The sequence below is a fragment of the Escherichia sp. KTE159 genome, from assembly GCF_000408805.1.
GTDB classification, from domain to species: domain Bacteria; phylum Pseudomonadota; class Gammaproteobacteria; order Enterobacterales; family Enterobacteriaceae; genus Escherichia; species Escherichia marmotae.
Window position 1 is genome coordinate 2,672,442 of record NZ_KE137292.1, and the last position, 57,671, is coordinate 2,730,112.

49 protein-coding genes and 1 tRNA gene (2 of these 50 cut by a window edge) are annotated in these 57,671 nt (G+C 48.8%); 27 read left to right on the forward strand and 23 right to left on the reverse strand.

All coding sequences use genetic code 11. The features are described from left to right. The 10 genes from recC to A31E_RS26610 form a co-directional block, all read right to left on the reverse strand. On the reverse strand, positions 1-472 hold the start of the coding sequence (recC, locus tag A31E_RS09000) for an exodeoxyribonuclease V subunit gamma (RefSeq protein WP_016249146.1). 2,897 nt of this gene lie to the left of the window's left edge; only the first 472 of its 3,369 coding nucleotides appear in the window; its start codon is at positions 470-472; the stop codon falls past the left edge of the window. A 12-nt stretch (positions 473-484) separates the two neighbouring features. Continuing rightward, positions 485-808: a prepilin-type N-terminal cleavage/methylation domain-containing protein gene (locus A31E_RS08995; protein WP_001276464.1), complete on the reverse strand. Its 324-nt coding sequence runs from the start codon at positions 806-808 to the stop codon at positions 485-487. Continuing rightward, the gene (locus A31E_RS08990) at positions 793-1,200 is read right to left on the reverse strand and encodes a DUF2509 family protein (RefSeq protein WP_016249147.1); all 408 of its coding nucleotides are present in this window, start codon (positions 1,198-1,200) and stop codon (positions 793-795) included. The genes A31E_RS08995 and A31E_RS08990 overlap by 16 nt, the downstream gene beginning before the upstream one ends. Then, positions 1,197-1,760 carry a prepilin peptidase-dependent protein gene (locus A31E_RS08985; RefSeq protein WP_016249148.1) on the reverse strand — a complete coding sequence of 188 codons (564 nt, stop codon included), beginning with the start codon at positions 1,758-1,760 and terminating at the stop codon, positions 1,197-1,199. Before A31E_RS08985 ends, A31E_RS08990 begins: the two co-directional genes overlap by 4 nt. Further along, a complete protein-coding gene (locus A31E_RS08980; RefSeq protein WP_000857060.1) occupies positions 1,751-2,221 on the reverse strand; it encodes a prepilin peptidase-dependent protein in 471 nt (156 codons plus the stop codon). Before A31E_RS08980 ends, A31E_RS08985 begins: the two co-directional genes overlap by 10 nt. Before the next feature lie 185 nt (positions 2,222-2,406). Continuing rightward, a complete protein-coding gene (thyA, locus tag A31E_RS08975; protein WP_000816232.1) occupies positions 2,407-3,201 on the reverse strand; it encodes a thymidylate synthase in 795 nt (264 codons plus the stop codon). A 6-nt stretch (positions 3,202-3,207) separates the two neighbouring features. Next, positions 3,208-4,083, reverse strand: a complete 876-nt coding sequence (lgt, locus tag A31E_RS08970; protein WP_000204650.1) for a prolipoprotein diacylglyceryl transferase — start codon at positions 4,081-4,083, stop codon at positions 3,208-3,210. 150 nt (positions 4,084-4,233) lie between these two features. Further along, positions 4,234-6,480, reverse strand: coding sequence for a phosphoenolpyruvate--protein phosphotransferase (ptsP, locus tag A31E_RS08965; RefSeq protein WP_000957931.1), 2,247 nt, complete (start codon positions 6,478-6,480; stop codon positions 4,234-4,236). A gap of 12 nt (positions 6,481-6,492) precedes the next feature. Continuing rightward, positions 6,493-7,023, reverse strand: coding sequence for an RNA pyrophosphohydrolase (rppH, locus tag A31E_RS08960; RefSeq protein ID WP_000564487.1), 531 nt, complete (start codon positions 7,021-7,023; stop codon positions 6,493-6,495). Positions 7,024-7,375: 352 nt separating this feature from the next. Next, on the reverse strand, positions 7,376-7,522 hold the full coding sequence (locus A31E_RS26610; RefSeq protein WP_001516990.1) for a hypothetical protein: 147 nt from the start codon (positions 7,520-7,522) through the stop codon (positions 7,376-7,378). Positions 7,523-7,707: 185 nt separating this feature from the next. Here A31E_RS26610 and mutH point away from each other — a divergent pair, with 185 nt between their 5' ends. From mutH to A31E_RS24465, 5 genes are all read left to right on the forward strand, one after another. Continuing rightward, positions 7,708-8,397 carry a DNA mismatch repair endonuclease MutH gene (gene mutH / locus A31E_RS08955; protein WP_000082178.1) on the forward strand — a complete coding sequence of 230 codons (690 nt, stop codon included), beginning with the start codon at positions 7,708-7,710 and terminating at the stop codon, positions 8,395-8,397. Between the two features lie 69 nt (positions 8,398-8,466). Then, entirely contained in the window at positions 8,467-9,180 is a 714-nt protein-coding gene (locus A31E_RS08950; protein WP_000895631.1) for a TerC family protein, read from the forward strand. Between the two features lie 137 nt (positions 9,181-9,317). Further along, positions 9,318-9,536 (forward strand): lipoprotein YgdR, encoded by a 219-nt coding sequence (gene ygdR, locus A31E_RS08945; RefSeq protein WP_000758660.1) that lies wholly within the window; start codon positions 9,318-9,320, stop codon positions 9,534-9,536. A gap of 107 nt (positions 9,537-9,643) precedes the next feature. After that, entirely contained in the window at positions 9,644-10,684 is a 1,041-nt protein-coding gene (locus A31E_RS08940) for an NADP(H)-dependent aldo-keto reductase (protein ID WP_001199280.1), read from the forward strand. 129 nt (positions 10,685-10,813) lie between these two features. Beyond that, positions 10,814-11,629, forward strand: a complete 816-nt coding sequence (locus A31E_RS24465; RefSeq protein WP_016249149.1) for a DUF4139 domain-containing protein — start codon at positions 10,814-10,816, stop codon at positions 11,627-11,629. A 38-nt stretch (positions 11,630-11,667) separates the two neighbouring features. Here the strand turns inward: A31E_RS24465 and lplT are convergent, their stop codons facing one another. Both lplT and aas read right to left on the reverse strand, forming a co-directional pair. After that, positions 11,668-12,861 (reverse strand): lysophospholipid transporter LplT, encoded by a 1,194-nt coding sequence (gene lplT, locus A31E_RS08935; RefSeq protein ID WP_000004668.1) that lies wholly within the window; start codon positions 12,859-12,861, stop codon positions 11,668-11,670. Continuing rightward, the gene (gene aas, locus A31E_RS08930; RefSeq protein WP_016249150.1) at positions 12,854-15,013 is read right to left on the reverse strand and encodes a bifunctional acyl-ACP--phospholipid O-acyltransferase/long-chain-fatty-acid--ACP ligase; all 2,160 of its coding nucleotides are present in this window, start codon (positions 15,011-15,013) and stop codon (positions 12,854-12,856) included. The genes lplT and aas overlap by 8 nt, the downstream gene beginning before the upstream one ends. 587 nt (positions 15,014-15,600) lie before the next feature. Here aas and galR point away from each other — a divergent pair. Then, a complete protein-coding gene (galR, locus tag A31E_RS08925) occupies positions 15,601-16,632 on the forward strand; it encodes an HTH-type transcriptional regulator GalR (RefSeq protein ID WP_016249151.1) in 1,032 nt (343 codons plus the stop codon). 6 nt (positions 16,633-16,638) lie between these two features. Here the strand turns inward: galR and lysA are convergent, their stop codons facing one another. Continuing rightward, the gene (lysA, locus tag A31E_RS08920) at positions 16,639-17,901 is read right to left on the reverse strand and encodes a diaminopimelate decarboxylase (protein WP_001516997.1); all 1,263 of its coding nucleotides are present in this window, start codon (positions 17,899-17,901) and stop codon (positions 16,639-16,641) included. 121 nt (positions 17,902-18,022) lie between these two features. Here lysA and lysR point away from each other — a divergent pair, with 121 nt between their 5' ends. Beyond that, positions 18,023-18,940 (forward strand): DNA-binding transcriptional regulator LysR, encoded by a 918-nt coding sequence (gene lysR / locus A31E_RS08915; RefSeq protein WP_001516998.1) that lies wholly within the window; start codon positions 18,023-18,025, stop codon positions 18,938-18,940. A 4-nt stretch (positions 18,941-18,944) separates the two neighbouring features. Here the strand turns inward: lysR and ygeA are convergent, their stop codons facing one another. The 5 genes from ygeA to A31E_RS08890 form a co-directional block, all read right to left on the reverse strand. Next, entirely contained in the window at positions 18,945-19,637 is a 693-nt protein-coding gene (ygeA, locus tag A31E_RS08910) for an amino acid racemase (protein ID WP_001516999.1), read from the reverse strand. A gap of 130 nt (positions 19,638-19,767) precedes the next feature. Continuing rightward, a complete protein-coding gene (gene araE / locus A31E_RS08905) occupies positions 19,768-21,186 on the reverse strand; it encodes an arabinose-proton symporter AraE (RefSeq protein WP_000256427.1) in 1,419 nt (472 codons plus the stop codon). A gap of 314 nt (positions 21,187-21,500) precedes the next feature. Continuing rightward, a complete protein-coding gene (kduD, locus tag A31E_RS08900) occupies positions 21,501-22,262 on the reverse strand; it encodes a 2-dehydro-3-deoxy-D-gluconate 5-dehydrogenase KduD (protein WP_000602501.1) in 762 nt (253 codons plus the stop codon). 29 nt (positions 22,263-22,291) lie between these two features. Then, positions 22,292-23,128 carry a 5-dehydro-4-deoxy-D-glucuronate isomerase gene (gene kduI, locus A31E_RS08895; RefSeq protein ID WP_000383241.1) on the reverse strand — a complete coding sequence of 279 codons (837 nt, stop codon included), beginning with the start codon at positions 23,126-23,128 and terminating at the stop codon, positions 22,292-22,294. Between the two features lie 288 nt (positions 23,129-23,416). Then, the gene (locus tag A31E_RS08890) at positions 23,417-24,598 is read right to left on the reverse strand and encodes an acetyl-CoA C-acetyltransferase (RefSeq protein ID WP_000656046.1); all 1,182 of its coding nucleotides are present in this window, start codon (positions 24,596-24,598) and stop codon (positions 23,417-23,419) included. A gap of 255 nt (positions 24,599-24,853) precedes the next feature. Here A31E_RS08890 and A31E_RS08885 point away from each other — a divergent pair, with 255 nt between their 5' ends. From A31E_RS08885 to A31E_RS08865, 5 genes are all read left to right on the forward strand, one after another. Then, positions 24,854-26,083 carry an amino acid permease gene (locus tag A31E_RS08885; RefSeq protein ID WP_016249152.1) on the forward strand — a complete coding sequence of 410 codons (1,230 nt, stop codon included), beginning with the start codon at positions 24,854-24,856 and terminating at the stop codon, positions 26,081-26,083. Between the two features lie 458 nt (positions 26,084-26,541). Next, entirely contained in the window at positions 26,542-27,174 is a 633-nt protein-coding gene (locus A31E_RS08880; RefSeq protein ID WP_001517001.1) for a helix-turn-helix transcriptional regulator, read from the forward strand. Positions 27,175-27,518: 344 nt separating this feature from the next. Beyond that, complete coding sequence (locus tag A31E_RS08875) at positions 27,519-28,334, forward strand: winged helix-turn-helix domain-containing protein (protein WP_010378573.1); 816 nt, start codon at positions 27,519-27,521, stop codon at positions 28,332-28,334. Then, the gene (locus A31E_RS08870; RefSeq protein ID WP_001517003.1) at positions 28,321-28,803 is read left to right on the forward strand and encodes a hypothetical protein; all 483 of its coding nucleotides are present in this window, start codon (positions 28,321-28,323) and stop codon (positions 28,801-28,803) included. Before A31E_RS08875 ends, A31E_RS08870 begins: the two co-directional genes overlap by 14 nt. Before the next feature lie 664 nt (positions 28,804-29,467). After that, on the forward strand, positions 29,468-30,874 hold the full coding sequence (locus tag A31E_RS08865) for a winged helix-turn-helix domain-containing protein (protein ID WP_016249153.1): 1,407 nt from the start codon (positions 29,468-29,470) through the stop codon (positions 30,872-30,874). Between the two features lie 39 nt (positions 30,875-30,913). On the opposite strand, the gene A31E_RS08860 is transcribed toward A31E_RS08865, so the two are convergent. Next, positions 30,914-30,987: transfer RNA gene (locus A31E_RS08860), tRNA-Gly, on the reverse strand. Between the two features lie 78 nt (positions 30,988-31,065). Then, positions 31,066-31,821, reverse strand: a complete 756-nt coding sequence (actS, locus tag A31E_RS08855; protein WP_001517011.1) for an amidase activator ActS — start codon at positions 31,819-31,821, stop codon at positions 31,066-31,068. A 388-nt stretch (positions 31,822-32,209) separates the two neighbouring features. On the opposite strand from actS, the gene xdhA reads away from it, so the two are divergent. From xdhA to xdhC, 3 genes are read left to right on the forward strand one after another with little or no spacing between them, the layout of a single operon-like run. Then, positions 32,210-34,507: a xanthine dehydrogenase molybdenum-binding subunit XdhA gene (xdhA, locus tag A31E_RS08850; protein WP_016249154.1), complete on the forward strand. Its 2,298-nt coding sequence runs from the start codon at positions 32,210-32,212 to the stop codon at positions 34,505-34,507. A gap of 10 nt (positions 34,508-34,517) precedes the next feature. Then, complete coding sequence (gene xdhB, locus A31E_RS08845; protein ID WP_016249155.1) at positions 34,518-35,396, forward strand: xanthine dehydrogenase FAD-binding subunit XdhB; 879 nt, start codon at positions 34,518-34,520, stop codon at positions 35,394-35,396. Then, positions 35,393-35,872, forward strand: a complete 480-nt coding sequence (gene xdhC / locus A31E_RS08840; protein WP_001016641.1) for a xanthine dehydrogenase iron sulfur-binding subunit XdhC — start codon at positions 35,393-35,395, stop codon at positions 35,870-35,872. Before xdhB ends, xdhC begins: the two co-directional genes overlap by 4 nt. A gap of 39 nt (positions 35,873-35,911) precedes the next feature. Here xdhC and A31E_RS08835 read toward each other — a convergent pair whose 3' ends face one another. Further along, on the reverse strand, positions 35,912-37,690 hold the full coding sequence (locus A31E_RS08835) for a sigma-54 interaction domain-containing protein (protein ID WP_001517013.1): 1,779 nt from the start codon (positions 37,688-37,690) through the stop codon (positions 35,912-35,914). 478 nt (positions 37,691-38,168) lie between these two features. Here A31E_RS08835 and ygeW point away from each other — a divergent pair, with 478 nt between their 5' ends. The 5 genes from ygeW to arcC are packed head-to-tail and all read left to right on the forward strand — an operon-like array spanning position 38,169 to position 44,298. After that, positions 38,169-39,356 carry a knotted carbamoyltransferase YgeW gene (ygeW, locus tag A31E_RS08830; RefSeq protein ID WP_001360948.1) on the forward strand — a complete coding sequence of 396 codons (1,188 nt, stop codon included), beginning with the start codon at positions 38,169-38,171 and terminating at the stop codon, positions 39,354-39,356. A 57-nt stretch (positions 39,357-39,413) separates the two neighbouring features. After that, positions 39,414-40,610, forward strand: a complete 1,197-nt coding sequence (dpaL, locus tag A31E_RS08825; RefSeq protein ID WP_000110506.1) for a diaminopropionate ammonia-lyase — start codon at positions 39,414-39,416, stop codon at positions 40,608-40,610. Positions 40,611-40,668: 58 nt separating this feature from the next. Then, positions 40,669-41,880, forward strand: coding sequence for a YgeY family selenium metabolism-linked hydrolase (locus A31E_RS08820; protein ID WP_001107131.1), 1,212 nt, complete (start codon positions 40,669-40,671; stop codon positions 41,878-41,880). 52 nt (positions 41,881-41,932) lie between these two features. Continuing rightward, positions 41,933-43,318 carry a D-phenylhydantoinase gene (gene hyuA, locus A31E_RS08815; protein ID WP_016249156.1) on the forward strand — a complete coding sequence of 462 codons (1,386 nt, stop codon included), beginning with the start codon at positions 41,933-41,935 and terminating at the stop codon, positions 43,316-43,318. Between the two features lie 47 nt (positions 43,319-43,365). Continuing rightward, complete coding sequence (gene arcC / locus A31E_RS08810) at positions 43,366-44,298, forward strand: carbamate kinase (protein ID WP_000037989.1); 933 nt, start codon at positions 43,366-43,368, stop codon at positions 44,296-44,298. A gap of 39 nt (positions 44,299-44,337) precedes the next feature. On the opposite strand, the gene yqeB is transcribed toward arcC, so the two are convergent. Together yqeB and yqeC are read right to left on the reverse strand one after the other, a co-directional pair. Further along, positions 44,338-45,963: a selenium-dependent molybdenum cofactor biosynthesis protein YqeB gene (gene yqeB, locus A31E_RS08805; RefSeq protein ID WP_016249157.1), complete on the reverse strand. Its 1,626-nt coding sequence runs from the start codon at positions 45,961-45,963 to the stop codon at positions 44,338-44,340. A gap of 47 nt (positions 45,964-46,010) precedes the next feature. Beyond that, positions 46,011-46,781: a selenium cofactor biosynthesis protein YqeC gene (yqeC, locus tag A31E_RS08800; protein WP_016249158.1), complete on the reverse strand. Its 771-nt coding sequence runs from the start codon at positions 46,779-46,781 to the stop codon at positions 46,011-46,013. Between the two features lie 105 nt (positions 46,782-46,886). On the opposite strand from yqeC, the gene mocA reads away from it, so the two are divergent. The 7 genes from mocA to guaD all read left to right on the forward strand — a co-directional run. Continuing rightward, positions 46,887-47,459: a molybdenum cofactor cytidylyltransferase gene (mocA, locus tag A31E_RS08795; RefSeq protein WP_016249159.1), complete on the forward strand. Its 573-nt coding sequence runs from the start codon at positions 46,887-46,889 to the stop codon at positions 47,457-47,459. Between the two features lie 328 nt (positions 47,460-47,787). Beyond that, the gene (gene ygfK / locus A31E_RS08790; protein ID WP_000502356.1) at positions 47,788-50,886 is read left to right on the forward strand and encodes a putative selenate reductase subunit YgfK; all 3,099 of its coding nucleotides are present in this window, start codon (positions 47,788-47,790) and stop codon (positions 50,884-50,886) included. A gap of 2 nt (positions 50,887-50,888) precedes the next feature. Then, positions 50,889-52,217 carry a putative aminohydrolase SsnA gene (ssnA, locus tag A31E_RS08785; RefSeq protein WP_016249160.1) on the forward strand — a complete coding sequence of 443 codons (1,329 nt, stop codon included), beginning with the start codon at positions 50,889-50,891 and terminating at the stop codon, positions 52,215-52,217. Between the two features lie 50 nt (positions 52,218-52,267). After that, positions 52,268-53,047, forward strand: coding sequence for a molybdopterin-dependent oxidoreductase FAD-binding subunit (ygfM, locus tag A31E_RS08780; RefSeq protein ID WP_000572480.1), 780 nt, complete (start codon positions 52,268-52,270; stop codon positions 53,045-53,047). Continuing rightward, positions 53,044-55,914: a molybdopterin-dependent oxidoreductase Mo/Fe-S-binding subunit gene (locus A31E_RS08775; RefSeq protein ID WP_000583667.1), complete on the forward strand. Its 2,871-nt coding sequence runs from the start codon at positions 53,044-53,046 to the stop codon at positions 55,912-55,914. The genes ygfM and A31E_RS08775 overlap by 4 nt, the downstream gene beginning before the upstream one ends. A gap of 165 nt (positions 55,915-56,079) precedes the next feature. Next, positions 56,080-57,480, forward strand: a complete 1,401-nt coding sequence (gene xanQ / locus A31E_RS08770; RefSeq protein WP_001517020.1) for a xanthine/proton symporter XanQ — start codon at positions 56,080-56,082, stop codon at positions 57,478-57,480. 17 nt (positions 57,481-57,497) lie between these two features. Further along, positions 57,498-57,671: the 5' portion of a guanine deaminase gene (gene guaD, locus A31E_RS08765; RefSeq protein WP_010378591.1), read on the forward strand. Its footprint extends 1,143 nt past the window's final position; the window shows 174 of its 1,317 coding nt (coding positions 1-174); it begins with the start codon at positions 57,498-57,500; the stop codon falls past the right edge of the window.

Genomic DNA, 57,671 nt, shown 5'->3' on the forward strand with positions numbered 1-57,671 from the left:
GCCCTTCAACCAGATGTCCCGCTTCCCACTGAGCCAGCCAGTCCGGGCGATAGACCAGATACTGGTCAAACAGGTCCGCCGCTTTTGAGGAAAGCTGAAACAGTTTCCGCTTGTCACTATCGTCAGTCAGGTAATGGCGCAACAGGGTAAAATCTTCGCAATCCAACAGTTGCGGCAGCAGAGTCATCAGTTTCCAGCTCATGCTCTGCTTGTTAAAGGCACTCTCTTTGGGGATCTCCGGCAATACGCGGACGAACATATCCCAGATAAAACTCGCAGGGAGCGGGAAATCAATGTTTGCCGCAATACCGAACTTCTGCGACAGGGTCATTTGCAGCCACTGTGCCATACCGGTACTTTGCACCAGAATCATCTCTGGCTCGAAAGGATCGTCCAGCCGCTCGCGTTCGACGATAAACTCCATCAACGCTTCCAGCACGTCCAGACGATTGGAATGGTAGACCCTTAACATAGCGGCTCCTGACTACTGACGATTCGGGCAATGCAGGCGGGTCATCTCGCCTTCTCTGCCCCCGGGTGAAACTAACGTAACGCTGATGCTGACACATCCCGCCTGCGATGTCTGCATTCGGTTGACCTGCCAGTTGGCAGGTGGCGAAATCGCGCGTAGTTGCGTTTGCTGCCAGCCATGCCGCCAGAGCTGTTGGTACTGGCCTCTGCTGGTAAGACTGTTCATTAATGTTCGCTGGAAACCGGATAACGCAGTGACAATCATCACCATCAGCACCATCGCCAGCATCACTTCCGGTAGACTAAAGCCTTGTTGATTCTTCAGGGAAGCTGACATAACGCCACCTCTTTCTGCGGACAAAAATCACTCCAGCCGTGTGGCGAAAAAGCAATATTTCCATCGTTCACTTCGCCTGTTCGCCATAATGAAACGCCTTCATAACTGGCAATCAGCAAGATTTCACTATCAGCCAGTAAACGCAGACAAACTCGGGCACCGGTTGCAGCGAACTGTGAGCACTGAACTACGGGTTGCGTCTGCCAGGTGTGCATTTTTCCCCATTCCAGCGCCGACTGTACAATTGCCTGACGACGCAATGACTGGCTTTCCATAGTCACCCGAGAAGCAAAACTGCGCTCCTGTTGGCTCATTCCTTGTAGCAGCAAGCTGCCCAATACCAGCAACATCAGGACCAGTGCCAGCGATGAAACGCCCCGTTCACGGTTCACAGGTTGAATCCTGTTACGCTATAGCTGGCATCCACCACGGTTTGTGGTTCAGCCTTACTGGCACCGCGCATACTAACCGTTAATACCGGCGAGAATCCGCTGACATCCTGACGCAGGACCTGAAAAGTGTCGATAATGACGGCGTCCGGGTTGGTGACTTTATCCCAGCCTTTACCTTCACAGGATGCGGCACCACGTAACATTTCCAGCACATGCTCTTTCAAACGAAATCCAATCTGGTCGGACTCTTTTACCGGCTCACGATCCCAGATACCGTTACTGTTCGCGTCCCACTGCACAATGATGCAGTCACCCTGCCCGACAATTTCCAGCCCTTCACCAGTGCAGTTACCATGACAATAACCAGCCCTTTGAAGATGCTTCGCAACGGTGTAGACCCGCAGCCAGATCTCATCTTCCAGTGCCAGCTTGCGCGTTGTAATCAAGCTTTCCCGCTGTAATGCTGGCAGAAACCGCGCAGCCCCCAGCAGCAATACGCTACTGATAGCCATAGCAATCAGCACTTCCAGCAGCGAAAATCCTTGCTCTTTTACAGACATCCTTGTGTTTCTCCTTGCTGACAAAGCCGGAGTCTTCCCCACGGTGAAATCACCAGCCACCACTCGCCCGCTGAGTTTTTGAAGTGAATATGCCCGGCCCATGCGGTATTGCGCAGGCCAAAGAACGTAAGCGAAGGGGTCAGGTCACTCATTTCGACTTCGGGCCAGCGTGGCACAAAGACCAACGGTGAATGGCCATGACAGGTATTCGTCCCTGCGGCGGCACTTACAAGACACCATGACGTTCCCTCCCTGATGACGCTGATACTGTGGTCGCGGTTATGCCAGTTGGCATCCTCACGTAAATAGAGCAAATAATCCCGCGCCTGGCTGGCGGTTTGCCATAGCCGTTGCGACTGCTGCCAGTATTGCCAGCCATAGAGTCCAGTTGCGCTTAACATGACTAAAATCAGCATCGCAACCAGTGTTTCAATCAGCGTATAACCACGTTGTGTTTTCATGTCGGCAGTATGCGACGAGGAGAAAAAAAGGCGAGGCCCTGTTTCTATTTTCTCGGCGCGTCTTCCGCACTATTTACGTTGTTGCAGGGCGTTGCAAAATTTCGGGAAGGCGTCTCGAAGAATTTAACAGAGGGTAAAAAAAACCGACGCACACTGGCGTCGGCTCTGGCAGGATGTTTCGTAAATCAGATAGCAACCGGAGCCTTAATGCCCGGATGCGGATCGTAGCCTTCAATCTCAAAATCTTCGAAACGGTAGTCGAAGATGGATTCTGGTTTACGTTTGATAATCAGCTTCGGCAGCGGACGCGGCTCGCGGCTTAATTGTAGATGGGTTTGATCCATATGGTTGCTGTACAGGTGCGTGTCGCCACCGGTCCAGACAAAATCACCCACTTCCAGATCGCACTGCTGCGCCATCATATGCACCAGTAGTGCGTAGCTGGCGATGTTAAACGGCAGGCCGAGGAAGACGTCACAGGAGCGTTGATAAAGCTGGCAAGAAAGCTTGCCGTCTGCCACATAAAACTGGAAGAACGCATGGCACGGAGCCAGCGCCATTTTATCCAGTTCGCCCACGTTCCACGCCGAAACAATAATGCGGCGGGAGTCCGGGTCGTTTTTCAATTGATTCAATACCGTGGTGATTTGATCAATATGACGACCATCTGGCGTTGGCCATGCGCGCCACTGTTTGCCATACACCGGGCCGAGATCGCCATTTTCATCGGCCCATTCGTCCCAGATAGTGACATTGTTTTCATGCAGATAAGCAATGTTGGTATCGCCCTGCAGGAACCATAGCAGCTCATGGATGATGGAACGCAGGTGGCAACGCTTGGTTGTCACCAGTGGGAATCCATCCTGCAGGTTAAAACGCATCTGATGACCAAAAATGGAAAGCGTTCCGGTTCCGGTACGGTCGTTTTTCTGTGTGCCTTCGTCGAGCACTTTTTGCATCAGTTCTAAATACTGTTTCATGGTTCCTCAGGAAACGTGTTGCTGTGGGCTGCGACGATATGCCCAGACCATCATGATCACACCCGCGACAATCATCGGGATGGAAAGAATTTGCCCCATGCTGATGTACTGCACCCAGGCACCGGTAAACTGCGCGTCGGGCTGGCGGAAAAACTCAACAATGATGCGAAACGCGCCATAGCCAATCAGGAACAAGCCTGAGACAGCCCCCATTGGGCGCGGTTTACGAATGTAGAGGTTAAGGATGATAAACAGCACCACACCTTCCAGCAGCAGTTCGTACAACTGTGACGGGTGGCGCGGCAGCACACCGTAAGTGTCGAAAATGGATTGCCACTGTGGGTTGTTTTGCAGCAGCAGAATGTCTTCGGTACGGGAGCCAGGGAACAGCATGGCAAACGGGAAGTTCGGGTCAACGCGGCCCCACAGTTCACCGTTAATAAAGTTGCCCAGACGCCCGGCACCAAGACCAAACGGAATGAGCGGTGCAATAAAATCAGAGACCTGGAAGAAGGAGCGTTTGGTACGGCGGGCGAAGATAATCATCACCACGATAACGCCAATCAGGCCGCCGTGGAAGGACATGCCGCCGTCCCAGACGCGGAACAGATACAGCGGATCGGCCATAAACTGCGGGAAGTTGTAGAACAGAACATAACCAATACGTCCGCCCAGGAAGACACCGAGGAAGCCCGCATAGAGTAAGTTTTCAACTTCATTTTTGGTCCAGCCACTGCCCGGACGATTCGCCCGACGCCCCGCCAGCCACATTGCAAAAATGAACCCCACCAGATACATCAGGCCGTACCAGTGAAGCGCAACGGGTCCTATTGAGAAAATGACCGGATCAAATTCCGGAAAATGCAGATAGCTACTGGTCATCTGTCACCACAAGTTCTTGTTATTTCGCTGAAAGAGAACAGCGATTGAAATGCGCGCCGCAGGTTTCAGGCGCTCCAAAGGTGCGAATAATAGCACAAGGGGACCAGGCTGGTTGCCGGATACCGTTAAAAGATATGTATAGGAACCGCGCTATAATCCTCCGCGAATCAGCCCACCCATGCCGCGACGCTCCATAAATGCCGCAACCTGATGACGAACTTCAGTCGCCAGTTGCGCTTCCAGACTGCGCTGAGCAAGATTTTCTGCTTCGGCAAAATCAATGCGCCGCAGCAAGTATTTTACGCGCGCGACAGAGCGTCCGTTCATAGATAGATGGCGATACCCAAGCCCAATGAGGATCGCCACACACATGGGATCGCCCGCCATTTCACCGCACAAACGTAAGTCGATCCCCTGCGCTTCCGCTTCCCGGGCGATCATCGCCAGGGCTCGAAGCATTGCAGGATGAAGACTGTCATAAATGTTTGCCACCCGCGTGTTGTTGCGATCGACAGCCAGAATGTACTGGGTCAGATCATTGGTGCCTACCGAGATAAAATCGACCCGGTTTGCCAGATGCGGCAACATAAATACCATCGATGGCACTTCCAGCATGATACCGATACGCGGTTTAGGAATTGCGTAACCAATCATTTCTTCGACTTCACGTCCGGCACGCTCGATCAGGCGGCGTGCTTCGTCAACTTCATCGAGACTTGTGACCATCGGCAACAGGATGTTCAGGTTGCCCGTGGCGGCGTTAGCACGCAACATCGCCCGTACCTGAATCAAAAAGATCTCCGGCTGATCGAGCGTAATGCGGATCCCACGCCAACCAAGACATGGATTCTCTTCGCTGATAGGCATGTAAGGCAGTTGCTTATCAGCACCGACATCCAGCGTGCGCAGCGTGACGGGCTTATCATTAAACATTTGCAACATGCCCTGATACTGCGCCACCTGTTCTTCTTCCGACGGGAAGCCGCTTTGCAGCATAAAGGGAATTTCAGTGCGATAGAGTCCGATGCCATCAATGCGGCTGCCTAATTTTTCTTCATGTTCCGGACTTAACCCCGCATTGAGCATAACTTTTATGCGCTCGCCGCTTTTTAGCTGCGCGGGTAAATTGACATCATCTTCTGCCAGACGGCTAAGCTCAATCTCTTCGCTAATCAGCCGCTGATATTCATGTAGCAGCACCGGCTCCGGGTCGACCAGCAATTCCCCACGATAACCGTCAACGATCAACGTCCGACGATGCAGCACCGAAGGCTGAATGTCCGCGCCCATCACGGTGGGGATCCCCAGTGCACGCACCATGATTGCGGCGTGGGAGTTGGCAGCACCATCGCGCACGACAACGCCGACTAAGCGATCCTGAGGCAGTTCCGCAAGGGTAGTCGCTGACAGTTCATCTGCCACCAGAATGAAACGTTCCGGCCAGGCGTTCGCCCCCTGATTGGCATCATCAAGATGAAACAGTAATCGCTGACCCAGCGCGCGTAGATCGCCCGCTCGTTCTTTGAGATAGCTATCGCTTAGTGTGGCGAACTGTTCGGCAAATTTTTCAATGACAGTTTTCACCGCCCACTCTGCGACCGAACCTTTATCCACTTCAGCAAACAGTTCGCGACGCAGACGCGTATCGGAAAGCAAATGTGAGTAAAGATCGAAAATAGCCGCCGTTTCTTTTTGCGCCCCGGCGGCAAAGCGTTTGCTGTAACGGCGAAACTCATTGGCCGCCTCTTCCAGCGCCCCGGTCAGTCGCTCACGTTCCAGCGCCGGATCCAGCGTTGATGCCTGATACACCTGTTCCATTAAGGGTAACGTTGCATCCTGCCAACCTTCGGCAATCGCTACACCGGGCGCGGCCGGTAATGCGCGGATTCTCGTCTGGCGATATTGCCCGAACAACGCAGTCAACTGCGACTGGGATAGAATGGCGGCCATCTGGGTGGCGAGCGTCACCAGGAAGGATTCTTCGCTTTCGTTGTACTGCCGCAGTTCGCGTTGCTGCACCACCAGTACACCAAGCAACTGGCGACGTTGAATAATCGGCACGCCTAAAAACGCACGGAAACGCTCTTCTTTTACGGAGGGGATATATTTGAAGCTGGGGTGTTTTTGCGCATCCGCAAGGTTTATCGGTTCCGCCAGCCTGCCAACCAGACCGACGATCCCTTCATCAAACGCAAGCGTTACAGTGCGACCACGTGGTTTTTTTAATCCCCGGGTCGCCATCAGGTAGTAACAACGTCGGTCGTGATCGGCCAGGTAGACCGAACAGACCTCAGTATCCATCGCAAGACAGATGTCGGTAACCAGAATATTTAACGCCTCGTTCAGGCGTGGTGCGCTGGCTACCTTTTCGACTATTTCGCGCAGGCGAGTGAGCATAATTGGCGTGACTTAACCTCTTTTACGTCGATAAGCTGATGCGTTTTGTGGTTTAGGCGTATTTTCCTGAAGCGCCATCACAACACTCGCGAACTCTTTCATTACCCTACGGTAGACATCACGTTTAAATGACACCACCTGTCTGACCGGATACCAGTAACTTACCCATCGCCAGCCGTCAAACTCTGGTGTACTGCTGGTTTGCATATTGATTTCCGCATCGCCGCTCACCAACTGCAAGAGAAACCATTTTTGTTTTTGGCCGATACAAACCGGCTTCGTGTCCCAACGCACCAAACGTTTCGGTAATTTGTAGCGCAACCAGTTACGTGTTGAAGCAAGGATTCGAACGTCTTTACGGCTTAATCCTACTTCTTCAAACAATTCACGGTACATCGCCTGTTCTGCGGATTCTCCGGGATTAATTCCGCCTTGCGGAAACTGCCAGGAGTGCTGACCAAATCGCCGGGCCCACATTACTTGCCCCTGACGATTACAAATCACGATACCTACGTTTGGGCGGTAGCCATCGTCATCAATCACCGGACTACCTCAAAATAAAGCTTTATATACGAATGATTGTTTCATACTCCAGGAAGACGGTAAACCACTCTCTGCAGGGCATTACACACTAATAACAATTGAATAACTCACAGTTAAGTGCAGAGTTATAAACAGAGGAAGGGGCGGATAACCGTTTTTATTCACCTTTTCTGTGGATAGAGTTGTGAAGAAGTACGGAATTACCACGGGAAAACCCAGAGCACTCTGAATCAGCCGGATAAACGCGCCTTAAAATATTTTTTATTAATCAGTATATTATATACGTAAAGAGTGATGAAACAGAGATATTTGTGACCATGGTCACACCACCCATTTACGCGTTGGCGAAAGATCAACCAACGTCGTATTTATCCACAGAATGTGCCACTAAGTTAAGCACCGTACCACTAAAAATTAGAGTTTCGTCGCACGTCAAGGCTGTAAATGGAAACAGTAGTGAGGGTTTTTCACAGTTATCCCAGCTTTCTGTGGATAACATGGTGTAAGATCCTGTTTATTTTCAGTGACCAGAATTGGAAAACCCACCAGGACGTTGCGCAACACAGTAGCCTGTAGATTAAAAAACAAGATAAATCATAGAATTGAACAACGCATGTGGAAAAAGTTACACTCTGAGTATTCGGCACAGAATAGCTGCTTGTTTTTTAACCAAGGTGTTAAGCCATGTCCCAACCTCGCCCATTGCTCTCTCCCCCCGAAACTGAAGCGCAGTTACTGGCGCAAGCACAGCAACTTTCTGGTTACACACTAGGTGAACTGGCGGCGCTTGCCGGGTTGGTTACACCGGAGAATTTAAAACGCGATAAGGGTTGGATCGGTGTGTTACTGGAGATCTGGCTCGGAGCCAGCGCTGGCAGTAAACCTGAACAAGATTTTGCTGCTTTAGGCGTGGAACTCAAAACGATTCCTGTGGATAGTCTGGGACGTCCGCTGGAAACGACATTTGTTTGTGTTGCACCGTTAACCGGCAATAGCGGCGTGACCTGGGAAACCAGCCACGTGCGCCACAAACTCAAACGGGTGCTGTGGATACCGGTTGAAGGCGAGCGCAGCATCCCGCTGGCGCTACGTCGCGTAGGGTCACCGTTGTTGTGGAGCCCGAATGAAGAGGAAGACCAGCAGTTGCGCGAGGACTGGGAAGAATTGATGGATATGATTGTCCTCGGTCAGGTTGAGCGAATCACCGCTCGTCATGGGGAATATTTACAAATACGGCCGAAAGCAGCGAATGCGAAAGCTTTGACCGAAGCCATTGGCACCCGGGGCGAACGGATTCTGACGCTGCCACGCGGTTTTTATTTGAAGAAGAATTTCACCAGTGCGCTACTGGCGCGTCATTTTTTGATCCAGTAGCCATCACTTTGACCTGCCGCATTCCGGGCATATAATTACCGCTTCATTTTTTTTGGCAGGGCTTTTTAGATGTTATTTGCATGGATAACCGATCCTAACGCCTGGCTTGCGCTCGGTACGCTGACGCTGCTGGAGATCGTTCTTGGGATCGATAATATTATTTTCCTTTCTCTGGTGGTCGCAAAGTTGCCCACCGCACAGCGTGGTCATGCGCGGCGTCTGGGGCTGGCTGGAGCCATGGTTATGCGTCTGGCGCTGCTGGCATCGATTGCCTGGGTTACTCGCCTGACGAATCCGCTTTTTACAATCTTCAGTCAGGAAATTTCCGCTCGTGATTTGATTCTGCTGCTGGGCGGTCTGTTCCTTATCTGGAAAGCCAGTAAGGAGATCCACGAGTCTATCGAAGGCGAAGAAGAAGGGCTGAAAACACGCGTTTCTTCATTCCTCGGTGCTATCGTGCAGATTATGCTGCTGGATATTATTTTCAGCCTCGACTCGGTCATTACCGCCGTGGGTCTGTCGGATCATCTGTTTATTATGATGGCGGCCGTAGTGATTGCCGTAGGCGTGATGATGTTCGCCGCACGTTCAATTGGTGATTTTGTTGAACGCCATCCATCAGTGAAAATGTTGGCGCTCTCTTTCCTGATTCTGGTGGGCTTTACCCTGATTCTGGAAAGTTTCGATATCCACGTACCGAAAGGTTACATCTACTTCGCAATGTTCTTCTCCATTGCAGTAGAAAGCCTCAACCTGATTCGCAATAAAAAGAATCCACTCTGATGTTCCGTTCGCTCTCCTGCGGGAGAGCGAATGCCTTCCCTTTATCCTCACAGTTTAAGACTTTCCTGCTTTCAAGATGTATAACGTCAGATTATAAACAGACTATTATCATTGGTGGGCTTAATGAGGATAACCGGATGAAAAAATGGGCAGTATTAATCTCTGCAGTCGGACTGGCATTTGCTGTTTCCGGTTGTAGCAGTGATTATGTGATGGCAACTAAAGATGGTCGAATGATCCTGACGGATGGAAAACCGGAAATTGACGATGATACCGGGCTTGTGAGTTATCACGATCAGCAAGGTAACGCTATGCAAATTAACCGTGATGATGTCTCGCAAATTATTGAACGTTAAAAAATAAGGTCAGCATCCGGCTGGCCTTAAGATTTTTCGCTTTCCCTTTTCCCTTCCCTCTGCCATTTTTATATTCCTTATGTCGTGATTATAAAAAGGAAACGGCTATGCAATATCACCGTATACCCCACAGCTCGCTGGAAGTCAGCACGCTGGGGCTTGGCACGATGACGTTTGGTGAACAGAACAGCGAAGCCGACGCCCACGCACAACTCGACTATGCCGTCGCTCAGGGCATTAATCTTATTGACGTTGCCGAAATGTACCCCGTACCGCCGCGCCCCGAAACTCAGGGTTTAACCGAAACCTATGTCGGTAACTGGTTGGCAAAACATGGCAACCGCGAAAAGTTAATTATCGCCTCCAAAGTGAGCGGACCGTCGCGCAATAATGACAAGGGCATTCGCCCGGATCAGGCGCTGGACAGAAAAAATATCCGCGAAGCCCTGCATGACAGCCTCAAACGTTTGCAGACGGATTATCTCGATCTTTATCAGGTGCACTGGCCACAGCGCCCGACTAACTGCTTCGGCAAGCTCGGTTATAGCTGGACGGATTCTGCCCCTGCGATTTCTCTGCTCGACACGCTGGATGCACTGGCGGAGTACCAACGCGCGGGAAAAATTCGTTATATCGGCGTGTCGAATGAAACCGCATTTGGCGTAATGCGTTATCTGCATCTGGCAGACAAACACGATCTGCCGCGCATCGTCACTATTCAGAACCCCTATAGTCTGTTAAACCGCAGCTTTGAAGTGGGTCTGGCGGAAGTCAGTCAGTATGAAGGCGTCGAGTTACTGGCCTATTCGTGTCTGGGTTTCGGCACGCTGACCGGGAAATATCTCAATGGTGCAAAACCGGCTGGCGCACGCAATACACTCTTTAGTCGCTTCACCCGCTACAGCAGCGAGCAGACGCAAAAAGCCGTCGCGGCGTATGTTGATATCGCCAGACGTCATGGTCTCGATCCTGCGCAGATGGCGCTGGCCTTTGTACGCCGTCAACCGTTTGTTGCCAGCACTCTGCTGGGCGCAACGACGATGGAACAGTTAAAAACCAACGTCGAAAGTTTGCATCTGGAGTTAAGCGAAGACGTATTGGCTGAAATTGAAGCGGTACATCAGGTTTATACTTATCCGGCACCGTGATCCTTTCGCCTGGTGTTATGCGCCAGGCGTCTCTTTTCTCCACTTTTCAGAATATATTCACTACTTTTCGCCGCATCTTTCCTGACAAAGCGCAATAGACTCTTTTGGTCAACGCCAGAGCGCGTTTCAATGTCTGTACCCATTGTTAAGGATAACCATGTTGATTTTCAAACCTCTTCCCCTCGCCATGTTACTTACCGGGTGTATGTCCTCCGCCTGGAGGGCGCAGTTAACCCAGCGCTAACACTTAAAGACGTCACTGTTTATCTGCATGGTGCCAGCCTGCAAGGTGAAGAGACACTCAACTTACCGGCAGGTGAAAGCGAAATCATCTTCACCCATATTGCCAATTCGGTAACTGACGACAGCATCGCCATCTCTATCGATAACGGAGTGACGGTGCTTTCCTCACGTATCGAGCTACAGGAAACACAACCGAATGCGTTGCCGTCAGAGATTCAGCAACAGTTAAAAGCAGCAAAGGTGGAACAGGCAAAACTAACCGCCGAGAAAAACAATATTGCGGCTCAAATTAAGGTATTAGAGGCAAATAGCACATTAACCAATAAAAGTGCCGCCGAAGTTGGCAAGTCGCTGGATATTCAGCTTAACCGCGATCCTAAGTTGATTATTCAGCGTAAAGCCGCTCTCAAAAAAGAGAATGCGTTATCTATCTTTAACGACAGCGCAATACGTAACTTCAGTTACACCCTTAATGTGAAGAACAGCTACGGCGAAGCGGTGGATATCACTCTGCTCGACCAGATCCCAGTCAGTACTAATAGTGATATTACGGTAGAAAAAATGCAGTACGGGCAGGCGCAGTTTGATGCGAAAACGGGTGAACTGACCTGGACGCTGAAACTGTCGGGCAAAGAGAACGTGAGTCTGCCATTCTCTTACAGCGTGAAGTATCCGAAAGGTATGCCCCCTTCGGGAATGTGACCTTCACCAGATGGCTGAATGTGTCATCTGGCAAAAGATTAATGACGGCGTTGCCAGATCCACAGCGCCGTTATTGCCAGCGCAAACAGCGCACCAAAACCAATGCCAATGGGCACAACCGGAATTCCCACCATTACCGCCAGTGAATAAATCCCCAGCATCAGCAACATAGCACTGTTTTCGCCCAGGTTCTGTACCGCAATGGCATTCCCCGCCCCGACGCTTTTTTTGCCTCGCTCCTGTAATAACGCATTGAGCGGTACAACAAAAAAACCACCCAACATGCCAATCAACATCAGCAAGGCATAGGCAGGCAGCAGATCGTGTTGCAGGGAGAAAATCAGCACCACCACGCCAATCAAAATTCCAGCAGGCATACAGCGTGAAACGGTTTCCAGCGTGACCAGCTTCGCTGCCGCGCCTGCGCCAACCACGATACCGATCGCCACCATCGCGTTGAGGTAGGTTGGTGTGGCGTTATCAGTAATGCCCAGCGCCACCGGCACCCACAGCACTAAAAGGAAACGCAGCGTGACGCCGGCTCCCCAGAACAAACTAGTGCCTACCAGCGAAAATCGCGTTTCGCCATTGCACCACAGTGAAGTGCAGGCCAGTAGGAAACTACGGGTCATGTTGATGAGATTCCACGACTGTCCCGGACGCGCCGCCGCCAGCTTCGGAATGTACAGATTTGCCGCGACCGCGCCAGCATAAGCCAGAGCACAAGCAGCCAGAGCAGCAAGAACATGCCAGTCAGCCAGCACACCACCAGCTACGGAACCGAGCAAAATTGCCGCAATGGTGGAAGCTTCCATTAAACCGTTAGCTTTCACTAACTTGCTGCCGGTGGTTAATTCACCAAGAATGCCGTATTTTGCTGGTGAATAGGCTGCCGCACCAACGCCCACCAGCGTATAACCGAGAAAGGGGTTGAGGCCAAAGCAGATACTGGCAGCACCCAGCAGCTTAAGACCGTTGGCAAACATCATCACCCGACCTTTGGCAAAACTATCGGCAACCTGACCGACAAACGGTGCAAAAAGAATGTAAGCACCTACAAACACCATTTGCAGGATGGGCTGGCTCCACTCCGGATAGAACTGCGCTTTCAGTAACGCCAGAGTGGCAAACAGCAGCGCGTTATCGCCAAACGCAGAGAGAAACTGCGCGACGATAACCGCTTTCATCCCTTTCGACCATAGCGAAGTGTTAGTTTGCACTGACTCACTCATCGTGTTTTTCCGCTTCGTCTACCCAGCTTTTCAACGTGACAAAGTCAGGTTTGCCGCTGCCCAGTAATGGCATCTGCTTCAGATAGCGAATGTCGCGCGGTACGGCAAGTTCCGGCACACCGTGCTCGCGGGCATATTGTTGCAGCTTATCGCGAGTCAATTCATTGTCTGTGGTAAAGAGCACCAACGCCTCGCCTTTGCTGGCATCACTCTTAATGGCGGTGGCATGCATCTTGTCTGGTGAAACACCAATAGCCAGTTGCTCAACCATTTCCAGCGACACCATCTCCCCGGCAATTTTGGCAAAGCGTTTCGCTCGCCCCTGAATCTGCACAAATCCCTGCTCGTCGAAACGCACAATATCGCCAGTGTCATACCAGCCGCGCTCCATCTCGCCGTGGATATTCTCGGCCGCAGGTACTTCCAGCACGCCCGGCTTCTCCACTCGCAGGTAGCCGTTCATAATGTTCGGCCCCTTCAGTTGCAGGCGACCGCCGTCTTCGATACCCGGAACCGCCAGCAGTCGCGCATCCATACCTGGCAAAATACGCCCTACCGTACCGGGTTTCGCCGCCATCGGTACGTTGATGGACACCACCGGAGCACATTCCGTCACGCCGTAACCTTCAAGAATGCGCAGGCCAAATTTATCCTGCCAAAGCTGTTTGGTGCTTTCTTGCAGTTTTTCTGCGCCTGCCACCACATAGCGTAGACGATAGAAATCATACGGGTTGGCAAAGCGCGCGTAGTGACCGAGGAAGGTCGAGGTGCCGAAAAGCACGGTGCAACTACGGTCGTACACCAGTTCCGGCACAATTCGATAGTGCAACGGGCTTGGATAAAGGAACACTTCCGCCCCAGTCAGCAGTGGCGTAAACAGGCCAACAGTCAGACCAAAAGAGTGGAACAGTGGCAATGCCGACATAAAGCGATCATTGGTGGTGAAGTCGGCAATAGTTTTAATCTGCTCGACATTCGCCAGAATGCTTTTATGGCTATGAACCACGCCTTTCGGATGGCCTTCTGAACCGGAGGTGAACAGGATCAGCGCCTCTTCTTCCGGCTGCTGTTTTACCTGTGCCAGGCGCGGCATCAGCAAATGCGCGAAGATCCACACTTTGTCGGCAGTAGTGACATCCGCTTTTAAATCTTCCAGATAGACCCAGCGTACCTGGGTAAGCTGTTCCGGCAAATGCCAGAGTTTGCCTTTATCGAGAAACTGACGGGAAGTGAAAATGGTTTTGATTTCAGCCGCGGTAATGGCGCTGGTCAGCCCTTTTACACCGGCGGTGTAGTTCATCATTGCCGGGATACGGCGACGGGCGATAGCACCGAAAATTACTGCTGCGCTAATACCTGCGTTAGGCAGCATTAAGCCGATTCTTTCCCCTTCAGCAGTGTATTTTTCGAGCATACGCCCAACAAACAGTGTCTTAGTGAGTAATTTGCGATAGGTATCCGGGGTGAAGTTGACGTCTTCAACACACTTTTTTCCGGCCCCGAAACGGTACATCGCGCTCAGCAGCGATTCGTACAGCGTTTCACGTGGACGCACGGCCATACGCGCTTCCATCATAATTTGATGCAGCATTTCGCCTGCAATTTTGCGACGATCACGCGCGCGCGGCGCATCTGGCATCTGCACTTGTGTTGGCGGCAAAATATGCAGATGAATTGTCGGGAACAAGCGGCGTTTAACCAGCCCTTTCAGGCGGCTGAAGTGCGTAAGCTCCGCCCCTTCAATACGCAGCGGAACAACCGTCGCGCCTGACTTCGCCGCGACAAACCCCGCACCATCGTAGATTTTCATCAACGAACCGGTTGTCGTGATTCGCCCTTCAGGGAAAATCACCACCGGGCGGCCCTGTTCCACCAGACGCACCAGATGTTTAATCGCCATGGGTTGCGTCGGATCGAGGGGAACGAAGTCGATAAATGATTTCAGCCAACGCATATACCACTGCTGGCTAATGGAAGTATAAACGGCAAAAACAGGGCGAACGGGTAAAAACAGCGCCAGCAATATGCCATCAATAAATGAGACGTGATTGGGCGTGATAAGAACGCGCTCGCCCTTCAGTGCCTGGGTATCGCCTGTCACGCGAACGCGGTACAGAACACGGCACAAATTACGAAAAAAGCTAAAAAGCATTCCAACTCCCTTTGCTCATTCTTCAGTAATAATGAATGGTGCGAGATTACACCAGAAGGAGAACTCGAGCGACAGTAAAATAGGTATGAAAAAAAACCTGCGCATCCGCGCAGGTTGGTGCAAGAGACAGGGTACGAAGAGCGTACCGAATAATCTCACCAATCAATACCTCTGGGATCTTGATTGTGGTCTGCGCAAAGCATGTTCGCCAGCGAGAAAACGCAAAGGAATGAAGGGAAATGCAACGAGGTGTGTAAATTATCGGTTACTGTTACAGATTGATGTCAGGCGAAAAAAAACCTGCGCATCTGCGCAGGCTGGTGTAATTCATGTGCTCAACCCGAAGTTGACTTCACCTATCAATACCTCTGGGATCACCACTTTAGCAACCTGAAGCCAAACGCCACCAGCGGTCAATCGCAACAGCGTTTCGCAAAGTGTAACCAAAGGTTTGTAATCTCTTTTTTTGTCTTACTTATTCGCGTTTCGCTCACATTCCCCGCGCAGAAAACACCACCCCCCTTGAACCAACGGGCGTTTTCCGTAACACTGACAGAATGTAAGCGTTTACCCACAAAGGTATTTTCATGGCGACCATAAAGGATGTAGCCCGACTGGCAGGCGTTTCAGTCGCCACAGTTTCCCGCGTCATTAATAACTCTCCAAAAGCCAGTGAAGCTTCTCGTCTGGCTGTGCATAGCGCGATGGAATCTCTTAGCTATCACCCAAACGCCAACGCCCGGGCGCTGGCACAACAGACAACTGAAACCGTTGGCCTGATCGTTGGCGATGTTTCCGATCCCTTTTTCGGCGCAATGGTGAAAGCGGTCGAACAGGTGGCTTATCACACCGGTAATTTCTTATTGATTGGCAATGGTTACCACAACGAGCAAAAAGAGCGTCAGGCCATTGAGCAGTTGATCCGTCATCGCTGCGCCGCACTGGTTGTCCATGCCAAAATGATCCCGGATGCCGATTTAGCCGCATTGATGAAACAAATGCCAGGCATGGTGCTGATCAACCGGATACTCCCTGGTTTTGAGAACCGTTGTATCGCTCTGGACGATCGTTACGGTGCCTGGCTGGCGACACGTCATTTAATTCAGCAAGGCCATACCCGTATTGGTTACCTTTGCTCTAACCACTCTATTTCTGACGCCGAAGATCGCCTCCAGGGGTATTACGATGCCCTTACTGAAAGCGGTATTCCAGTTAATGACCGGTTAGTAACTTTTGGTGAACCGGATGAAAGTGGCGGCGAACAGGCAATGACTGAACTGCTGGGAAGAGGCCGGAATTTCACCGCGGTGGCCTGTTATAACGACTCAATGGCGGCGGGCGCGATGGGCGTACTCAATGACAATGGGATCGATGTACCGGGCGAGATTTCGTTGATTGGTTTTGATGATGTGCTGGTATCACGCTATGTGCGCCCACGGCTGACCACCGTACGTTACCCCATTGTGACGATGGCAACCCAGGCTGCCGAACTGGCATTAGCGCTGGCGGATAATCGCCCCCTCCCCGAAATCACCAATGTCTTTAGTCCTACGCTGGTACGCCGCCATTCAGTTTCAACGCCGTCGCTGGAGGCAACGCATAACACCGCCAGCGACTAGCGGTGATTAAAGCAACTCTAGCGCCAGTAATTCTTCAATGGTCTGGCGGCGGCGAATCAACCGCGCCTGACCATTATCAAACAGAACTTCTGGCAACAGTGGGCGGCTATTGTAGTTTGATGACATTGACGCGCCATATGCCCCCGTATCATGCAGCACCAGATAATCACCCGCCTTCACTTCCGGCAAAGCGCGGGTTTCGACATTTCCCCCCTCCTGCTGGGTAAAAACATCGCCCGATTCACATAACGGCCCGGCGACAACGGTTTCCACCGTTGGTGCCTGTTCAAGAGAACGACCATCAGCCGCCAGGGCGCTAATATGGTGGTAACTGCCGTACATTGCCGGACGCATCAGGTCGTTAAATCCGGCATCAACCAGCACAAAGCGGCGACTGCCCATTTGTTTGACGCTCCGCACCTGAGTAATCAACACGCCAGACTGCGCCACCAGGAAGCGACCCGGTTCAATTTCCAGTTTCACGTGATGCCCCAAATGGCAAGCGATCTGCTCACGCGCGGCATTCCACAGACCATAATAATGTTCAGTATCAACCGACTCCTCTCCCTGCTGATAAGGAACAGAAAGCCCACCACCTGCAGAAATAGCCTGTAAATCCTGACCAAATTCGATGACCTGACGCACCATCGCCCCACACACCTGCTCCAGATGCGCGTAATCAACACCGGAACCAATGTGCATGTGAATGCCGACCAGTTGCAGATGATGACGTTGTATCACTTCCAGTGCGGCGGGAAGATCGGCATACCAGATGCCGTGCTTACTGTTTTCGCCACCAGTATTGGTTTTTTGGCTATGACCGTGACCAAACCCCGGGTTAACGCGCAGCCATACCCGATGCCCTGGCGAAACCTTCCCCAGTTGGTCGAGCATATCGACAGAGCCAGCATTCACTGGAATTTGCAATTCACTGACGCGCTCAAGCGTTGCCTGATCGATAACATCCGCGGTAAAGACGATGTCATCGGGATGCGTTTGCGGATTGTATCCCGCCGCCAGCGCACGCTCGATTTCACCCAACGAGACGGAATCTACTTTCACGCCCTGCTCACGCATTAAGCGCAAAATATGAATATTGGAACAAGCTTTCTGTGCGAAGCGCACCACATCAAACTGTTTCAACGCCGCAATCTGCCGACGAATAATTTGTGCATCGTAGACCCACACCGGGCAGCCAAATTCTGCGGGCAAGCGCAGCAGATTTTCGGCGCTGAGATCGGTATCAGTGCTGAACAGTGAATGTGGCATAACAAACTCCGAATAAGTGCTTTTTTATGATTACGCCACATCATAAAAAGAATAAAAAATATCGATTTATGCCGAGTCTATGCAAAAATGATATGGATTACCGGATTGCGAGAGAAAGTAGATGGCCGCCGTTAACTTACGTCATATTGAAATTTTTCATGCGGTTATGACCGCCGGAAGCCTGACTGAAGCCGCACAACTGCTGCACACCTCACAGCCAACTGTCAGCCGCGAACTGGCACGTTTTGAAAAGGTGATTGGGTTGAAACTGTTTGAGCGCATACGCGGAAGATTACATCCTACCGTGCAAGGACTGCGGCTATTTGAAGAGGTGCAGCGCTCCTGGTACGGGCTGGATCGCATCGTCAGCGCCGCTGAAAGTCTGCGCGAGTTTCGCCAGGGAGAACTTTCAATTGCCTGCCTGCCGGTCTTTTCGCAGTCTTTTTTGCCCCCGCTGCTACAACCTTTTCTGGCCCGTTATCCTGAAGTCAGTTTAAATATCGTGCCGCAGGAATCGCCGCTACTTGAAGAGTGGCTTTCGGCCCAGCGCCATGATTTAGGACTCACCGAAACGCTGCATACGCCTGCGGGTACGGAACGTACCGAATTACTGTCTTTAGATGAAGTCTGTGTTTTACCGCGGGCACATCCGCTGGCGACAAAAGAGGTATTAACGCCGGAAGATTTTCAGGGTGAGAATTACATCAGCCTTTCCCGTACTGACAGCTATCGCCAGTTGCTGGATCAACTGTTTAATGAACATCAGGTTAAACGCCGCATGATTGTGGAGACCCATAGTGCCGCGTCAGTCTGCGCGATGGTACGGGCGGGAGCGGGCGTTTCGATAGTTAACCCACTCACCGCTCTGGATTATGCAGCAAGCGGATTAGTCGTGCGGCGATTCAGTATTGCTGTTCCCTTCACCGTTAGCCTGATTCGCCCCCTGCACCGCCCGTCTTCAGCACTGGTACAGGCATTTACAGAGCATTTACAAGTCGGTTTACCGAAACTGGTTGCCTCGCTTGACGCTATTTTGTAGTCAGTTACGACAGCATAAAGGCAACCGCATCCTCGGCATGGATCGCTGCAGTATCAAATACGGGAAGAACGCTGCGTTCTTCAGGCACCAGTAAACCAATTTCTGTGCAGCCGAAAATCACGCCCTGCGCGCCCTGTTCTGCGAGGCGAGCAATCACTTGCGCATAATAAGCGCGCGATGCTTCGGTAAATTGCCCCAGACACAGCTCTTCAAAAATAATCTGATTAATTTTCGCCCGTTCATCTGCTTCAGGCACCAGACAATCGATAGAAAATTGCTCCGCCAACCGCCCACGATAAAAATCCTGCTCCATAGTGTAGCGCGTGCCCAGTAGCGCTACGCGCGTCATTCCGGCGCGGCTGATTGCTCGTCCGGTGGCATCCGCAATATGTAAAAAAGGCAGCGAGCAACGGGATTCGATGACATCTGCCACTTTGTGCATCGTATTGGTACATAACACAATGCCCTCTGCACCCGCCCGCTGTAAGCCAATCGCCGCCTCTGCCAGAATCTCCCCGGTTTTATCCCATTCACCACGACGTTGACACTCTTCTATTTCATGAAAATCGACGCTATGTAGCAGCACTTGCGCAGAGTGAAGTCCACCAAGCCGCTGTTTAATGCCTTCATTTATCAGGCGATAGTAAGGGATGGTGGATTCCCAACTCATTCCCCCCAGCAAACCAATTGTTTTCATTCCTCTCTCCTGTCTTGTGAGTTACCGCAGCGAGGCAGAATAAAGGACGTAACGAACGCCTCAACGGCCAGGTGCCCGATCTCTATTAGCGAAAAAAAGGCCGGATGTACAGCACATCCGGCCAGTGAAATCAGACGCCGATATTTCTCAACTTCTCGCCAGACATCAGTTTACGTTCGATATGTTCCAGCGTGACATTCTTGGTTTCAGGAATGAGCCAGAAAGTGATGCCCACAAACGCAATGTTCAATGCGGTGTAGAGCCAGAACGTACCGGCAGCGCCAATGCTGTCGAGCAACGTCAGGAAGGTCGCGCCGATAATCATGTTCGACACCCAGTTGGTGGTGGTCGAGCAAGTAATACCGAAATCGCGACATTTCAGCGGCTGAATTTCGGAGCACAGGATCCACACCACAGGCGCGGCACTCATCGCATAACCGGCAATACACATCATCGTCATGCCAACAGAGAGCCAGGACAAACCACTGGAAGCCGTTCCGTTATCAAACTGCATCAGGCAATAACCCAACACCAGAGTTCCCAACGCCATCACGCTGAAACCAATTTTCAGCGCCGGTTTACGCCCCGCTTTATCGACCGTAAAGACGGCAATAAAGGTGGCGAACATAAAGGTCAACCCCACCACCAGAGTCGCAATCATCTGCTGTTCGGTAGTCGTAAAGCCCGCCATTTTGAAGATACGCGGCGCGTAGTACATGATGATGTTCATACCAGTAAACTGCTGCATCGCCTGCAACAACATACCGAGGAACACGGCACGACGGACGTTACGGTTGATCTTAAACAGCGCCCAACCGCCCTGTTTTAATTTCAGGCTTTCACGTATTTCGTTGAGTTCTTCTCGCGCTTTTTCCGATGTATCGCGCAGCATACGCAGCACTTCTTCCGCCTCAATATGACGCCCTTTCTCCGCCAGCCAGCGCGGACTATTCGGCAGGAAGACCACCAGAATAATCAACAGGACTGCAGGTAAGGCAAGAACACCTAACATTGCGCGCCAGTTACCGCTATAGCTGAAGGCTGTATCGGATAAAAACGCCAGCACAATGCCGAGTGTGACCATCAACTGGTACATACTGATCATCTTGCCACGAACGTTTTCACTCGCCATTTCTGAGAGATAGAGAGGTGCAGTATAAGAGGCGATTCCGACAGCAATCCCCAGCACCACACGGGCGGCAATCAGCATTTCAACGCTGGTCGCAAAAGCCGACCCTATCGAACCGAGCACAAAGAGGATAGCCCCCGCCATCAGACTGTATTTACGCCCCAGGCGGAACGACAGCCAACCGTTAAACAGCGCACCGATTGCTGCGCCAAGCATCATGCTGCTGACCACCCACTCCTGCAAACGACTGGTCAGCACAAAGTGATCGGTGATGAACGGCAACGCTCCGGCAATAACTCCGATATCAAGACCGAATAACAATCCCGCGACCGCAGCAGCTACCGAAACAAACATATTCATACGCCGCGTATCGCGCAGAGGGCGCGGCGTTAAAGCAGATTCCGTATTGATAGTAACCATTTTTTCCTGCCAGCACAGAGTAAGACATAGTGAAAAAATACGTGAACAATTAACTCAGGTGTCAGGTCGGAAACATCATAAATATGGATTAAACTGCTGCTACATACTGTTATGTGATGGACATTACACTTTTAAAATTAAGTGAAATTAATGACATTATAATTAAGCATATAATTTTAAAGCAGATAAAAATCATAAAGTTTATTAATTGATAATTAATATGGATTATTTCATAACCATGATATGGATTATGCTGATTATCAGAAATAAAAAACCCCGCCGTCAGGTAGGGTCTTAATAGCAAACTGAATAAATTAACGTGCCAGCCAGCCGCCATCCACAGCAACGGTATAACCATTCACATAGTCTGAAGCACTGGAGGCAAGGAATACCACCGGCCCCATCAGATCGCTCGGTAGCCCCCAGCGTCCGGCAGGAATGCGCTCAAGAATTTCCGCACTACGTTGTTCATCAGCCCGCAATTGCTGAGTATTGTTGGTCGCCATGTAACCCGGAGCAATCGCATTAACGTTGATGTTATGTTTTGCCCATTCGTTCGCCATCAGGCGCGTCACGCCCATCACGCCGCTTTTTGATGCGGTATACGAAGGCACACGGATCCCGCCCTGAAATGAAAGCATTGACGCAATATTGATAATCTTGCCGCCGTTGCCCTGAGCGATAAAGTGTTTCGCCGCAGCCTGAGACATGAAGAACACGCTTTTGATATTCAGGTTCATCACATCATCCCAGTCTTTTTCGCTGAACTCGAGGGCATCTTCACGGCGAATCAATCCGGCGTTATTCACCAGGATATCAATATGACCGAACTCTGCTACCGCACGATCCAGCAGTGCTGGGATGCCATCAATCTTACGCAGATCGGCAGTCAGACTTAAAAAGCGACGCCCCAGCGCAGTAACCTGTTCAATAGTCTCTGTTGGCTCAACAATGTTGATGCCGACAATGTCACAACCCGCCTGTGCCAGCCCCAGTGCCATTCCCTGTCCCAGCCCGGTGTCACAACCGGTGACTACCGCAACTTTACCTTCAAGAGAAAATGCATTTAAAATCATAATAATACCTTATTCATTTATACTCGCGACTAGCGCAGATCTTTAACGGCAACGTGGTCCATATCATCAAAGACCTGGTTTTCACCGACCATGCCCCAGATAAAGGTATAAGCTTTGGTTCCTACGCCAGAATGGATAGACCAACTTGGGGAGATCACTGCCTGTTCGTTATGTATCACAATATGACGCGTTTCTTGCGGCTGCCCCATCATGTGGAAAACGCAGGCGTCATCGTCCATGTTGAAATAGAAATAAACTTCCATCCGACGTTCGTGGGTGTGGCACGGCATCGTGTTCCACAGGTTACCCGGTGCCAGCTCCGTCAGCCCCATACTCAACTGGCAGGTTTCCAGCACATCCGGCACAAAATATTTGTTAATCGTGCGGCGGTTGCTGGTGAGGTTATCGCCCAGCGTAACCGGAGACACTTCGGACGGAGTCACTTTTTTGGTGGGATACGTTGTGTGAGCAGGCGCACAGTTGTAGTAAAACTTCGCTGGAGTGGCACTATCGATGCTGGCAAAGACAACCTCTTTTGCACCTTTACCTACATACAAGGCATCGCGGTGACCGATTTCATAGCATTGACCATCGACAGTAATCGTTCCGGCACCGCCAATATTGATAACACCCAGCTCGCGACGCTCAAGGAAGTAGCTCACGCCCAGTTGTTTTCCGACTTCCCCGCCAACGGAAACCGTTTTTGCTACCGGCATAATACCGCCAACAATAATACGGTCAATGTGGCTGTAAACCATGGTGTACTCATCCGCGACGAATACCTTTTCAACCAAAAATTCATTGCGCAGCCCCTGGGTATCCAGCGTTTTCGCGTGCGCACTGTGGATGCTCTGTCTTACGTCCACATCAACCTCCGATAATCAGTGAAGCATGAAATTACAAACGATAGTGAAACATCGTTTCGTTTTCTCTTTAAAGGGATGATATGCCCATGGGATATGGTTTTCAATTAAAAATAAAACATTGTTTCATTTTCCGGAAAAGGATTGAAAAAAGTGTAGTACCGATCACGAATCAGCCAGGTAGAAGGAGAAAAGTCAGGTTTTATATGAAATGTGCATAGCGGTGCCAGCCATCATCATAAAGCAGATTGATGGCGGCAGATGTTTAACGGATAAGGAAGAAATACAGATCTAATCGTCACGCTCAATAGTTAATGCCACCCCCTGACCACCACCAATGCAGAGTGTAGCCAATCCTTTACGAGCGTTGCGTTTCACCATTTCATGAACCAAAGAAACTAAAATGCGGCACCCGGAGGCACCAATCGGGTGACCCAACGCAATCGCGCCCCCATTGACATTGACCCGGCGTTCATCCCACTCGAGCATCTTGCCAACAGAAAGCGCCTGCGCGGCAAATGCTTCATTAGCCTCAATAAGATCGATATCGGCCAGTTGCCAGCCAACACGCTCCAGGCAACGGCGGGTTGCATACACCGGGGCAATGCCCATCAGTGCAGGATCGACACCAACGCTGGCAAAGGCGCGAATACGTGCGAGCACGGGTAAATTCAACGCTCGCGCTTTGGCTTCGCTCATCATCATTACCGCAGCAGCACCATCATTGATGGATGAGGCATTTCCCGCAGTAACAGAGCCGTGGCTATCAAATGACGGATTTAAACTGGCTAGCCCTTCTGCACTGGCATCAGTACGCGGCTGTTCATCGGTATCAACGATCAATAACTGCCCGTTGCTTTGCGTTCTGACCGGGACGATCTCATCTTTGAATCGTCCGGCGTCAATGGCCGCCCGCGCTTTTTGCTGCGAACTAAGTGCGTAGGCATCTTGTAACTGGCGGCTGATACCATATTCGCGCGCCAGATTTTCGGCGGTGACACCAATATGGTAATCATTGAATGCATCCCACAAGCCGTCATGCACCAGGCTATCAACCAATTGGCTATCGCCAAGCTGTGCTCCGGTGCGGCTATCAGTCAAAACATGCGGCGCGCGACTCATATTTTCCTGGCCACCGGCAATAACAATATCAGCCTCACCACACTGGATCGCCTGAGTGGCGAGATGCAAAGCTTTTAGTCCGGAACCACAAACATCATTAATGGTAATTGCCGAAACGCTGTTGGGAAGACCACCTTTAATCGCTGATTGCCGTGCTGGATTCTGCCCTGCCCCGGCGGTCAGAACCTGTCCCAGAATCACCTCATCTACCGCATGTGCTGCAACACCAGTGCGATCTAATAATGCTTTCACGACCAGGCTGCCTAATTCCACGGCGGAATGGCCTGCCAATGCTCCACGAAAGCAACCGATAGGTGTTCGTAACGCCCCGACAATCACAACGTCTTTCATCACAACCTCGCACCAATTAACCGCGTAATAGTAAATGATTGTTAACAACAATTATCTTAAATGTTTAAAAATAGTGATTTTTATCACAAAGGAAATTCGTCGGAATGAGGGATGGAGATACCAGGCTGGCACGCAAGGTTTGCATCTACTAACACACCAATCCACGGTTGATATAGCGTTAATCTCCCATGTCTGGCCTGGTTTATGGTAAATTGCCCTCCATTTTGTTTAATTTGTAGATGATACGTTCAAATAATGTCTAAGATTTGGTCAAAAGAAGAAACTCTCTGGAGCTTCGCACTCTACGGCACTGCCGTTGGCGCAGGCACACTCTTCCTTCCTATTCAGTTAGGTTCAGCGGGAGCGGTGGTCCTGTTTATTACTGCACTGGTCGCCTGGCCTTTAACATATTGGCCACATAAGGCCTTGTGCCAGTTCATCCTTTCTTCAAAAACATCAGCAGGCGAAGGGATCACTGGCGCGGTAACTCACTACTATGGCAAGAAGATTGGTAATCTGATTACCACTCTGTACTTCATTGCTTTTTTTGTCGTCGTGTTGATATATGCAGTGGCAATCACCAACTCACTCACTGAACAACTGGCGAAGCATATGGCCATTGATCTACGCATCCGTATGCTGGTGAGTCTTGGTGTTGTGTTGATCCTGAATCTCATTTTTCTGATGGGACGCCATGCCACAATTCGGGTAATGGGATTTTTGGTTTTCCCGCTGATTGCCTACTTTTTATTTCTTTCCATCTACCTGGTCGGTAGCTGGCAGCCTTCTTTATTAACAACCCAGGTAGAGTTCAATCAGAATACCCTTCACCAGATATGGATATCGATTCCCGTGATGGTTTTCGCCTTTAGCCATACACCGATTATTTCTACGTTTGCCATCGACAGACGTGAAAAATACGGCGAACACGCTATGGATAAATGCAAAAAAATTATGAAGGTCGCTTATCTCATCATCTGCGTGAGCGTGCTATTCTTTGTCTTTAGCTGCCTATTATCAATTCCACCTTCATATATTGAAACGGCAAAAGAGGAAGGCGTCACCATTTTATCGGCACTGTCTATGTTGCCAAATGCCCCTGCATGGTTGTCAATTTCTGGGATTATTGTCGCGGTAGTTGCAATGTCTAAATCATTTTTAGGCACCTACTTTGGCGTTATTGAAGGTGCGACGGAATTAGTCAAAACAACGTTACAGCAGGTAGGGGTTAAAAAAAGCCGTGCATTTAACCGCGCACTGTCAATTATGTTGGTATCACTGATTACTTTCATCGTCTGCTGCATCAACCCTAACGCAATTTCGATGATCTACGCAATCAGCGGTCCGCTCATTGCCATGATTCTTTTTATCATGCCTACACTGTCTACGTATCTCATCCCTACGCTTAAACCCTGGCGTTCCATCGGAAATCTAATTACGTTGATCGTGGGTATTTTGTGCGTTTCGGTAATGTTCTTTAGTTAATCTCTGAGGTGAATGGTTCAAAATAGTCATAATTTTGAACCATTCCAATTCTTACAATGCCTGCCCACCATTAATCCTCCCTCTGACTATTCATAGCATAAACAAGCATTATCAAGCTGTTATCATCAGTAAAAATCTGAACATCTTAAATAAGACTATTTAAGATGCTTCACTTAGATTTACAAGATATCTTCTGGTTATTCGAAAACAATTTGCAGTATAGATATTCCTAATGCATTAGGTAGTTATCTGATTTGCAATAAAGCCAATATGGTTAACCAAGTGAAATCAAACCATATTTAAAACTTAACGACGTATTCTTAAATAGTTTATTGAGAATAATATCAAATACAGATTAAACGCAAATTTCTATTAAAAGCTTATTAAATCAGAGTGTATTGACATCATCAATAACCAATGAAATTATGCGATTATCTATGAATAGGGAGGTTATTAACATGAGACTTTGTAGTAGATATAAAAGTCTTACATGCAATAGTTGCTCAATGCATTGTCAAATAATGCCAGAAAAGTCACCACGTTTGCAGTATTGTGCAAACGCATGCTTTTGTATGTGGCCCGAAGATAGTTCGTATTTTAATCGTGGTGTGGTTGAAGGCATATTAAGTAAAAACCATAACGCACGATTAAGCGGATACATTTTTGTAGATTTTTCAGTAAGTTTTTTACGTCTTTTTTTAGATAAAGACTGGATTGACTATCTTACGAGTACTGATATGGGAATTGTATTGGTAAGCGACAGGAATATGCAATCTCTTGCTAATTACTGGAGAAAACATAACCCAGCAATATCAGCCATTATATATAATGATGATGGACTGGATGTTGCTAACGAAAAGATCAGACAGTTGTTTATCGGTCGTTATCTGTCGTTTACCAGAGGCAATACGTTAACTCAAATGGAGTTCACCATAATGGGGCATATGGTCTCTGGCTATAATCCATATCAGATTGCAGAAACACTCAACATGGATATCCGTAGCATCTACGCCTACAAGCAAAGAATTGAAAAAAGGATGGGTGGTAAAATTAACGAATTGTTTATACGTTCAAACTCAGTTCAGCATTGAAACGTAACTATCAATAATCATAATTATTGTATATACGGGCATTTATAAAGATGCCCGTATTTTATATCACGCACTTTTAACGCCATTTGTTAAATATTTAGTTTAATCATGTAAGTTTTGTGTGTTATCTCAAAAGATGAAGAGACATCATGAGAGAAAAATCATAAAAACGTCGTTACAACTGTTAAATTTGTTAATATATATAGAATTTTAAGTTGCATTAACATATTGCAATCATGATTATCGGAATGAATATAAAATTAATATATATTTATTAGATAAATACTAATATACTTATCAAACTATTTAATTTCAATTTTCTTGATGCCGTATTTTATTGACGTATGTACTGGATTATTAACAATAATATTGAGTTCTGGCCGGAACACAGGAAATTAATTTCGGTACATGACGCCGAGCTGAACGTCGTTCTGACAACGCCAGCAAGCAGGTGTTTATCGTTGCTACTTGAAGCTTTTCCAGATGTGGTCGCCCAACAAGATTTTTTCTCCAGAGTCTGGGAAGAAGAAGGTATGCGTGTACCGGTCAACACGTTATACCAAAACATATCGATTATCAGACGCGGATTTCGTGCGGTTGGTGAGACTACGCATTCGCTTATTGCAACCGTGCCGAGAAAAGGGTTCAAGATCAATAATGATATAAACATAGGAAGTCATACCCTCCCCTCTTCAGTAGATGTTCAAAAGAACAATTCTCCTCACAGCCTGAACGTTACAGATGAGCTTAGAGACATAAATGTTGCTCCAGATAATCATGTCAGGAACATACTCTGGCGCTCTAAATTTTATTTACCAATGTTAAGTGCGTTTGGTGTAGGTTTGCTTACCGCATTTTTACTATGGAATAATAGTCAACCCAGATCATTTTTCAAAGATTACAGAACTGTTGCACAAATAAATGGTTGTCATTTTAATGTTGCAGAAGATAGCATCGATGGTTTGAAAGATTTCGATAAATATAAGAACCGTATATTAGGGTCAGGAATTGACTGTAAAAAATATCCGTGGCTATATTTTTCACTCTCCAGGTCGTCTCCGGGTTTGATTGTTATGGCATGCAAAAAAAACTACAGTAATAACGAAGTTGCCGGCTGTTTAACTCTGTCTTATCGTGAGGTTAATCGTGACTCGCTGTAAAAAAGTCCTGCTTATTGTTTTATGCTTTATCAGTGGGTTTATTTTATTCATTGCCTATCATTATTCTAAAGAACAAATCGCATATAATGAAAAATGTACGGCTAATTGGGTTATTTTTAATGACCAGGGACAAGCCAATCTTACTCTTGATTTTATGTATAATAAAAACCAAAAGACTGGAACAGTTGCACTGAGTGGCACATGGAAACAAAACACAAAGGTTTATAAAGCAATTCGACGAGATATTGAATATACATGGAGTGAAAATTATAATACTTTGCATCTCATCTCCAACAAAATAAACAAATTTGATATTATTGATCAAGTTGAGGATGATAAACTTGCACTACTCCTTCCTGATTTTTATGTCTTTTCAGGAAAAATAATAAGCTATAATATACAAAAACAACGTAATCATGGATTTCTTTTTAATATTAGTAATAGAGCAATTATGTACTGTGCAAGATAATATAATATCATTATAGAAACAAAAATGTTAAAAACAACCATTTGAATATTATTGGTACTGAAACACGCCATAATTTTTTGAAATTTATAATTCTGTACATCTAAACTCTTATACATAACTCCCTCGCGCTATAAAAACACCAATAGTACATCCCTCCCCCGCATGACAATTACTTTACATAATATTTTTGTCAGAAAACATCAAAAGCACTCTTTGGCGAAGATGCTACATTATAAAAATAGATGATTTAACGGTGCAAAAAGAAAGCACATATGATTATCTTAACCTATTATATCAAAAACAATAGTTAGCTAATGAATAGAAGTGTTACTCATATTGTTTCTACAAACAGATTGTATCTCGATATATAGATTACCTTTTAGTATTTTATCTTTCTTAAATGAAATTAATGCTCAGTTAAGAAATGAAACACCCAGTTTTTATCTATGTATTTCAATTAGTTATACACATACATGATTAACATGCATTACTTAAGAATATTTCAGATTACATTCAAAGCAATTCTGGATAAATTAATGCCAACAGTCATGGGAATTTTGTATATACAAAGTCATATACAGTTTAATGAAATATATATGAGTATCAGTCATATCTATTACTCATGCAGGACGCAAATAGCCATAAAATTCACAGAGGTTAGCTAATGGATTTAGAAATTAAATTTTCATATCATTTCCCTGATGGGATAATACTGACAGAAGATGGTATTCTTACTAAAGGGAATGAGCAATCTTACATTCCCCCCAAAGAGCTAGGTGTATTATTTGTATTGCTTGAATCTGCTGGCAATGTTGTATCAAAAGATATGATCATCGAATCCGTGTGGAAAAATGTAATTGTAAGTGATGAGTCTCTTACACGTTGTATATATTCATTAAGATGTATTTTTGAACAAATTGGTTATACCCGTTGTATAGAAACCATATATAGAAAAGGTTACCGATTCAGTGGACAAGTATTCAAAATAAAAGGAAATCAATATAATGAAGCAGGAAGCACTATTGCTTTATTCCCATTTACAACGTCTCACAGCCACCAGGATCCATTAACACTTAATCAAGAGCTTATACAGTTCATTTCAAATAAAAAAAACGATAACCTATATATATACCCAATGGCTGCAACCCAGTATTGTATAGATAATAAATCCCAAACAGCTTTTCTGGCCAGATTCAAACCAGATTATTTTATAACAGGAAGGATTAACCAACATGACACATCAAACAGCTTATATGTTGAGGTGATCGATGCAAAAAGTTTTTATCTTGTTGCCAGCACTCATCTTCAGGCTGATGATATACAAAAAATATCACAATTTATAATAAGTAACTTGTATATGGTCATGAAGGATCCTGAAACTGCACCAGGATTGATTAGCCAAAACGAATCATCTAATGAGCATGTTTTATCCAAAGAAATGTCTGCTGGGAAAAATGCACTAAATGAGTTCACACCAGAAAGCATTGTCAAAGCAATAACTATATTTGAAAACCTGATAAAAAAATACAATACTCAGTTACTAATAAATGAATGCTATTGTCTGTTAGCTGAATGCCATATGTCTCTGGCTCTTCATGGTATATATGAACATAAACATGCTACTCAAAAGGCATTAGAATTTATAGATAAGGTATCAGATAAAGCTATTTTTGATGGTAAGATATTAGGAATTATGGGGTTGATAACTGGTCTTTCTGGACAAGCAACAACATCACGTATTTTTTTTGATCATGCACAAATAAAAATATTAGATGTCGCTTCCCTATACTACTATAAGTCACTGGTAAACATATATAATGAAAGAATTGAGGATGCAATCTCTTGTATAGAACAATCACTGTTACTTGAACCAAAAATACATAAAACTGCGATAATAAAAAAATCCATTGATGCATATGTCTCTACAATGCAGAATAAAAAAAGCGTACTCTCTTATCACGGCACTGAGAAAGAACACCATTTAGCTATTATTAACAACATCCAAAAACTAAGGCAATTGACAAATTATAACAATACTATCGATTTTAATAATCAATATGCGGTAGCTTGATGCGTTATAAAGAAATAGTATATGAGGGCGTAAAAAAACTGGAGCGGGCGAAGGGAATCGAACCCTCGTATAGAGCTTGGGAAGCTCTCGTTCTACCATTGAACTACGCCCGCTTTGAGATGCGTAAGGCATTATAAACCTTACGCTCTTCTTAGCAAGTGTCTTGCTACTGACTGCTGATTAATTCACCATCAACACTTTGGTTTGCTGCCCTGTGGCGGCAAGTAGCGCAAAGGATCAATTGCCGTAGCACGGTAACGAATCTGGAAATGTAACCGCACGGATTCTGCATCAGTACTGCCCATCGTCGCTATCTTTTGCCCAGCCTTAACGCTTTGCCCATTGTTTACCAGCATCGTGTCGTTATGAGCGTAGGCTGTGATGTAATCTTCACTGTGTTTAATCATGATGAGATTACCGTAGCCGCGTAATTGGTTACCGACATACACCACCTTACCGGCACCGGCTGCGTATATTGGCGTCCCGCGCGCTGCAGCAATATCAATCCCTTTATTGCCGCCATCTGCCATTGAGTAAGGCATGATAACTTTTCCACTCGTTGGCCATAACCAGCAACGTTGTCCAACAGGAGGCCATGAAGATTTCGGAACCACTGGCGGCGGCGTTACTGACGCTGTTTTCGTCGTTGATTTGGCGGTATATTTCCGCGAACTGCGGTTGCTTTTTGCCCCACCAAGTTTCAACTTTTGGCCTACTTCGATGGTATAGGGGGGAGAAATGCCGTTGAGCCGGGCAAGTTCTTTTACGCTTGTTCCCGTGGTGCGTGAAATACGATAAAGCGTATCCCCCCGTTTCACGGTGTAAACGGAGCCGGAATACGTTCCTGTGTCTGATGATTTGCTACCCGAACAGCCCGCCAGAAGCAGTCCAGCCGATAACAGCATCACGATACCCAGCATTTTTTTATTCGGGCGTCCTGCGCTCAAAATCTTTCCTCGCTCAAAAAACAAGACGCTATATCATAGCAGTCACCTGTCAGATACCCAATCCATTGCTCGGAAAATGGATGTACAAATCAAGAATTGTTAATGAATCTATTAGGATAGGATAACCACCATTAGTACATCATAACGAAAAAGAAAGCATCATGACTGCCTCCTAATATTCATTTATCACAATGATTTTTATCACACTCATATTGATACACAGCACTCTCTTGCTTTGCTGATAAAAACCACATCATCCCTGGCGTTTTATTAACAACATCACACTTCCCCCCTCCCCTCATGCTTATAGTCGTTTCTGGCGTAATTCTTGCCTTCAAAGACTAAATCATTGCCATAAGAACCAAATGTTCAAATCAAGGGGATTTCTATGGAAGCGCGGGAAGCAACCGCTACAGGTGAATCATGTATGCGCGTAGATGCCATTGCTAAGGTTACCGGGCGGGCACGATATACTGACGATTATGTTATGGCGGGCATGTGTTACGCGAAATATGTACGTAGTCCTATCGCACATGGTTATGCCGTAAGTATTAATGATGAACAAGCCAGAACTCTGCCTGGCGTACTGGCTATTTTTACCTGGGAAGATGTACCGGATATCCCATTCGCCACGGCAGGGCATGCCTGGACACTTGACGAAAATAAACGCGATACCGCCGATCGCGCACTGTTAACTCGCCATGTTCGCCATCATGGTGATGCCGTTGCCATCGTCGTGGCCCGAGATGAACTCACAGCAGAAAAAGCAGCGCAATTAGTCAGTATTGAGTGGCAAGAATTACCCGTTATCACCACACCAGAAGCGGCACTTGCAGAAGACGCCGCTAAAATTCACAGCCGCGGTAATTTGCTTAAGCAAAGCACGATGTCTACGGGCAATGTCCAGCAAACAATCGATGCCGCCGATTACCAGGTGCAGGGACACTATCAGACCCCCGTCATTCAACATTGCCACATGGAAAGTGTGACATCGCTGGCGTGGATGGAGGATGACGCGCGAATTACCATCGTCTCCAGTACGCAGATCCCGCACATTGTTCGCCGCGTTGTCGGTCAGGCGTTGGATATCCCCTGGTCATGCGTGCGAGTAATCAAACCGTTTGTCGGTGGAGGTTTTGGTAATAAACAGGATGTGCTGGAGGAGCCAATGGCGGCATTCCTGACCAGCAAGCTCGGCGGTATTCCGGTGAAAGTTTCCCTTAGTCGTGAAGAGTGTTTCCTGGCGACCCGTACCCGCCACGCTTTTACCATTGACGGGAAAATGGGGGTTAACCACGATGGTACGCTGAAAGGCTATAGTCTGGATGTTCTGTCCAACACGGGTGCTTATGCCTCTCACGGCCATTCCATTGCTTCCGCAGGTGGTAACAAAGTCGCGTATCTTTATCCTCGTTGCGCCTACGCTTACAGCTCAAAGACCTGCTATACCAATCTACCCTCGGCTGGCGCAATGCGTGGTTATGGCGCACCGCAAGTCGTTTTTGCCGTCGAATCAATGCTGGATGACGCCGCTACCGCGTTAGATCTTGACCCGGTAGAAATTCGTTTACGTAATGCCGCCCGTGAAGGCGATGCAAATCCACTCACTGGAAAACGCATTTACAGTGCCGGATTACCTGAGTGTCTGGAAAAAGGGCGGGAAATCTTTGAATGGGAAAAACGACGTGCAGAGTGCCAGAACCTGCAAGGCAATTTGCGCCGCGGCGTTGGCGTTGCCTGTTTTAGCTACACCTCTAACACCTGGCCTGTTGGTGTAGAAATCGCGGGCGCACGCTTGTTGATGAATCAGGATGGAACTATCAACGTGCAAAGCGGCGCTACGGAAATCGGTCAGGGTGCCGACACTGTGTTCTCGCAAATGGTGGCTGAAACCGTGGGTGTTCCGGTCAGCGATGTCCGCGTGATTTCGACACAAGATACCGATATTACGCCATTCGACCCAGGTGCGTTTGCTTCACGCCAGAGCTATGTTGCAGCGCCTGCGTTACGCAGTGCTGCATTGCTATTGAAAGAGAAAATCATCGCTCATGCCGCTGTAATGCTACATCAGTCAGCGATGAATCTGACACTGATAAAAGGCCATATCGCGCTGGTTAAAAGGCCGGAAGAGCCATTGCTGTCGTTAAAAGATCTGGCGATGGATGCTTTTTATCATCCTGAGCGCGGCGGGCAACTTTCTGCTGAAAGCTCGATCAAAACCACCACTAACCCACCGGCATTTGGCTGTACTTTTGTTGATCTGACGGTTGATATTGCGCTGTGTAAAGTGACCATCAATCGCATCCTCAACGTCCATGATTCGGGCCATATTCTTAACCCGCTGCTGGCTGAAGGTCAGGTACACGGCGGAATGGGAATGGGCATTGGCTGGGCGTTATTTGAAGAGATGATTATCGATGCGAAAAGTGGTGTGGTACGTAACCCCAATCTGCTGGATTACAAAATGCCGACCATGCCGGATCTGCCACAACTGGAAAGCGCGTTTGTCGAAATCAATGAACCACAATCCGCATACGGACATAAGTCACTGGGTGAGCCGCCAATAATTCCTGTCGCCGCTGCGATTCGTAACGCGGTGAAAATGGCTACCGGTGTTGCAATCAATACCCTGCCGCTGACGCCAAAACGGTTATACGAAGAGTTCCATCTGGCAGGATTGATTTGAGGATAACATCATGTTTGATTTTGCATCTTACCATCGCGCAACCACCCTTGCCGATGCCATCAACCTGCTGACTCACAATCCGCAGGCCAAACTGCTCGCCGGTGGCACTGACGTGCTGATTCAGCTCCACCATCACAATGACCGTTACCGTCATATTGTTGATATCCACAATCTGGCAGATCTTCGGGGGATTACGCTGGCGGAAGATGGCGCGCTACGAATCGGTTCCGCGACGACCTTTACCCAGTTAATTGAAAATCTATTAACCCAGCGTCATCTCCCGGCGTTATGTGCTGCGGCTTCGTCAATTGCCGGGCCGCAGATCCGTAACGTCGCGACCTACGGTGGAAATATTTGCAACGGTGCCACCAGCGCAGACTCAGCCACGCCAACACTGATATATGACGCGAAGTTGGAGATCCACTCCCCGCGCGGTGTTCGCTTCGTCCCGATTAACGGCTTTCATACCGGGCCGGGCAAGGTTTCCCTTGAGCATGATGAAATCCTTGTCGCATTTCATTTCCCACCGCAACCGAAAGAACATGCAGGTAGCGCGCATTTTAAATATGCCATGCGCGACGCGATGGATATTTCAACCATCGGTTGCGCTGCTCATTGCCGCCTGGACAACGGCAATTTCAGTGAATTACGCCTGGCATTTGGTGTTGCCGCACCAACGCCGATTCGCTGCCAACATGCTGAACAGGCTGCACAAAACGCGCCATTAACTCAGCAAACGCTGGAAGCTATTAGCGAATCAGTCCTACAGGATGTCGCCCCGCGTTCTTCCTGGCGTGCAAGTAAAGAGTTTCGTCTGCATCTCATCCAGACGATGACCAAAAAAGTCATTAGCGAAGCCGTCGCCGCGGCGGGGGGAACATTGCAATGAATCACAGCAAAAGTATTACCATTGAATGTGTCATTAACGGTATGCCTTTTCAGCTTCACGCCGCACCAGGAATGCCACTTTCGGAGATGCTCCGCGAACAAGGACTGCTTAGTGTCAAGCAAGGTTGCTGCGTTGGCGAATGCGGTGCCTGTACAGTACTGGTTGACGGAACGGCAATCGACAGTTGTTTATACCTGGCCGCATGGGCTGAAGGAAAAGAGATCCGCACGCTGGAAGGCGAAGCAAAAGGTGGCAAACTTTCTCATGTTCAACAGGCTTATGCGAAATCCGGCGCAGTGCAGTGTGGCTTTTGTACGCCAGGGCTGATTATGGCCACCACGGCAATGCTGGCGAAACCACGAGAGAAACCATTAACCATTACGGAGATTCGTCGTGGCCTGGCGGGAAATCTCTGTCGCTGCACCGGTTATCAGATGATTGTGAATACAGTACTGGACTGCGAAGAAACGAAGTAAAACGAAATCCGGCCTGAATTCAGGCCGGATTTACCGTGGTTACACGCTTAACAACTCATATTTTTTAATCTTACGATAGAGGGTAGCAATGCCGATACCCAGTTCATCAGCAACTTGCTTCTTGCTGTTATGACGTGAAAGCGCCTCGCGTATCATCTGTTTTTCCATCTCCTCCAGCGCCGTGCCGCCAGTATCATCAAGTGCCAAATGTGCCTCGCAAGCTTCTGGCATCTCACTTTGCTCCATCGCACCGTTATTTACCAGATTGGGTGGCAAAAGCGTGCTGTCAATGACTTCACCAGAAGGAACAACGTTGACCAGATATTCCATCAGATTGCTTAACTCTCGCAGGTTCCCTGGCCAATAATGCTTACGCAGTAACTCCACAACATCGGGAGCAATACCTGGGTAAACCGATCCCAAACGACGGGTATGTAGATGTAAAAAGTAATGCACCAGCAGTTCAATATCTTCCTGACGTTCACGCAGCGGTGGCAAAGTTAAAGGAATGACATTGAGTCGGTAGAAGAGATCTTCGCGAAATTTACCTTCGGCAATGAACTGGGCTAAATTCTGGTTGGTTGCAGAAATGATGCGGATGTCGACCTGTATTGGACTACTGGCACCAATCGGCAGGATTTCACGCGCCTCAATAGCTCGCAGTAATTTAGCCTGCAACATCAATGGCATATCGCCAATTTCATCAAGAAACAACGTGCCTGTATTCGCCGCCTGAATCAACCCTATTTTGCCGTTGGCTGAAGCGCCAGTAAATGCGCCTTTAACATAACCGAACAGCTCACTCTCCAGAAGCTGCTCCGGAATCGCCGCACAGTTGATAGCAATAAATGGTTTGTTCCGCCGTCCACTCAGCTTATGGATTGCGCGAGCCACCACTTCTTTCCCGGTGCCACTTTCACCAACGACCATAACACTGGATGGGCTAGGCGCAATGCGGCTAATGAGTCGTTTTAATTGCCGCATAACCCGGCATTCGCCAACTAATTGTTCAATATGCGGTTCATCAGAGGCATTCGCCACGGAAAAACTGGTATGAGATTGGTGAAATGCCATTAAAAATAACTGTCGGCCCTGTATGTTATGCAACTGACCAATTATCAATTCACTTTTATCATCCCACGAAACGATATGCTGCATATGGCCATGAGTAAAATTACTCTCAAATGTTAATGGCCTGAAACGAACAGGTTTCCCAACCATATTATTTTGAGCAACACCGAGAGTTTTTAATGCAGTCTGGTTAACAAACTGAACACGATTGTCTTCATCAATAACTAATACTCCCTGATCCATATTATCAATCATGGTAGCGAATATTTTACTTATATTATCTCCTGGCCCCTGATCTTCCAGAAGCTTTGAAACAAAAATAGTCGATATATGGCGAACGTAATCTGAAAATTCGCGTAAATTATCACTGATATGTTCTTGTTGCTCATGAGTAACAGCAATCAAACTTATTACCCCGACACAGCGTTCCTGTAGAATAACAGGCGTGCCCAGAAATGCCTTTTCACGACAACTCTCTTTACTGTCGCAACCTTCACAAAGGGGATCGAAGCGAGATTGTGTCACAACCTTTTCGGTTTTGGTTTCGAGGACATAGCGGAGCAAGCGCGAGTTGCCACTCAACTGGCGACCAAGAAATTTCCCATATGCGCCAGTTCCAGCGACGCGGCACAAGTTTTCATCAACGATCTCAACCTCAAGCTGCAAAACGCTGGCTAGCATTCTGGCAAAACGCTGAATTGTTGGTTGAATTTGCATCAATACTGACTGCGTAGAAACAAGCTCCATAGCTTTACCTTCCAGAATCACTTAAAAGTCGATCATTGAAGACGTTGATGGTTCACAGGTCATGACGATATTAACTCAGACAAATATAGCTTTGCTAAAAACATAGGATTTTTATCATTTTCTAATGAAATTATGGAAGTAATATCACATTTCTATATCAATATGAGAATTACAGGAGTGCATTTATCAAACTGACGACGATTTACCTGCCTCTTTATCTTATTTCTGATGCTTAGCAGCAAATAAATAACTGCATAAAAAAAGCCAATCGTTTCCGTATATTTTGATGTTCCATAGCACATCAATAATTTGTGATCAAACCCACACATTATTCGTTAAATTAGCATTTCATAACCATGCAGATAATTCTGGCATGTTTATTGTTAGTTCCTGGTATAGCTGTGAAAACACCAATCACATTGGCATGTCACAGTGAAATAAACCACTTTGCCTGTCATTCCACTATCGGGACTTTATGATGAAAACTGTTAATGAGCTGATTAAGGATATCAATTCGCTGACCTCTCACCTTCACGAGAAAGATTTTTTGTTAACGTGGGAACAGACGCCAGATGAACTGAAACAAGTACTGGACGTTGCCGCAGCGTTAAAAGCACTGCGTGCTGAAAACATCTCGACCAAAGTCTTTAATAGTGGATTAGGTATTTCCGTATTCCGCGACAACTCTACCCGCACCCGTTTTTCTTATGCTTCCGCGCTTAATCTGCTCGGCCTGGCGCAGCAAGATCTTGATGAAGGTAAATCACAAATTGCGCACGGCGAAACCGTTCGTGAAACGGCCAATATGATCTCCTTCTGTGCCGATGCTATCGGTATTCGTGACGATATGTATCTGGGGGCAGGCAACGCCTATATGCGTGAAGTGGGAGCCGCGCTTGACGACGGCTACAAACAGGGCGTACTGCCGCAGCGTCCGGCTTTAGTTAACCTGCAATGCGATATCGACCACCCGACTCAGTCTATGGCCGACCTGGCATGGTTACGTGAACACTTTGGTTCACTGGAAAACCTGAAAGGTAAAAAAATCGCCATGACCTGGGCGTATTCCCCAAGCTACGGTAAACCGCTCTCTGTACCGCAAGGCATTATCGGCCTGATGACTCGCTTCGGTATGGATGTCACCCTGGCTCATCCGGAAGGCTATGACCTGATTCCGGATGTCGTTGAAGTGGCTAAAAACAACGCTAAAGCATCCGGCGGTAGCTTCCGTCAGGTCACCAGCATGGAAGAAGCATTCAAAGACGCAGACATCGTTTATCCGAAGTCATGGGCACCTTATAAAGTGATGGAAGAACGAACTGAACTGCTGCGCGCGAACGATCACGAAGGCTTAAAAGCACTGGAAAAACAGTGCCTGGCACAGAACGCGCAACATAAAGACTGGCATTGCACTGAAGAGATGATGGAACTCACCCGCGACGGTGAAGCCCTGTATATGCACTGTCTGCCAGCCGATATTAGCGGCGTATCCTGCAAAGAAGGTGAAGTCACGGAAGGCGTATTCGAAAAATACCGTATCGCTACCTACAAAGAAGCCAGTTGGAAACCCTATATCATCGCCGCGATGATCCTTTCCCGTAAATATTCCAAACCTGGTGCACTGCTCGAACAACTGCTGAAAGAAGCGCAAGAACGCGTGAAATAACCCCTCGAGCCGATCGGCAGGTCGGCTCTCTATTTCCAGAGGCCAAAAGGATAGGATATGTCCGTTTTCTCATTGAAGGTTGATATCGTCGATAACAAATTTTTCAACGGCGAAACATCACCGCTCTTTTCGCAAAACCAGGCAAAACTGGCGCGCCAGTTTCACCAGAAAATTGCTGGCTATCGCCCAACACCGCTTTGTGCGCTGGACGATCTCGCAACTCTTTTTGGTGTAAAGAAAATTCTCGTTAAGGACGAATCAAAACGCTTCGGTCTGAACGCCTTCAAAATGCTCGGCGGTGCGTACGCTATCGCTCAGTTACTGTGCGAAAAATATCATCTGGATATCGAAACACTGTCATTTGAGCATCTGAAAAATGCCATTGGCGAAAAGATGACCTTCGCCACCACCACCGACGGCAACCACGGGCGCGGTGTTGCCTGGGCTGCTCAACAACTCGGTCAAAACGCGGTGATTTACATGCCGAAAGGTTCTGCTCAGGAGCGTGTAGACGCCATTCTGAACCTCGGCGCCGAGTGCATCGTCACCGACATGAATTATGACGATACCGTCCGCCTGACTATGCAACACGCTCAGCAACACGGCTGGGAAGTCGTACAAGATACCGCCTGGGAAGGCTATACCAAAATCCCAACCTGGATCATGCAGGGCTACGCCACATTAGCGGATGAGGCTGTTGAGCAAATGCGTGAAATGGGCGTTACGCCAACTCACGTCCTGCTGCAGGCTGGCGTCGGCGCAATGGCCGGCGGCGTGCTGGGATATCTGGTGGATGTCTATAGTCCTCAAAATCTGCACAGCATCATTGTTGAACCTGACAAAGCTGACTGTATTTATCGCTCTGGCGTCAAAGGCGACATCGTTAACGTTGGCGGCGATATGGCCACCATCATGGCGGGCCTGGCCTGCGGCGAACCGAATCCGCTGGGTTGGGAAATCTTACGTAACTGTGCCACCCAATTCATCTCCTGCCAGGACAGCGTTGCCGCATTAGGTATGCGCGTGCTAGGTAATCCCTACGGCAACGATCCGCGCATCATCTCCGGTGAATCTGGCGCTGTCGGTTTAGGCGTTCTTGCGGCTGTTCATTATCACCCGCAACGTCAAAGTCTGATGGAAAAACTGGCGCTGAACAAAGATGCCGTGGTGCTGGTTATCAGCACTGAAGGCGACACTGACGTGAAGCACTACCGCGAAGTTGTCTGGGAAGGCAAACACTCTGTAGCACCATAATCACCCTATTGGAAATAGCTCCCCGCCAAACGGGGAGTCAAAAATCTGGAGAAAAATAATGGCTAAGAATATTCCATTCAAACTGATTCTTGAAAAAGCAAAAGATTACCAGGCAGACATGACCCGCTTCCTGCGCGATATGGTTGCGATTCCCAGCGAAAGTTGCGATGAAAAACGCGTAGTGCATCGTATTAAAGAAGAGATGGAAAAAGTAGGTTTCGATAAAGTTGAAATCGACCCGATGGGCAACGTTCTCGGTTATATCGGCCACGGCCCGCGTCTGGTTGCAATGGATGCTCACATCGACACCGTCGGTATTGGCAACATCAAAAACTGGGAATTCGACCCGTACGAAGGTATGGAAACTGATGAACTGATCGGCGGTCGCGGTACTTCTGACCAGGAAGGCGGCATGGCGTCTATGGTTTATGCCGGTAAAATCATCAAAGATCTGGGGCTGGAAGATGAATACACCCTGCTGGTAACGGGGACAGTGCAGGAAGAAGACTGCGACGGTCTGTGCTGGCAGTACATTATTGAACAATCCGGTATTCGTCCGGAATTTGTGGTCAGTACTGAACCGACCGACTGCCAGGTCTACCGTGGTCAACGCGGTCGTATGGAAATCCGTGTTGATGTTCAGGGTGTTAGCTGCCACGGTTCTGCACCAGAACGCGGAGATAACGCCATTTTCAAAATGGGCCCAATTCTTGGCGAATTACAAGAACTGTCCCAACGTCTGGGCTATGACGAATTTCTCGGTAAAGGTACGCTGACCGTTTCCGAAATCTTCTTTACCTCCCCAAGTCGTTGCGCTGTCGCAGACAGTTGCGCAGTTTCTATTGACCGTCGTCTGACCTGGGGCGAAACATGGGAAGGTGCACTGGATGAAATCCGCGCGCTGCCTGCGGTACAGAAAGCCAACGCAGTCGTTTCTATGTACAACTACGACCGTCCGTCCTGGACTGGTCTGGTTTACCCAACCGAATGCTACTTCCCGACCTGGAAAGTAGAAGAAGATCACTTCACCGTTAAAGCGCTGGTGAATGCCTACGAAGGGCTGTTCGGCAAAGCACCGGTCGTTGATAAGTGGACATTCTCAACTAACGGCGTCTCCATCATGGGCCGTCACGGTATTCCGGTTATCGGCTTTGGCCCCGGTAAAGAACCTGAAGCGCACGCGCCAAACGAAAAAACCTGGAAATCTCACCTGGTAACCTGTGCCGCTATGTATGCGGCAATCCCATTAAGCTGGCTGGCAACCGAATAATTATTCATCACTTATTCCCCTCCGGTTCGCCGGAGGGTTTCTGGAGTTTGCTATGCGTGTATTGATCAAAAACGGCACTGTTGTTAACGCTGATGGGCAAGCAAAGCAGGATTTGCTGATTGAAAGCGGGATTGTTCGCCAGTTAGGTAACGATATTTCGCCGCAGCTCCCTTATGAAGAAATTGATGCCACTGGCTGTTACGTTTTCCCAGGCGGCGTGGATGTCCATACGCATTTTAATATTGATGTCGGCATTGCGCGCAGTTGTGATGATTTTTTTACCGGCACCCGCGCGGCTGCGTGTGGCGGTACAACAACCATTATTGACCATATGGGATTTGGCCCAAACGGCTGCCGGTTACGCCATCAACTGGAAGTTTATCGTGGTTATGCCGCCCATAAAGCGGTCATCGACTACAGCTTTCACGGTGTTATCCAGCATATCAATCACGCTATCCTCGATGAAATTCCGATGATGGTCGAAGAAGGGCTGACTAGTTTTAAACTCTATTTAACCTATCAATACAAACTCAACGATGACGAAGTGTTACAGGCGTTACGCCGTTTGCATGAGTCCGGCGCGCTAACCACCGTACACCCGGAAAATGATGCTGCTATCGCCAGTAAGCGGGCGGAGTTTATCGCTGCCGGGCTAACCGCGCCGCGCTATCACGCATTGAGTCGACCGCTGGAGTGCGAAGCGGAAGCCATCGCCCGAATGATCAACCTGGCAAAACTTGCCGGTAACGTACCGCTCTATATCGTCCACCTGTCTAACGGCTTAGGCCTGGATTATCTGCGCCTTGCCCGCGCGAACCGCCAGCCTGTCTGGGTTGAAACTTGTCCGCAATATCTTCTGCTCGACGAACGTAGTTATGACGCAGAAGACGGCATGAAATTTATTCTTAGCCCACCGCTGCGCAACGTTCGCGAGCAGGACAAGCTGTGGTGCGGCATCAGCGATGGTGCGATTGACGTGGTGGCGACCGATCACTGCACCTTCTCAATGGCCCAGCGCCAGCAGATTTCCAAAGGTGATTTCAGCCGTTGCCCAAATGGCCTTCCCGGTGTGGAGAATCGTATGCAGTTGCTGTTCTCCAGCGGCGTAATGACCGGACGTATCACACCGGAGCGTTTTGTTGAATTAACCAGTGCAATGCCCGCCAGACTGTTTGGCCTGTGGCCACAAAAAGGAACATTAGCGCCCGGTTCAGATGGTGACGTAGTGATTATAGATCCACATCAGAGCCAGCAAATTCAGCATCGCCATCTCCACGACAATGCTGACTACTCGCCCTGGGAGGGCTTTACCTGCCAGGGTGCAATTGTCAGAACCCTATCCCGTGGTGAAACGATTTTCTGTGACGGCACCTTTACAGGCAAAGCCGGACGGGGACGTTTCCTGCGACGCAAACCGTTTGTCCCTCCCGTGTTCTAACCACTGCCAGGGATCTATACACAATCAAGAATGATGAGTGAGGAAAAATGAGTAAGAAAATTGTTCTCGCCCTGGGCGGGAATGCGCTGGGCGATGATCTGGCCGGACAAATGAAAGCGGTAAAAATTACGTCTCAGGCAATTGTTGATTTAATTGCCCAGGGGCATGAAGTTATCGTCACTCATGGTAATGGGCCACAGGTGGGCATGATTAACCAGGCATTCGAAGCCGCCGCAAAAACGGAAGCGCATTCGCCTATGCTGCCGATGTCTGTCTGTGTCGCCTTAAGCCAGGGATATATTGGTTACGATCTGCAAAACGCCTTACGGGAAGAACTGCTTTCTCGTGGCATTAATAAACCCGTTGCAACGCTGGTTACTCAAGTCGAAGTCGACGCTAACGATCCGGCATTCCTCAATCCGACCAAACCGATCGGCTCATTCTTTACCGAGCAGGAAGCAGAACAACTGACAAAACAGGGTTACACCCTGAAAGAAGATGCGGGTCGTGGCTATCGTCGTGTCGTCGCTTCGCCAAAACCAGTTGATATTATTGAAAAAGAGACGGTAAAAGCTCTGGTAGATGCCGGCCAGGTCGTAATCACCGTTGGCGGTGGCGGTATTCCGGTGATTCGTGAAGGTAACCATCTGCGCGGTGCCAGCGCGGTTATCGATAAAGACTGGGCCAGCGCCCGTTTAGCAGAAATGATCGATGCCGATATGCTGATCATTCTTACTGCGGTAGAGAAAGTAGCAATTAATTTTGGTAAAGAGAATGAACAGTGGCTCGACCGCCTGTCATTGGCCGATGCAGAACGCTTTATTGATGAGGGGCATTTTGCTAAAGGTTCGATGCTGCCGAAAGTGGAAGCCGCCGCGTCATTTGCTCGCTCTCGCGCAGGCCGCGAAGCGCTGATTACCGTGTTAAGCAAAGCAAAAGAAGGGATTGAAGGTAAAACCGGAACGGTGATTTGCCAGTAAGTTAAAGGCCGGGGGGCGATGCCATCCGGCCGTTTTCATTTAAGCCACTTCCAGTACTTCTTTCGTCGCTTTAACGCCCTGGTGCATCAACATCATTAACGCCTCAAGTACACCACCACCAATCGCCCGGGCTTTATCAGAAACGCTGGTGAAATCAGCCGTTTCGCCACGAGGGTCGATATCACCGATTTTAAAACCGCCGACGACAGCCAGCCCATCGTTCAGCAAGCCTCTCACCATACCGGCCAACGGCGCTTTAATTTCATGATCGCCAACACAGGCAATAACATCACCCTCTTCTACCAAATCGCCTAATTTCACATTCGAGCGCATGATACCCGCCGCCGGAGCGCGAATAACCCGCCGGGTGGTATGCCCCATAATATTACCTGGAACACCGGTATTCTCCTGCGCACAACCGGAGTAGATCACCTGTCCCAGCCAGTGCCCACGGTTTGTTTCAATAACCGCATGGCAATCTTTTCCTGCGGTAAAACCAGGCCCGAGCGCAATTGTTACCGGTGCCATGTCCACACGCGTACCCAAATTCTGTTTCGCCAGAATGGCATCTACCACGCACAGCGGTTTCAGTTCATCAAGCAGCGAACAGGAAGGGTCCACCATTACCGGGATATATCCTCGCTCAGTCAGTTTCATCGCCTCCGCAGGGGTCGAAGCCAAATGAGCAGTAACACCTTCAACTGTCATTTCACCGTCGAACACGGCCTGGGCAAACGCTACGGTACAACGAATCACCGTCGGCTTTTCAACTTCCAGCATGATCACTTTAAAACCCGCATGATACAGACGTAACGCCACTCCACTGGCAATGTCTCCCGCGCCACGAATCACCACCAGTTGATGCCCGGAAGGATGCGAAGGTTTCATCATCAACCCGCCCGGCGCGTTATTTTTCACCTGTAATATTTCTGCCAACACGCTGATGGCGATCTCCTGCGGCGTTTCCGCACCAATGTTATAACCAACTGGTGCATGTAAACGGGCAATATGTTCTTCAGCCACGCCTTTCTCACGCAATTGACGCAGGAAAAGCTGAACCTTGCGGCGACTTGCCAGTAACCCCAACCATGCAATGGGCTGTTCAATGAGTTTATCGAGAGCTTCACGATCCTGATTATTCGTGGCAATGAGAACAAAATTATCAGGTCGAATTTCCAGCGCCTCTACCGCTGCACCAAACGAATCGGCATGTAGAAGCGTGGTTGCTGGCGGGAAAAATTCAGGATTGAGGCTTTCGCGATAAATATCGGCAACAGCAATATCAAACCCTAATAGCGCAGCACTCTGGGCAATCGCCCGGTTAACATGCCCCGCGCCGATCAACACCAGACGTGGCCGCATACCATGCACGCTGATAAACACTGACATTGCGCCTCCACAGTCTGACCCGACGGCATCCGCGCCGTTACGGGCCATTCGTCCATGAAATAATCGCGGCTTACGTTCCTGCAATGCCTGTAGCGACTCTTCAATCACCTTACGCTCAACCATTCCTCCACCAATCGTACCAACGATGGAACCATCGGCACGCACTAACATTTGTGCAGAATGGCGGGGAGTAGAGCCTCGGCTATCCACAATTTGCGCCATAGCAAACGGACAATTTTGATCTTCGAGTTTTGCAGCCTCTGTGAAAATATTCATACCAACCTCAATCGATATCCTTTCAGTAACCCGGAATACCCAGGTCGCTAATTCACAAATCTGCGCGCGATTGCAGGATACTCTTGTATATCGCCCAGCCAGATTGCCTCTACGTCGTGGTGTTGCAGTGGTTTGAGTAGTTCGCTTTGCGCAATCGCATTCTCACATTGAGAAAAACGGTTAATAAACCAGACCCGCCGACACCCTGATGGCACGTTTTTAAACGCACCTTGCTGATGGCGAACCAGGGCAACAAGATCGCTAAGTTGCAAGGTCGCCCCCGGCGTCAGGCCAGTAATGTCGGCAAACTGCGGCCAGCGATGGACATTTTCCGCGCCAACTTTTGCGCCTAAAACATGCCCCCCCATCACAGCAATCACGCAACAACTGCTTCGTGGTATGCAAGGTTCGTGCTCATCCGGCGCTTTTAACGGCATTCCACGCGAGCCATCAGCCTCAATGAGAATTACGTCACATTCCGACCGTTGCGCCAGTGCATCAATGGCATCTGGCGAAAATCCCTGTGCTTTCCCCTGTATCGCTTTCCAACGATGAAAACAAAATAAAATGGGGGATGTGAGAGACGCATGAGGAAGTGTTGCAGGATCACGGCAAAAAACTACAGGCCAATGAGAAACTGGCATAAACATATGCGTAGTCGTAGTAATTAACACACGTCTGCCACTAGCCCGGAGTACCTCTGCCAGCCAAAAAAGCAGACTGGTTTTCCCCCCTGCGCCAACAACTGAAATCACAGCAGGACGTTTCTGCACGTCTAAGTCAATGAATAACGCTGATGGGTCAATTATACTTTTCACAAATCTTTATAGTCCTCTCAGGGATAAATTAACCCCACAAATTCATTAACCAGGAAGTAACGTAATCCCCAGACGTTATTACCCAATATAAATAATGGAACGACTATGCCAGCTATCGACTGTATAATTACCGCTGCCGGATTATCATCAAGAATGGGACAATGGAAAATGATGTTACCCTGGCAGCAAGGAACAATTCTTGATGCAAGTATCAAAAATGCGTTGCAGTTTTGTAGCCGAATTATTTTAGTCACAGGTTTTCGCGCCAATGAACTGCATCATCGCTACGCACATACTGCCAATATTACTCTTATTTATAATCCAGATTATGAGCAGGGTTTACTGACCTCGGTGAAGGCAGCGGCCCACGAAGTGCAAACAGAGCATTGCTTTATTACCCATGGTGACATGCCAACTCTAAATAGAGATATTTTCCTAAAAATCTGGCAGTTACGTAACAGCGGCGCAATACTCCCGCTACACAATGGTATCCCTGGCCATCCCATTTTAATCTCAAAATCGAGCCTGATGCAGGCAATACAACGCCCCAATGTAATCAATATGCGTCAGGCATTACGCATGGGTGAACATTATTCCGTCGAGATGGAAAATGAAGAAATAATTTTAGACATTGATACTCCGGATGGCTTTATTAATGCGCAAAAATGGCATACTTAATTTTAGAAAATCAAGCTAAACGATTGCGTTCAAATATTTAACCCACCCTCCACTCCTTTATCATAATGATAAGGAACCACTGTTTTTGAGAAATGAGAAAAGATGATAAAAGCCATAAGAATAATAACGTTCAGGAGTGATTTTAATTCTCATTTGGCACCTGTGAGATCATTCACAAAAAACCATTAAGTTTCGAGGCGCTTCACATTTTTTTATATTTCCGGGCAAACCGGGCAAGAGTGGTGCGATTGTTGCTCTATCCCCTTAAACCACCGGATTTATCAATACCGGTCACTCAATGATATCTGTATAAGCTAAGGAGAGGGTTATGGGGGATATTATGCGTCCCATTCCGTTTGAGGAACTTTTGACGCGCATATTTGATGAGTACCAACAACAACGCTCAATCTTTGGTATTCCCGAACAACAGTTTTACTCACCCGTAAAAGGTAAATCTGTTAGCGTCTTCGGTGAAACCTGTGCTACCCCCGTCGGCCCAGCCGCCGGACCGCACACACAGCTCGCGCAAAACATCGTCACCTCCTGGCTGACCGGCGGACGATTCATCGAACTAAAAACTGTACAAATTCTTGACCGTCTGGAGCTGGAAAAACCCTGTATCGATGCCGAAGACGAGTGTTTTAACACCGAATGGTCTACCGAATTCACTCTGCTTAAAGCGTGGGATGAATACCTTAAAGCCTGGTTTGCCTTGCATCTGCTTGAAGCCCTGTTCCAGCCTTCAGAATCAGGCAAGTCGTTCATCTTTAATATGAGCGTCGGTTACAACCTCGACGGTATTAAGCAGCCGCCAATGCAGCAGTTCATCGATAATATGATGGACGCATCTGACCATCCGAAATTCGCTCAATACCGCGATACGCTTAATAAACTGCTTCAGGATGACGCGTTTTTGGCTCGTCACGATTTGCAGGATAAACGCGAACATTTACAGGCATTACCGGCACGCATCCCCACCAGCATGGTACAAGGCGTTACTCTCTCCACCATGCACGGTTGCCCTCCGCATGAAATCGAAGCCATTTGCCGCTACATGCTGGAAGAAAAAGAGCTGAATACCTTTGTAAAACTCAACCCAACTTTATTAGGTTACGCTCGTGTTCGCGAGATTCTCGATGGCTGCGGCTTCGATTACATCGGCTTAAAAGAAGAATCATTTGATCATGACCTCAAGCTGGCGCAGGCACTGGAAATGCTGGAACGCCTGATGGCACTGGCAAAAGAGAAATCACTCGGCTTTGGCGTCAAACTGACTAACACCCTCGGCACTATCAACAATAAAGGCGCACTGCCTGGTGAAGAGATGTATATGTCGGGTCGTGCGCTGTTTCCACTTTCTATCAATGTTGCAGCCGTTCTGTCTCGTGCCTTTGACGGCAAACTGCCAATTTCTTACTCCGGTGGTGCGAGCCAACTGACGATCCGCGATATTTTCGATACCGGTATTCGCCCGATCACTATGGCAACCGACCTGCTGAAACCTGGCGGCTATCTGCGTTTAAGCGCCTGTATGCGCGAACTGGAAGGGTCAGACGCCTGGGGGCTTAACCACGTTGACGTTGAACGACTGAGCAAGCTGGCAGCAGATGCATTAACCATGGAATACACTCAAAAACACTGGAAGCCAGAAGAGCGTATTGAAGTGGCAGAAGATCTACCGCTGACCGATTGCTACGTTGCTCCATGTGTCACTGCCTGTGCCATCAAACAAGATATTCCGGAATACATTCGACTGTTGGGCGAACATCGCTATGCCGATGCGCTGGAACTCATCTACCAACGTAATGCGCTGCCCGCCATTACCGGCCACATTTGCGATCATCAGTGCCAGTACAACTGTACCCGCCTCGATTACGACAGCGCACTGAATATCCGCGAACTGAAAAAAGTCGCCCTGGAAAAAGGCTGGGATGAGTATAAGCAACGCTGGCACAAACCTGCCGGTTCCGGTTCACGCCATCCGGTTGCCGTGATTGGCGCGGGTCCAGCAGGTCTGGCTGCCGGTTACTTCCTTGCCAGAGCGGGTCATCCGGTTACGTTATTTGAACGCGAAGCCAACGCAGGCGGCGTGGTGAAAAATATCATTCCTCAGTTCCGTATTCCGGCAGAGTTAATTCAGCACGATATCGATTTTGTTGCCGATCACGGTGTGAAATTTGAGTATGGCTGCTCACCGGAACTGACCGTCGAGCAGTTAAAGAATCAGGGCTACCACTACGTTCTGATTGCTACCGGCACCGATAAAAACAGCGGTGTGAAACTGGCAGGCGACAACCAGAATATCTGGAAATCACTCCCCTTCCTGCGCGAGTACAATAAAGGTACGGCGCTCAACCTTGGCAAACATGTAGTGGTTGTCGGTGCGGGCAACACCGCAATGGACTGCGCGCGAGCAGCGTTACGCGTTCCGGGCGTAGAAAAAGCAACTGTGGTTTACCGTCGTTCACTGCAAGAGATGCCCGCGTGGCGCGAAGAGTATGAAGAAGCGTTGCACGATGGCGTGGAGTTCCGTTTCCTGAACAATCCGCAACGTTTCGATGCTGATGGCACCTTAACATTGCGCGTCATGTCACTTGGCGAACCTGATGAGAAAGGTCGCCGCCGTCCGGTTGAAACCAACGAAACGGTAACGCTGCATGTAGACAGCCTGATTACTGCCATTGGCGAACAGCAGGATACCGAAGCCCTGAATGCGATGGGTGTGCCACTGGACAAAAACGGCTGGCCTGACGTCGACCATAACGGCGAAACCCGTCTGACTGACGTCTTTATGATCGGTGACGTACAACGCGGGCCGTCCTCAATCGTTGCCGCTGTCAGCACCGCTCGTCGGGCAGCCGATGCCATCCTTAGCCGGGAAAATATCCGTTCCCACCAGCGCGATAAATACTGGAACAACGTTAACCCGGCAGAAATCTACCAACGTAAAGGCGACATCTCTGTCACCCTGGTGAACAGCGATGATCGTGACGCATTTGTCGCTCAGGAATCCGCGCGCTGCCTTGAATGTAACTACGTTTGCAGCAAGTGTGTGGATGTCTGCCCGAACCGCGCCAACATCTCAATTGCGGTTCCTGGCTTCCAGAACCGTTTCCAGACGCTGCACCTTGATGCCTACTGCAACGAATGCGGTAACTGTGCTCAGTTCTGTCCATGGAACGGTAAACCGTACAAAGACAAAATCACCGTCTTCAGTCTGTCGCAAGACTTTGATAACAGCAGCAACCCTGGCTTCCTGGTGGAAGATGATCGGGTAAGCGTACGTCTGAATAACCAAAGCTGGGTGTTGAACATTAATAGCGAAGGCCAGTTCAACAACGTACCGCCAGAGCTGAACGATATGTGCCGCATTATCAGCCATATTCACCAGCATCATCATTATCTGCTGGGCCGCGTGGAGGTGTAATCATGTTGATTCTGAAGAATGTCACTGCAGTACAGCTACACCCGGCGAAAGTGCAGGAAGGCGTCGATATCGCCATCGAAAATGATGTCATTATCGCTATCGGCAACGCCCTGACACACCGCTACCCTGAAGCCAGCTACAAAGAGATGCATGGCCGGATTGTGATGCCAGGGATCGTATGCTCGCACAACCATTTTTACTCAGGGCTTTCCCGCGGAATTATGGCGAATATTGCCCCCTGCCCGGACTTCATCTCAACGCTAAAAAATCTCTGGTGGCGACTCGATCGCGCCCTTGATGAAGAGTCGCTCTATTACAGCGGGCTGATTTGTTCACTGGAAGCGATTAAGAGCGGATGTACATCGGTTATCGATCACCATGCCTCTCCGGCTTATATCGGCGGATCGCTCTCGACGTTGCGCAACGCATTTCTAAAAGTTGGTCTACGTGCGATGACCTGTTTTGAAACAACAGATCGTAATAACGGTATTAAAGAGTTGCAGGAGGGGGTAGAGGAAAACATCCGTTTCGCCCGTCAGATTGACGACGCGAAGAAAGCGGCAAGCGAGCCGTATCTGGTAGAAGCGCATATCGGTGCTCACGCGCCGTTTACCGTGCCAGATGTTGGTCTGGAAATGCTGCGCGAAGCAGTGAAAGCAACAGGCCGTGGTTTACACATACACGCTGCGGAAGACCTTTACGACGTTTCTTACAGTCACCACAGGTACGGAAAAGATCTGCTGGCACGCCTGGCGCAATTCGATCTCATCGATAGCAAAACGCTGGTCGCTCATGGACTGTATCTGTCGAAAGAGGATATTGCCCTGCTTAACCAACGTGACGCGTTCCTGGTACATAACGCCCGTTCAAACATGAACAACCATGTTGGTTACAACCATCATCTTAGCGACATTCGCAATCTGGCACTGGGAACTGACGGCATCGGTTCAGACATGTTTGAAGAGATGAAATTCGCCTTCTTTAAACATCGTGACTCTGGTGGCCCGCTGTGGCCAGACAGTTTTGCCAGAGCGCTGACTAACGGCAACGAACTGATGAGCCGCAACTTTGGTGCGAAATTTGGCCTTCTGGAAGCCGGTTATAAAGCAGATTTAACCATTTGCGATTACAACTCGCCAACGCCGCTGCTGGCAGACAATATTGCAGGCCATATCGCCTTCGGTATGGGTTCAGGCAGCGTTAACAGCGTGATGGTTAACGGCGTGATGGTCTACGAAGATCGTCAGTTTAACTTCGATTGCGATTCCATTTATGCGCAAGCCAGAAAAGCCGCCGCCAGTATGTGGCGTCGGATGGATGCGCTGGCATAAATGACCTATACCCTCTTCCTTCAGGGAAGAGGGTTAAATAAGGAAAGAAGATGATTGAACAATTTTTCAGGCCCGACTCTGTAGAACAGGCGCTGGAACTGAAGCGCCGCTACCAGGATGAAGCCGTCTGGTTTGCCGGGGGCAGCAAACTCAACGCCACGCCAACCCGTACCAATAAAAAAATTGCTATTTCCTTGCAGGATCTGGAACTGGACTGGATTGACTGGGATAACGGCGCACTGCGTATTGGCGCAATGTCGCGCTTACAACCACTGCGCGATGCGCGATTTATTCCAGTGGCACTGCGTGAAGCTCTCGGCTTTGTCTACTCTCGTCATGTACGAAATCAGTCGACTATCGGCGGCGAAATAGCGGCCCGGCAGGAAGAGTCCGTTCTTCTTCCGGTTCTGTTAGCACTGGATGCAGAACTGGTCTTTGGCAATGGCGAAACGTTGTCGATTGAGAGCTATCTGGCCGATCCGGGCGATCGCCTGCTAACCGAAATCATCATTAAAGATCCGTATCGCACCTGTGCGACCCGTAAAATTAGCCGTTCCCGGGCGGGGTTAACAGTGGTGACTGCAGCCGTTGCATTAACTGACCACGACGGACTGCGAATTGCGCTGGATGGCGTTGCCAGTAAAGCCCTGCGCCTGCACGATGTCGAAAAACAAAACCTGGAAGGCAATGCACTTGAACAGGCCGTCGCCAACGCCATTTTCCCCCAGGAAGATTTGCGGGGGAGCGTAGCGTATAAACGCTATATCACGGGAGTTCTGGTGGCCGACCTTTATGCCGACTGCCAACAGGCTGGGGAGGAAGCCGTATGATCATCCACTTTACTTTAAATGGCGCACCCCAGGGGCTAACCGTTAACCCTGGCGAAAACGTGCAAAAGCTGTTGTTTGGTATGGGTATGCACTCCGTGCGCAACAGTGATGATGGTTTCGGTTTCGCCGGTTCTGATGCGATTCTTTTTAACGGCAACATCGTTAATGCCTCCTTGCTGATTGCAGCACAGTTAGAAAAAGCAAACATTCGCACCGCAGAATCCTTAGGCAAATGGAACGAATTAAGCCTGGTTCAACAGGCAATGGTTGATGTTGGCGTGGTGCAGTCCGGTTATAACGATCCGGCAGCATCTTTGATTATTACCGATCTACTCGATCGCATTGCCGAGCCAACCCGCGAAGAGATCGACGACGCGCTTTCTGGTCTGTTCAGCCGCGATGCGGGTTGGCAGCAATACTATCAAGTCATTGAACTGGCTATTGCGCGTAAAAATAACCCGCGTGCCACGATTGACATCGCCCCCACTTTCCGTAACGACCTTGAAGTTATTGGCAAGCACTACCCCAAAACCGATGCTGCTAAAATGGTGCAGGCGAAACCCTGCTATGTTGAAGACCGCGTAACGGCTGACGCCTGCGTCATTAAAATGTTACGCAGCCCACATGCTCACGCACTGATTACTCATCTGGATGTCAGCAAAGCCGAAGCCTTACCGGGCGTCGTTCACGTTATCACTCATCTCAACTGCCCGGATATTTACTACACTCCTGGTGGTCAAAGCGCGCCAGAACCTTCACCGCTCGACCGTCGCATGTTCGGCAAAAAAATGCGTCACGTTGGCGATCGCGTTGCTGCGATCGTTGCCGAAAGTGAAGAAATTGCGCTCGAAGCACTGAAGCTCATTGACGTTGAATATGAAGTGCTTAAACCGGTAATGTCGATTGACGAAGCAATGGCGGAAGATGCCCCTGTCGTTCACGATGAACCGGTGGTGTACGTCGCTGGTGCGCCAGAGACGCTGGAAGAAGACAATAGCCACGCGGCCCAGCGCGGCGAGCATATGATCATTAACTTCCCTATCGGTTCTCGCCCACGTAAAAATATTGCCGCCAGCATTCATGGTCATATCGGTGATATGGACAAAGGCTTCGCTGATGCTGATGTGATCATTGAGCGAACCTATAATTCAACTCAGGCACAACAATGCCCGACTGAAACACATATCTGCTTTACCCGTATGGATGGCGATCGGCTGGTGATCCACGCCTCCACCCAAGTACCGTGGCACCTGCGCCGTCAGGTAGCGCGTCTCGTTGGTATGAAACAGCATAAAGTTCATGTCATTAAAGAACGCGTGGGCGGCGGTTTCGGCTCCAAACAGGACATCCTGCTGGAGGAAGTGTGCGCCTGGGCAACCTGTGTGACCGGGCGTCCGGTACTGTTCCACTACACCCGTGAAGAAGAGTTTATTGCTAACACCTCTCGTCACGTCGCGAAAGTCACTGTCAAACTGGGGGCAAAAAAAGATGGTCGCCTGACGGCAGTGAAAATGGATTTCCGCGCCAACACGGGCCCTTATGGCAACCACTCACTCACCGTACCGTGTAACGGACCGGCGCTGTCGTTGCCGCTGTACCCGTGCGATAACGTCGATTTTCAGGTCACCACCTACTACAGCAACATTTGTCCAAATGGTGCTTATCAGGGCTATGGCGCGCCAAAAGGTAACTTTGCTATCACCATGGCGTTAGCAGAACTTGCTGAACAATTACAGATTGATCAACTGGAAATTATCGAACGTAACCGGGTACATGAAGGGCAAGAGCTGAAGATCCTCGGTGCGATTGGTGAAGGTAAAGCGCCAACCTCCGTTCCTTCTGCTGCCAGTTGCGCACTGGAAGAGATCCTGCGTCAGGGTCGTGAAATGATCCAATGGTCTTCACCGAAATCACAGGAAGGTGACTGGCGCACAGGTCGTGGCGTCGCCATTATCATGCAGAAATCGGGGATCCCGGATATCGATCAGGCTAACTGCATGATCAAACTGGAATCTGATGGCACCTTTATTGTCCATTCTGGTGGTGCTGATATCGGAACCGGCCTGGATACCGTAGTGACAAAACTGGCAGCAGAAGTGCTGCACTGTCCACCTCAGGATGTGCATGTTATCTCCGGTGATACTGACCATGCATTGTTTGACAAAGGCGCTTATGCCTCGTCTGGTACTTGCTTCTCAGGCAACGCGGCGCGTATGGCGGCAGAAAATCTGCGCGAGAAAATTCTCTTTCATGGCGCACAAATGCTTGATGAACCACTGGAAGATGTCCAACTGGCAACGCCAGGTGTCGTTCGTGGCAAGAAAGGCGAAGTCAGTTTCGGGGATATTGCCCATAAAGGCGAAACCGGTACTGGTTTTGGTTCGCTGGTGGGAACAGCCTGCTACATCACGCCTGATTTCGCCTTTCCGTATGGCGCAAACTTTGCTGAAGTTGCCGTCAACACGCGTACCGGTGAAATCCGCCTGGACAAATTCTACGCATTGCTGGATTGCGGTACGCCAGTTAACCCAGAGTTAGCGTTGGGACAGATCTATGGAGCTACCCTGCGTGCTATCGGACACAGTATGAGCGAAGAAATCATTTATGACGCCGAAGGACACCCGTTAACACGTGATTTACGTAGCTACGGTGCTCCCAAAATTGGTGACATCCCGCGTGATTTCCGTGCCGTGTTGGTGCCGAGCGACGATAAAGTCGGTCCATTCGGAGCAAAATCGATCTCAGAAATTGGCGTAAATGGTGCAGCACCAGCAATTGCCACCGCAATTCACGATGCCTGCGGCATCTGGCTACGCGAATGGCATTTCACACCGGAGAAAATACTTACCGCGCTGAAAAAAATATAAGTAATTAATGGCCGCTTCGGCGGCCTGTTTCCCTTGTATTAAAGATAACTAATTAGTAACTGCGAAAATGAGATAAGCCGTTCTCAAGGCGTCCTGCGCCCCAAATTCGTGGGTATTTATTTTACTGATTCAGATGATCAAATTTACTTTAAAAGGAGTGAAGGGATGTCTGATATAAACCATGCAGGCTCCGACCTTATATTTGAACTGGAGGATCGCCCTCCCTTTCATCAGGCTATTGTTGGTGCCATTACCCATCTGTTGGCAATTTTTGTTCCGATGGTGACCCCCGCATTAATTGTTGGTGCGGCTTTACAGCTTTCTGCAGAAACGACCGCCTATCTGGTTTCTATGGCGATGATTGCCTCTGGCATTGGCACCTGGTTACAGGTAAACCGTTACGGTATTGTGGGTTCCGGTTTGCTCTCAATTCAATCCGTTAATTTTTCATTTGTTACGGTCATGATTGCGCTAGGCAGCAGCATGAAAAGTGACGGTTTTCACGAAGAATTAATCATGTCGTCGCTACTCGGCGTCTCCTTCGTTGGCGCATTTCTGGTTGTCGGTTCTTCTTTTATCCTGCCCTATTTACGTCGGGTTATCTCCCCCACCGTCAGCGGTATTGTGGTGCTGATGATCGGCTTAAGTCTGATTAAAGTCGGCATTATTGATTTTGGTGGTGGATTTGCAGCCAAAAGCAGCGGTACGTTCGGCAATTACGAACACCTCGGCGTTGGCTTATTGGTTCTGATTGTGGTGATCGGCTTTAACTGCTGCCGCAGTCCGTTGTTACGCATGGGCGGGATCGCCATTGGGCTATGTGTCGGCTATATCGCATCCTTATGCCTGGGAATGGTAGATTTCAGCAGTATGCGCAATCTGCCGTTAATCACCGTCCCGCATCCCTTCAAATACGGATTTAGTTTCAACTTTCATCAGTTCCTGGTGGTCGGCACGATTTATCTACTTAGCGTACTGGAAGCAGTAGGCGATATCACCGCCACGGCAATGGTTTCCCGCCGCCCCATTCAGGGGGAAGAATATCAATCACGTTTGAAAGGCGGCGTGTTGGCAGATGGTCTGGTTTCGGTTATCGCCTCCGCAGTCGGCTCATTACCATTAACTACCTTTGCGCAAAATAACGGTGTTATTCAGATGACCGGCGTCGCCTCACGTTATGTCGGGCGAACCATCGCGGTAATGTTGGTTATCCTCGGGTTATTTCCGATGATCGGCGGCTTCTTCACTACCATTCCCTCAGCAGTTCTGGGTGGGGCAATGACGCTGATGTTTTCCATGATTGCCATCGCCGGTATCCGCATTATTATCACCAACGGATTAAAACGCCGTGAAACACTTATTGTCGCCACTTCTTTAGGTTTAGGGCTTGGCGTCTCCTACGACCCCGAAATTTTTAAAATATTACCTGCCTCAATTTATGTATTAGTTGAAAACCCTATTTGTGCAGGCGGGTTAACTGCGATTTTATTAAATATTATCCTCCCTGGTGGCTACCGACAGGAAAGCGTTCTGCCGGGTATTACCTCAGCGGAAGAGATGGATTAACAATAAAGGAGTCAATGATGTCAGGAGAACACACGTTAAAAGCAGTACGAGGCAGTTTTATTGATGTCACCCGTACAGTCGATAACCCGGAAGAGATTGCCTCTGCGCTGCGTTTTATTGAGGACGGTTTATTACTCATTAAACAGGGGAAGGTGGAATGGTTTGGCGAATGGGAAGACGGCAAGCATCAA

Excerpts from the sequence above, each read along its gene's own strand:
- A31E_RS08995 (WP_001276464.1), bottom strand. The coding sequence starts at position 808 with ATGTCAGCTTCCCTGAAGAATCAACAAGGCTTTAGTCTACCGGAAGTG.
- A31E_RS08985 (WP_016249148.1), bottom strand. The coding sequence starts at position 1,760 with ATGTCTGTAAAAGAGCAAGGATTTTCGCTGCTGGAAGTGCTGATTGCT.
- A31E_RS08980 (WP_000857060.1), bottom strand. The coding sequence starts at position 2,221 with ATGAAAACACAACGTGGTTATACGCTGATTGAAACACTGGTTGCGATG.
- thyA (WP_000816232.1), bottom strand. The coding sequence starts at position 3,201 with ATGAAACAGTATTTAGAACTGATGCAAAAAGTGCTCGACGAAGGCACA.
- lgt (WP_000204650.1), bottom strand. The coding sequence starts at position 4,083 with ATGACCAGTAGCTATCTGCATTTTCCGGAATTTGATCCGGTCATTTTC.
- ptsP (WP_000957931.1), bottom strand. The coding sequence starts at position 6,480 with ATGCTCACTCGCCTGCGCGAAATAGTCGAAAAGGTAGCCAGCGCACCA.
- A31E_RS26610 (WP_001516990.1), bottom strand. The coding sequence starts at position 7,522 with ATGTTATCCACAGAAAGCTGGGATAACTGTGAAAAACCCTCACTACTG.
- mutH (WP_000082178.1), top strand. The coding sequence starts at position 7,708 with ATGTCCCAACCTCGCCCATTGCTCTCTCCCCCCGAAACTGAAGCGCAG.
- A31E_RS08950 (WP_000895631.1), top strand. The coding sequence starts at position 8,467 with ATGTTATTTGCATGGATAACCGATCCTAACGCCTGGCTTGCGCTCGGT.
- ygdR (WP_000758660.1), top strand. The coding sequence starts at position 9,318 with ATGAAAAAATGGGCAGTATTAATCTCTGCAGTCGGACTGGCATTTGCT.
- A31E_RS08940 (WP_001199280.1), top strand. The coding sequence starts at position 9,644 with ATGCAATATCACCGTATACCCCACAGCTCGCTGGAAGTCAGCACGCTG.
- A31E_RS24465 (WP_016249149.1), top strand. The coding sequence starts at position 10,814 with ATGTCTGTACCCATTGTTAAGGATAACCATGTTGATTTTCAAACCTCT.
- lplT (WP_000004668.1), bottom strand. The coding sequence starts at position 12,861 with ATGAGTGAGTCAGTGCAAACTAACACTTCGCTATGGTCGAAAGGGATG.
- aas (WP_016249150.1), bottom strand. The coding sequence starts at position 15,013 with ATGCTTTTTAGCTTTTTTCGTAATTTGTGCCGTGTTCTGTACCGCGTT.
- galR (WP_016249151.1), top strand. The coding sequence starts at position 15,601 with ATGGCGACCATAAAGGATGTAGCCCGACTGGCAGGCGTTTCAGTCGCC.
- lysA (WP_001516997.1), bottom strand. The coding sequence starts at position 17,901 with ATGCCACATTCACTGTTCAGCACTGATACCGATCTCAGCGCCGAAAAT.
- lysR (WP_001516998.1), top strand. The coding sequence starts at position 18,023 with ATGGCCGCCGTTAACTTACGTCATATTGAAATTTTTCATGCGGTTATG.
- ygeA (WP_001516999.1), bottom strand. The coding sequence starts at position 19,637 with ATGAAAACAATTGGTTTGCTGGGGGGAATGAGTTGGGAATCCACCATC.
- araE (WP_000256427.1), bottom strand. The coding sequence starts at position 21,186 with ATGGTTACTATCAATACGGAATCTGCTTTAACGCCGCGCCCTCTGCGC.
- kduD (WP_000602501.1), bottom strand. The coding sequence starts at position 22,262 with ATGATTTTAAATGCATTTTCTCTTGAAGGTAAAGTTGCGGTAGTCACC.
- A31E_RS08890 (WP_000656046.1), bottom strand. The coding sequence starts at position 24,598 with ATGAAAGACGTTGTGATTGTCGGGGCGTTACGAACACCTATCGGTTGC.
- A31E_RS08885 (WP_016249152.1), top strand. The coding sequence starts at position 24,854 with ATGTCTAAGATTTGGTCAAAAGAAGAAACTCTCTGGAGCTTCGCACTC.
- A31E_RS08880 (WP_001517001.1), top strand. The coding sequence starts at position 26,542 with ATGAGACTTTGTAGTAGATATAAAAGTCTTACATGCAATAGTTGCTCA.
- A31E_RS08875 (WP_010378573.1), top strand. The coding sequence starts at position 27,519 with ATGTACTGGATTATTAACAATAATATTGAGTTCTGGCCGGAACACAGG.
- A31E_RS08865 (WP_016249153.1), top strand. The coding sequence starts at position 29,468 with ATGGATTTAGAAATTAAATTTTCATATCATTTCCCTGATGGGATAATA.
- xdhA (WP_016249154.1), top strand. The coding sequence starts at position 32,210 with ATGGAAGCGCGGGAAGCAACCGCTACAGGTGAATCATGTATGCGCGTA.
- xdhB (WP_016249155.1), top strand. The coding sequence starts at position 34,518 with ATGTTTGATTTTGCATCTTACCATCGCGCAACCACCCTTGCCGATGCC.
- xdhC (WP_001016641.1), top strand. The coding sequence starts at position 35,393 with ATGAATCACAGCAAAAGTATTACCATTGAATGTGTCATTAACGGTATG.
- A31E_RS08835 (WP_001517013.1), bottom strand. The coding sequence starts at position 37,690 with ATGGAGCTTGTTTCTACGCAGTCAGTATTGATGCAAATTCAACCAACA.
- ygeW (WP_001360948.1), top strand. The coding sequence starts at position 38,169 with ATGAAAACTGTTAATGAGCTGATTAAGGATATCAATTCGCTGACCTCT.
- dpaL (WP_000110506.1), top strand. The coding sequence starts at position 39,414 with ATGTCCGTTTTCTCATTGAAGGTTGATATCGTCGATAACAAATTTTTC.
- A31E_RS08820 (WP_001107131.1), top strand. The coding sequence starts at position 40,669 with ATGGCTAAGAATATTCCATTCAAACTGATTCTTGAAAAAGCAAAAGAT.
- hyuA (WP_016249156.1), top strand. The coding sequence starts at position 41,933 with ATGCGTGTATTGATCAAAAACGGCACTGTTGTTAACGCTGATGGGCAA.
- arcC (WP_000037989.1), top strand. The coding sequence starts at position 43,366 with ATGAGTAAGAAAATTGTTCTCGCCCTGGGCGGGAATGCGCTGGGCGAT.
- yqeB (WP_016249157.1), bottom strand. The coding sequence starts at position 45,963 with ATGAATATTTTCACAGAGGCTGCAAAACTCGAAGATCAAAATTGTCCG.
- mocA (WP_016249159.1), top strand. The coding sequence starts at position 46,887 with ATGCCAGCTATCGACTGTATAATTACCGCTGCCGGATTATCATCAAGA.
- ygfK (WP_000502356.1), top strand. The coding sequence starts at position 47,788 with ATGGGGGATATTATGCGTCCCATTCCGTTTGAGGAACTTTTGACGCGC.
- ssnA (WP_016249160.1), top strand. The coding sequence starts at position 50,889 with ATGTTGATTCTGAAGAATGTCACTGCAGTACAGCTACACCCGGCGAAA.
- ygfM (WP_000572480.1), top strand. The coding sequence starts at position 52,268 with ATGATTGAACAATTTTTCAGGCCCGACTCTGTAGAACAGGCGCTGGAA.
- A31E_RS08775 (WP_000583667.1), top strand. The coding sequence starts at position 53,044 with ATGATCATCCACTTTACTTTAAATGGCGCACCCCAGGGGCTAACCGTT.
- xanQ (WP_001517020.1), top strand. The coding sequence starts at position 56,080 with ATGTCTGATATAAACCATGCAGGCTCCGACCTTATATTTGAACTGGAG.